42 protein-coding genes and 2 pseudogenes (1 of these 44 running past the window's edge) are annotated in these 57671 nt (G+C 70.8%); 12 read left to right on the top strand and 32 right to left on the bottom strand.

The genetic code is table 11. From position 1 onward, the window contains the following. A protein-coding gene (glnA, locus tag ACY34J_RS16805; protein ID WP_462727309.1) for a type I glutamate--ammonia ligase crosses the window boundary here: on the bottom strand, nucleotides 1-1143 show its 5' portion. It extends 219 nt beyond the left edge of the window; 1143 of the gene's 1362 nt are visible here — the first part of the coding sequence; its start codon is at nucleotides 1141-1143; the stop codon falls past the left edge of the window. Between the two features lie 133 nt (nucleotides 1144-1276). Continuing rightward, nucleotides 1277-2203, bottom strand: a complete 927-nt coding sequence (locus tag ACY34J_RS16800; protein WP_462727308.1) for an alpha/beta fold hydrolase — start codon at nucleotides 2201-2203, stop codon at nucleotides 1277-1279. Nucleotides 2204-2361: 158 nt separating this feature from the next. On the opposite strand from ACY34J_RS16800, the gene ACY34J_RS16795 reads away from it, so the two are divergent. The 3 genes from ACY34J_RS16795 (at nucleotide 2362) to ACY34J_RS16785 (ending at nucleotide 6376) form a co-directional block, all read left to right on the top strand. Continuing rightward, the gene (locus ACY34J_RS16795) at nucleotides 2362-2790 is read left to right on the top strand and encodes a hypothetical protein (protein ID WP_462727307.1); all 429 of its coding nucleotides are present in this window, start codon (nucleotides 2362-2364) and stop codon (nucleotides 2788-2790) included. A gap of 75 nt (nucleotides 2791-2865) precedes the next feature. Further along, nucleotides 2866-4452, top strand: coding sequence for a multicopper oxidase family protein (locus ACY34J_RS16790; RefSeq protein WP_462727306.1), 1587 nt, complete (start codon nucleotides 2866-2868; stop codon nucleotides 4450-4452). Between the two features lie 172 nt (nucleotides 4453-4624). Beyond that, a complete protein-coding gene (locus ACY34J_RS16785) occupies nucleotides 4625-6376 on the top strand; it encodes an NAD+ synthase (RefSeq protein WP_462727305.1) in 1752 nt (583 codons plus the stop codon). 693 nt (nucleotides 6377-7069) lie between these two features. Here ACY34J_RS16785 and ACY34J_RS16780 read toward each other — a convergent pair. From ACY34J_RS16780 to ACY34J_RS16755, 6 genes are all read right to left on the bottom strand, one after another. Next, nucleotides 7070-7933, bottom strand: coding sequence for a phosphatase PAP2 family protein (locus ACY34J_RS16780; protein ID WP_462727304.1), 864 nt, complete (start codon nucleotides 7931-7933; stop codon nucleotides 7070-7072). Between the two features lie 36 nt (nucleotides 7934-7969). Beyond that, a complete protein-coding gene (locus tag ACY34J_RS16775) occupies nucleotides 7970-9040 on the bottom strand; it encodes a LacI family DNA-binding transcriptional regulator (RefSeq protein ID WP_462727303.1) in 1071 nt (356 codons plus the stop codon). Nucleotides 9041-9065: 25 nt separating this feature from the next. After that, complete coding sequence (locus ACY34J_RS16770) at nucleotides 9066-10781, bottom strand: glycoside hydrolase family 13 protein (RefSeq protein ID WP_462727302.1); 1716 nt, start codon at nucleotides 10779-10781, stop codon at nucleotides 9066-9068. Nucleotides 10782-10876: 95 nt separating this feature from the next. Beyond that, nucleotides 10877-11788 (bottom strand): sugar ABC transporter permease, encoded by a 912-nt coding sequence (locus ACY34J_RS16765; RefSeq protein ID WP_462727301.1) that lies wholly within the window; start codon nucleotides 11786-11788, stop codon nucleotides 10877-10879. Further along, complete coding sequence (locus ACY34J_RS16760) at nucleotides 11785-12765, bottom strand: carbohydrate ABC transporter permease (protein WP_462727300.1); 981 nt, start codon at nucleotides 12763-12765, stop codon at nucleotides 11785-11787. The genes ACY34J_RS16765 and ACY34J_RS16760 overlap by 4 nt, the downstream gene beginning before the upstream one ends. 147 nt (nucleotides 12766-12912) lie before the next feature. Beyond that, nucleotides 12913-14214: an extracellular solute-binding protein gene (locus tag ACY34J_RS16755; protein WP_462727299.1), complete on the bottom strand. Its 1302-nt coding sequence runs from the start codon at nucleotides 14212-14214 to the stop codon at nucleotides 12913-12915. A gap of 359 nt (nucleotides 14215-14573) precedes the next feature. Here ACY34J_RS16755 and ACY34J_RS16750 point away from each other — a divergent pair, with 359 nt between their 5' ends. Together ACY34J_RS16750 and pulA are read left to right on the top strand one after the other, a co-directional pair. Next, on the top strand, nucleotides 14574-16007 hold the full coding sequence (locus tag ACY34J_RS16750) for an alpha-amylase (protein ID WP_462727298.1): 1434 nt from the start codon (nucleotides 14574-14576) through the stop codon (nucleotides 16005-16007). Next, entirely contained in the window at nucleotides 16004-21340 is a 5337-nt protein-coding gene (gene pulA, locus ACY34J_RS16745) for a pullulanase-type alpha-1,6-glucosidase (protein WP_462727297.1), read from the top strand. The genes ACY34J_RS16750 and pulA overlap by 4 nt, the downstream gene beginning before the upstream one ends. A gap of 149 nt (nucleotides 21341-21489) precedes the next feature. Here the strand turns inward: pulA and ACY34J_RS16740 are convergent, their stop codons facing one another. The 3 genes from ACY34J_RS16740 to ACY34J_RS16730 form a co-directional block, all read right to left on the bottom strand. Beyond that, nucleotides 21490-22218, bottom strand: coding sequence for a TetR/AcrR family transcriptional regulator (locus ACY34J_RS16740; RefSeq protein WP_462727296.1), 729 nt, complete (start codon nucleotides 22216-22218; stop codon nucleotides 21490-21492). A 265-nt stretch (nucleotides 22219-22483) separates the two neighbouring features. Further along, entirely contained in the window at nucleotides 22484-24490 is a 2007-nt protein-coding gene (locus tag ACY34J_RS16735) for a hypothetical protein (RefSeq protein WP_462727295.1), read from the bottom strand. A gap of 294 nt (nucleotides 24491-24784) precedes the next feature. Next, the gene (locus tag ACY34J_RS16730) at nucleotides 24785-27904 is read right to left on the bottom strand and encodes an alpha-N-acetylglucosaminidase (RefSeq protein ID WP_462727338.1); all 3120 of its coding nucleotides are present in this window, start codon (nucleotides 27902-27904) and stop codon (nucleotides 24785-24787) included. 209 nt (nucleotides 27905-28113) lie between these two features. Here ACY34J_RS16730 and ACY34J_RS16725 point away from each other — a divergent pair, with 209 nt between their 5' ends. Beyond that, a complete protein-coding gene (locus tag ACY34J_RS16725) occupies nucleotides 28114-28578 on the top strand; it encodes a hypothetical protein (RefSeq protein ID WP_462727294.1) in 465 nt (154 codons plus the stop codon). A 28-nt stretch (nucleotides 28579-28606) separates the two neighbouring features. Here the strand turns inward: ACY34J_RS16725 and ACY34J_RS16720 are convergent, their stop codons facing one another. The 5 genes and pseudogenes from ACY34J_RS16720 to ACY34J_RS16700 form a co-directional block, all read right to left on the bottom strand. Continuing rightward, on the bottom strand, nucleotides 28607-30064 hold the full coding sequence (locus ACY34J_RS16720; protein WP_462727293.1) for a DUF1996 domain-containing protein: 1458 nt from the start codon (nucleotides 30062-30064) through the stop codon (nucleotides 28607-28609). A 187-nt stretch (nucleotides 30065-30251) separates the two neighbouring features. Beyond that, nucleotides 30252-30857 (bottom strand): winged helix-turn-helix domain-containing protein, encoded by a 606-nt coding sequence (locus tag ACY34J_RS16715; RefSeq protein ID WP_462727292.1) that lies wholly within the window; start codon nucleotides 30855-30857, stop codon nucleotides 30252-30254. Between the two features lie 416 nt (nucleotides 30858-31273). After that, nucleotides 31274-31543 (bottom strand): annotated as a pseudogene (glnII, locus tag ACY34J_RS16710) (glutamine synthetase); the annotation flags it as partial. A 4-nt stretch (nucleotides 31544-31547) separates the two neighbouring features. Continuing rightward, nucleotides 31548-31770 (bottom strand): annotated as a pseudogene (locus tag ACY34J_RS16705) (VOC family protein); the annotation flags it as partial. Nucleotides 31771-31875: 105 nt separating this feature from the next. Further along, nucleotides 31876-32661 carry a hypothetical protein gene (locus tag ACY34J_RS16700; RefSeq protein ID WP_462727291.1) on the bottom strand — a complete coding sequence of 262 codons (786 nt, stop codon included), beginning with the start codon at nucleotides 32659-32661 and terminating at the stop codon, nucleotides 31876-31878. A 273-nt stretch (nucleotides 32662-32934) separates the two neighbouring features. Here ACY34J_RS16700 and ACY34J_RS16695 point away from each other — a divergent pair, with 273 nt between their 5' ends. After that, nucleotides 32935-33150: a hypothetical protein gene (locus tag ACY34J_RS16695; RefSeq protein ID WP_462727290.1), complete on the top strand. Its 216-nt coding sequence runs from the start codon at nucleotides 32935-32937 to the stop codon at nucleotides 33148-33150. A gap of 104 nt (nucleotides 33151-33254) precedes the next feature. Here ACY34J_RS16695 and ACY34J_RS16690 read toward each other — a convergent pair whose 3' ends face one another. Continuing rightward, nucleotides 33255-33617 (bottom strand): DUF5335 family protein, encoded by a 363-nt coding sequence (locus tag ACY34J_RS16690; protein WP_462727289.1) that lies wholly within the window; start codon nucleotides 33615-33617, stop codon nucleotides 33255-33257. A 290-nt stretch (nucleotides 33618-33907) separates the two neighbouring features. Further along, a complete protein-coding gene (gene glnA, locus ACY34J_RS16685) occupies nucleotides 33908-35317 on the bottom strand; it encodes a type I glutamate--ammonia ligase (protein ID WP_462727288.1) in 1410 nt (469 codons plus the stop codon). 292 nt (nucleotides 35318-35609) lie between these two features. Between glnA (ACY34J_RS16685) and ACY34J_RS16680 the strand changes: the two genes are divergently transcribed. After that, nucleotides 35610-36077, top strand: a complete 468-nt coding sequence (locus tag ACY34J_RS16680) for an RDD family protein (RefSeq protein ID WP_462727287.1) — start codon at nucleotides 35610-35612, stop codon at nucleotides 36075-36077. A gap of 93 nt (nucleotides 36078-36170) precedes the next feature. Here the strand turns inward: ACY34J_RS16680 and ACY34J_RS16675 are convergent, their stop codons facing one another. The 4 genes from ACY34J_RS16675 to lipB form a co-directional block, all read right to left on the bottom strand. Beyond that, complete coding sequence (locus tag ACY34J_RS16675) at nucleotides 36171-36860, bottom strand: DUF4191 domain-containing protein (RefSeq protein ID WP_462727286.1); 690 nt, start codon at nucleotides 36858-36860, stop codon at nucleotides 36171-36173. A gap of 10 nt (nucleotides 36861-36870) precedes the next feature. Beyond that, the gene (locus ACY34J_RS16670) at nucleotides 36871-37080 is read right to left on the bottom strand and encodes an SCO2195 family GlnR-regulated protein (protein ID WP_462727285.1); all 210 of its coding nucleotides are present in this window, start codon (nucleotides 37078-37080) and stop codon (nucleotides 36871-36873) included. Nucleotides 37081-37279: 199 nt separating this feature from the next. Further along, nucleotides 37280-38245, bottom strand: a complete 966-nt coding sequence (gene lipA / locus ACY34J_RS16665) for a lipoyl synthase (protein WP_462727284.1) — start codon at nucleotides 38243-38245, stop codon at nucleotides 37280-37282. A 124-nt stretch (nucleotides 38246-38369) separates the two neighbouring features. Continuing rightward, nucleotides 38370-39152 carry a lipoyl(octanoyl) transferase LipB gene (gene lipB / locus ACY34J_RS16660; protein WP_462727283.1) on the bottom strand — a complete coding sequence of 261 codons (783 nt, stop codon included), beginning with the start codon at nucleotides 39150-39152 and terminating at the stop codon, nucleotides 38370-38372. Nucleotides 39153-39454: 302 nt separating this feature from the next. Between lipB and ACY34J_RS16655 the strand changes: the two genes are divergently transcribed. Further along, a complete protein-coding gene (locus tag ACY34J_RS16655) occupies nucleotides 39455-40936 on the top strand; it encodes a regulator (protein WP_462727282.1) in 1482 nt (493 codons plus the stop codon). A 56-nt stretch (nucleotides 40937-40992) separates the two neighbouring features. Here ACY34J_RS16655 and ACY34J_RS16650 read toward each other — a convergent pair whose 3' ends face one another. Together ACY34J_RS16650 and ACY34J_RS16645 are read right to left on the bottom strand one after the other, a co-directional pair. Then, nucleotides 40993-42318: an NAD(P)/FAD-dependent oxidoreductase gene (locus tag ACY34J_RS16650; protein WP_462727281.1), complete on the bottom strand. Its 1326-nt coding sequence runs from the start codon at nucleotides 42316-42318 to the stop codon at nucleotides 40993-40995. Nucleotides 42319-42593: 275 nt separating this feature from the next. Continuing rightward, nucleotides 42594-43517 (bottom strand): TIGR01777 family oxidoreductase, encoded by a 924-nt coding sequence (locus ACY34J_RS16645; protein ID WP_462727280.1) that lies wholly within the window; start codon nucleotides 43515-43517, stop codon nucleotides 42594-42596. A gap of 178 nt (nucleotides 43518-43695) precedes the next feature. Between ACY34J_RS16645 and ACY34J_RS16640 the strand changes: the two genes are divergently transcribed. Beyond that, a complete protein-coding gene (locus ACY34J_RS16640; RefSeq protein WP_462727279.1) occupies nucleotides 43696-44241 on the top strand; it encodes an N-acetyltransferase family protein in 546 nt (181 codons plus the stop codon). 13 nt (nucleotides 44242-44254) lie between these two features. Here ACY34J_RS16640 and ACY34J_RS16635 read toward each other — a convergent pair whose 3' ends face one another. Continuing rightward, a complete protein-coding gene (locus tag ACY34J_RS16635; protein ID WP_462727337.1) occupies nucleotides 44255-44773 on the bottom strand; it encodes a DUF4240 domain-containing protein in 519 nt (172 codons plus the stop codon). 134 nt (nucleotides 44774-44907) lie between these two features. Here ACY34J_RS16635 and ACY34J_RS16630 point away from each other — a divergent pair, with 134 nt between their 5' ends. Beyond that, nucleotides 44908-45852 carry an SDR family oxidoreductase gene (locus tag ACY34J_RS16630; RefSeq protein ID WP_462727278.1) on the top strand — a complete coding sequence of 315 codons (945 nt, stop codon included), beginning with the start codon at nucleotides 44908-44910 and terminating at the stop codon, nucleotides 45850-45852. Nucleotides 45853-45868: 16 nt separating this feature from the next. Here the strand turns inward: ACY34J_RS16630 and ACY34J_RS16625 are convergent, their stop codons facing one another. The 7 genes from ACY34J_RS16625 to ACY34J_RS16595 all read right to left on the bottom strand — a co-directional run bounded on the left by ACY34J_RS16625 (nucleotide 45869) and on the right by ACY34J_RS16595 (nucleotide 56826). Next, nucleotides 45869-46876 (bottom strand): helix-turn-helix transcriptional regulator, encoded by a 1008-nt coding sequence (locus ACY34J_RS16625; protein WP_462727277.1) that lies wholly within the window; start codon nucleotides 46874-46876, stop codon nucleotides 45869-45871. A gap of 142 nt (nucleotides 46877-47018) precedes the next feature. After that, nucleotides 47019-49691 (bottom strand): pyruvate dehydrogenase (acetyl-transferring), homodimeric type, encoded by a 2673-nt coding sequence (gene aceE, locus ACY34J_RS16620; RefSeq protein ID WP_462727276.1) that lies wholly within the window; start codon nucleotides 49689-49691, stop codon nucleotides 47019-47021. 207 nt (nucleotides 49692-49898) lie between these two features. Further along, nucleotides 49899-50522, bottom strand: coding sequence for a GntR family transcriptional regulator (locus ACY34J_RS16615; protein WP_462727275.1), 624 nt, complete (start codon nucleotides 50520-50522; stop codon nucleotides 49899-49901). A gap of 232 nt (nucleotides 50523-50754) precedes the next feature. Then, nucleotides 50755-52533: a 2-oxoglutarate dehydrogenase, E2 component, dihydrolipoamide succinyltransferase gene (sucB, locus tag ACY34J_RS16610; RefSeq protein ID WP_462727274.1), complete on the bottom strand. Its 1779-nt coding sequence runs from the start codon at nucleotides 52531-52533 to the stop codon at nucleotides 50755-50757. 48 nt (nucleotides 52534-52581) lie between these two features. Then, nucleotides 52582-53970 (bottom strand): dihydrolipoyl dehydrogenase, encoded by a 1389-nt coding sequence (gene lpdA, locus ACY34J_RS16605; protein ID WP_462727273.1) that lies wholly within the window; start codon nucleotides 53968-53970, stop codon nucleotides 52582-52584. Nucleotides 53971-54323: 353 nt separating this feature from the next. Further along, entirely contained in the window at nucleotides 54324-55856 is a 1533-nt protein-coding gene (locus ACY34J_RS16600) for a leucyl aminopeptidase (RefSeq protein WP_462727272.1), read from the bottom strand. A gap of 157 nt (nucleotides 55857-56013) precedes the next feature. Further along, on the bottom strand, nucleotides 56014-56826 hold the full coding sequence (locus tag ACY34J_RS16595) for an adenosylcobinamide-GDP ribazoletransferase (protein WP_462727271.1): 813 nt from the start codon (nucleotides 56824-56826) through the stop codon (nucleotides 56014-56016). A gap of 87 nt (nucleotides 56827-56913) precedes the next feature. Between ACY34J_RS16595 and ACY34J_RS16590 the strand changes: the two genes are divergently transcribed. Next, on the top strand, nucleotides 56914-57671 hold a 758-nt coding region (locus tag ACY34J_RS16590; RefSeq protein ID WP_462727270.1), incomplete at its 3' end, for a hypothetical protein.

Genomic DNA, 57671 nt, shown 5'->3' with positions numbered 1-57671 from the left:
GACGTCGTCCTCGGCACCGGGCGGCAGCTCGTAGCCCTCCTCGATGCCCTTGAGGCCGGCGGCGAGCAGCGCCGCGTAGGCGAGGTACGGGTTGGCGCCGGAGTCCAGGGACCGGACCTCGATGCGCGTCGAGCCCGTCTTGCCCGGCTTGTACATCGGAACGCGGATCAGGGCCGAGCGGTTGTTGTGGCCCCAGCAGATGTACGACGGCGCCTCGCCGCCCGCGCCGGCCGGGCGGTTCGCGCCGCCCCAGATCCGCTTGTAGGAGTTCACCCACTGGTTGGTGACGGCGGAGATCTCACCCGCGTGCCGGAGCAGGCCCGCGATGAAGGACCGACCGACCTTGGAGAGCTGGTACTCGGCGCCGGACTCGTGGAAGGCGTTGCGGTCGCCCTCGAAGAGGGACAGGTGGGTGTGCATGCCCGAGCCGGGGTGCTCGGAGAACGGTTTCGGCATGAACGTCGCGTGGACGCCCTGCTCGAGCGCCACCTGCTTCATGATCAGCCGGAAGGTCATGATGTTGTCGGCTGTGGACAGCGCGTCCGCGTACCGCAGGTCGATCTCCTGCTGGCCCGGCGCTCCCTCGTGGTGGGAGAACTCCACCGAGATGCCCATGGACTCGAGCATGGTGATGGCCTGGCGGCGGAAGTCCATGCCGACGTTCTGCGGCGTGTGGTCGAAGTAGCCGGAGGAGTCGGCGGGCACCGGCCGGCGGCCGTCGTCCGGCTTGTCCTTGAGCAGGAAGAACTCGATCTCGGGGTGGGTGTAGAAGGTGAACCCCAGGTCCGAGGTCTTGGCGAGGATGCGCTTGAGGACATACCGCGGGTCGGCGTACGACGGGGAGCCGTCGGGCATGAGGATGTCGCAGAACATCCGGGCCGTGCCGGGGGATTCGGCGCGCCAGGGCAGTATCTGGAAGGTGCCCGGGTCCGGCTTGGCGATCATGTCCGACTCGTATACCCGGGCGAAGCCCTCGATGGCCGAGCCGTCGAAGCCGATGCCTTCGTCAAAGGCCTGCTCGAGCTCCGCCGGCGCCACAGCGACCGACTTGAGGAAGCCGAGCACATCGGTGAACCACAGGCGCACGAAGCGGATGTCGCGCTCTTCGAGCGTCCGGAGCACGAACTCCTGCTGCTTATCCATGATTCCTATCCTCGCAGGTGGGACGGCTTGCTCGGCCGCTTGGGGGGTGCCGGTGACCTGGTGGGACCGAGTATCACCTGACGGGGTTTCCAGCGCGTTTCACGCCTGCCACCCGCCCTTTCCGGGCCCATGCTCAGGCTAGGTCCTCAGGGCCATTTGAGCCCAGGCGGGTGGCGTCCCGATCATGTGCGAGCACGGCCCGGGCAATGGCCGCGGGGTCGTCGAGCATCAGCAGACGGCCGGCGGGGGCGGAGATACGGAAGTCGGCGCCGTCGAGCGTGGCGGCGAGCCGGCGCCCCCGGTCGAGCCGGTGCAGCTCGTACGGCGAGTCGCGGGCGCCGTACGCCACCAGCACCGTGACCGGGATGTGCGGCAGCGGGTGCCGGGCGCGCAGGGCGGCCACCTCCGCGGCCAGGATCGGGGCGGATGCGTTCTCCAGCAGCCCGGCGCGCAGCATCCGGCTGGTGCGGTAGCAGTGGCGTACGCATGCCTCCGGGGCCGGGTCGCAGTGGCGTACGGTCCCGGCGCGCACGGTGCGGCGGCGTACCGTCCGGCCCAGCGCGCGGGGCAGTCCGGCCGCCGCCAGGCCCGCCCCGAGCAGGCGGGCGGCGGCGATCCGCAGCCCCGGCGCGATCGGCCGGCGCGGGTCGTCTCCTCGGGCCCCGGCGATGCTGCTGCCGTCAATGAGGACCAGCCGCCGGGTGCGGTCGGGGTGCAGCCGGGCGAACGCCTCGGCGTGCAGGCCGGCCAGCGAATGGCCGACGAGCGTGCACGGGCCGCCCAGCCCGAGCGCGTCGAGGACGCCCAGGATCCGTCCGGCCTCTCCTTCCGCCGTGGGAAGAGCGACGGGAGGGGCGCTGAGGCCGAGGCCGGGCCGGTCGAAGCGGACCACCGTACGGTACGGAGTCAGCAGAGGCGCTACGGCGTCCCAGTCGAACCAGCTGCTGCCCGCACCGCCGCTGAGTACGCAGACGGGGCCTTCGCCCTCGCGCAGCACGTGCGTCGGTACGCCGCCGATACGGAGGATGCGGCCGGGCACAGGCACGGGCACGCGGGTCATGGCTCCAGCTTCCACCGGACCGCGTGCTCCCGCCGCTCCGGCCGTCCGCCGACCGGAGGGTCAACACGCCGCAGGTCCTGGCGCTGAGCGGGTAGTTATACCCCTCCTGGGTAATGTGGCCACCGTCGTTGACCAGCGGACGCGGTGCGGAGGTGGCTATGCACGGGCCGCGGAGGGTGGTCGCCTGGGCCGGCCGGCTGCTGCTGTGCGCCGCGCTGGTCATGGGCGTCGTCACGATGCACGCCCTCGGCCATCCCGCGGAGCACGGCTCTGCGTATCCTCCGGTCCGCTCCTTTCTCGCCACCCGCGCCACAGGACACGGCGCGCCCGCCGCACCGGTCGTACTCGCGGTGCCGGGCGGGTTCCGCGCCGACGATCCGGTGCTGGACGGCGGGCCGGACCCGCTGGCGGTCTGCCTCGCCGTACTGGGCGCCTGGGCCGTGGCGCTGCTGGCCCGCGGAGTCCTTTCGCTCCGGCCCGCCGACGCCCTCCCCGCCGCCCGCGCGCGGCACTCCCACGCCCGTCGGCCGGGCGCATCGCGGGAGCTGAGGATCCTGCGCACGCGGTTCTCGGTGCTGCGGATATAGGGCGGCCCATGCCGCCCCGGCGCGGCAACCGCATCCCCCTTCCCCGCAGGACACCGATATGAGGTGCATTCAGCCATGCCCAGGCCAACCCGCCGTGCTGTGCTCGGAGCGGGAATCGCCGCCACAGGCGGCACCCTGCTCGCCGCCTGTTCCCCCTCCCCCAGCAGCGCCATCGACCATTCCGGCCACGGCGGCCCGCCCGCCGCCCCCAAAGGATTCGTCACCCCCGACGGCAGGGAGGTGGCCGCCGCCGAAGCGAAGCGTGCAGCGGCGCAGAGCGGTCCCGTACGCAAGGTGAAGCTCACGGCCGTCGAGACCCGGCTCGACCTGGGCGGGGTGACGGTCAAGTCCTGGGCGTACGGCGACCAGCTGCCGGGCCAGGCGATCCGTGCCACCGCCGGCGAGACGCTTGATGTCACCGTCGCCAACCATCTGCCAGAGGCCACCACCGTCCACTGGCACGGACTGCGGCTGCGCAACGACATGGACGGCGTTCCGGGCGTGACCCAGAAGTCGATCAAGGCCGGAGCGGCCTTCGACTACCGCTTCGCGGTCCCGCACGCCGGAACGTACTGGCTGCACCCGCACGGGAGCGTGCAACTGGACCGCGGACTGTACGCACCGCTGATCATCGACGACCCGAAAGAGCCGCTTTCCTACGACAAGGAGTGGCTGGTGGTACTGGACGACTGGGTCGACGGGGTCGACGGCAGCACACCGGATGACGTGCTGGCCGAGCTCACCCAGGGCAGGGGCGGCATGGACCACAAGGGCCATGACATGAGCGGCACGTCGGCGAGCCCCCAGACCTCGCCGGTCCGGCGGTCTTCCGGGCCGTCCCGGGTGCTCAAGGGATCGGACAGCAGGCTGCTCCGGGGCGAGGCGGGTGACGTCGCCTACCCGTACTACCTGATCAACGGGCGCACAGCCGACGCCCCGCGGACCTTCCGCGCCCAGCCCGGCGACCGCATCCGTATCCGCTTCATCAACGCCAGCGGCGACACTCCCTTCCGCGTCGCCCTCGGCGGCCACAAGATGACCGTGACGCACACCGACGGCTACCCCGTCGAGCACAAGGCGGCGGACACCCTGCTGCTGGCCATGGGGGAGCGTTACGACGTCCTGGTCACCGCCAAGAGCGGCACCTTCCCGCTGACGGCGCTCGCCGAGGGCAAGAACCGGGCGGCGATGGCGGTCCTGCGTACGGGCGGCGGCGCCGCGCCCCCCGGCTCCGCACGCCCGGGGGAGCTGGACGGGAAGCTCCTCTGGGCGGGCCGGCTGACCGCCGCCCCGGTCTGCCGCCTGGGGGCCCGCACCCCGGACCGCACCATCAGGCTCCGGCTCACCGGCTCGATGGAGGACTACGACTGGGCGATCAACCGCAAGAAATACGACCCGGCGGTCCGCTATGCCGTCCGCGCGGGCGAACGGGTCCGGCTGTCCCTGGTCAACCGCACACACATGTGGCATCCCATGCATCTGCACGGCCACACCTTCGCCCTGCCGAACGGCGGGGCACGGAAGGACACCACGATCCTGCTGCCGGGACAGGAGCTGAAGGTCGACTTCGACGCGGACAATCCGGGGTTGTGGATGTTCCACTGCCACAACGTCTACCACTCCGAGGCGGGCATGATGGCCATCCTCGGCTACAGCCGTTAGGGCCGGCGCTTCCGGAGAAACCGCCCGCTCGTCCCCCTGCACGGGGCGGGCGGGCGCCTGCACGGGACGGGCAGGCGCGATTGGGCGCCGCGCGGGGTGTGCGGGGACAGGTGTGGGGCCTGCCACTGGCTCCCAGATCACATCGCGTCAGACAGACGATTACACTGACCGCGTGCCTCAACTTCGTCTCGCCTTGAATCAGATCGACTCGACCGTCGGCGATCTCGCCGGGAACGCCGAGGCGATCATGTACTGGACCCGGCACTCCGCCGAGCAGGGGGCCCACCTGGTGGCGTTCCCCGAGATGGCGCTGACCGGCTACCCCGTCGAGGATCTCGCCCTGCGCACCTCGTTCGTCGAGGCGTCCCGGTCCGCCCTGCGCGCGCTCGCGGTGCGGCTGGCGGAGGAAGGTTTCGGCGAGCTCCCCGTGGTCGTCGGCTACCTCGACCGCTGCGAGAAGGCCCAGCCCCGCTACGGCCAGCCCGCCGGCGCCCCGCAGAACGCCGCGGCCGTGCTGCACCACGGCGAGATCACGCTGACCTTCGCCAAGCACCACCTGCCCAACTACGGCGTGTTCGACGAGTTCCGCTACTTCGTACCGGGCGAGACCATGCCCGTGGTGCGGCTGCACGGCGTCGATGTAGCGCTCGCCATCTGCGAGGACCTGTGGCAGGACGGCGGCCGGGTGCCCGCCGCCCGGAGCGTGGGCGCCGGGCTGCTGCTCTCCATCAACGCGTCCCCCTACGAGCGCGAGAAGGACGACACCCGGCTGGAGCTGGTCCGCAAGCGCGCCCAGGAGGCCGGCTGCACCACTGCCTACCTGGCGATGATCGGCGGGCAGGACGAGCTGGTCTTCGACGGCGACTCGATCGTCGTCGACCGCGACGGCGAGGTGATCGCGCGGGCCCCACAGTTCGAGGAGGGCTGCGTACTGGTCGACCTCGACCTGCCCGCGGCCGGGTCCGTGCCGTCCGGGACCGTGGACGACGGACTGATCGTCGACCACGTGACGCTGTCCGCCGACCCGCTCCCGCCGTACGAGCCCGAGTTCACCGGCGGCTACGCCAAGCGGCTCGAGGACCACGAGGAGGTCTACAGCGCGCTGGTCGTCGGCCTGCGCGCGTACGTCGCCAAGAACGGCTTCCGCAGCGTGCTGATCGGGCTGTCCGGCGGCATCGACTCGTCGCTGGTCGCCGCCATCGCGTGCGACGCGGTCGGCGCGCAGAACGTGTACGGCGTCTCGATGCCGTCGCGCTACTCCTCCGAGCACTCCAAGGAGGATGCGGCCGAGCTGGCGCGCCGCACCGGGCTGAACTTCCGTACGGTCTCGATCGCCCCGATGTTCGACGCCTATATGGAGTCGCTGCACCTGACGGGCCTCGCCGAGGAGAACCTCCAGTCGCGGCTGCGCGGCACGCTGCTGATGGCCATCTCCAACCAGGAGGGCCACATCGTCCTCGCCCCGGGCAACAAGTCGGAGCTGGCGGTGGGCTACTCCACGCTGTACGGCGACTCGGTCGGCGCGTACGCCCCGATCAAGGACGTCTACAAGACGTCGGTGTTCCGCCTCGCGAAGTGGCGGAACAAGGCGGCGGAGGAGCGCGGCCAGGTCCCGCCGATCCCGGAGAACTCGATCATCAAGCCGCCGAGCGCCGAGCTGCGGCCGGGCCAGAAGGACACGGACTCGCTGCCGGACTACGACGTGCTGGACAAGGTCCTGGAGCTGTACGTCGATCAGGACCAGGGGCGGGAGTCGATCGTCGGGCTCGGCTTTGATCCGGAACTGGTGGCGCGGGTGATACGGATGGTCGACACGGCGGAGTACAAACGGCGGCAGTACCCGCCGGGGACGAAGATCTCCGCCAAGATCTTCGGCAAGGACCGGCGGCTGCCGATCACCAACCGCTGGCGCGAGCACGCCTGAGCCGCCGGCTCAGGCGTGAAGCGGGGGCCCTGCCCCCGCGCCGCGGTCCCGTTCAGCATGTGGCGCGTGTTCGCCTTGGTGCGCCTGCGGCGTGCTGCTTTCCGACTGGCTCGCCCCTTTGTCAGGGGCGAACCTCGGTCCCCAAAGCGGGGGCCCTGCCCCCGCGCCGTGGCCCACTTCAGCACGTGGCGCGTATTCGCCTTGGTGCGCCTGCGGCGTGCGGTTCTTCCCACCCGCCCGCCCCTTGTCAGGGGCGAATCTCATCCCCGGCCAACGGGCGAATCACCCCGCCCTTGGATCAGGCCGGGGGCCTCCGCGGGAGGGGCCAGCGCCCTGTTGCTTGCGCGCCTCGGCACGCGCTCTCCCACCCACCCGCCCGCCCACCCCAAGGGCGGGTGAACCCGCCCTTGGGGCTGGGGTTCCTGATGAAGGGGTGGGTGGGCGGGCAGACCCCGCGCGGAGCGCGGGAAAGCGCCCGCGGCGCAGACGCGCGGGTGAGTGGGGGAAACCGTGCCGGAGGCAGTCAGGCAGGCGCGGGGCAGTGGGGAACCGTGCCGGAGGCAGTCAGGCAGGCGCGGGGCAGTGGGGAACCGTGCCGGAGGCAGTCAGGCAGGCGCGGGGCAGTGGGGAACCGTGCCGGAGGCAGTCAGGCAGGCGCGCGGCAGTGGGGAAACCGTGCCGGAGGCAGTACCGTTACGCCGCTCGGTCGAGGGCCGGGTGGCGGGCCGCGACATGGCGCGGGAGCCGGTAGGCGACCGAGCCGTACCAGGCGGAGGACAGCGCGAAACCCGCGGACAGGCAGAGCACGCCCCCCACCGCATCCAGCCAGAAATGGTTCGCCGTCGCGACGATCACCACCAGCGTGGTGGCCGGGTAGAGCACGCCCAGCACCTTCACCCACACCGCCCGCGACAGCACCACGATCGTGATCCCGCACCATACCGACCAGCCGATGTGCATCGACGGCATCGCCGCGTACTGGTTCGACACGGTGGCGAGGTTGCCCGACGCCATCGAGCCCCACGTCTCATGCACCAGCACCGTGTCGATGAAGTGCCCGCCCGCCATCAGCCGGGGCGGCGCGAGCGGATAGAGGTAGTAGCCGAGCAGCGCGACCCCCGTGGTCGAGAACAGCACCAGACGCGTCGCCGCGTAACGCCCCGGATGCCAGTGGTAGAGCCACACCAGCACTCCGATCGTCACGATGAAGTGCAGTGTCGCGTAATAGTAGTTCATGCCGACGATCAGCCAGTTGACCGAGTTCACAGCGTGGTTGACCGTTTTCTCCACGGCGATTCCCAGCAGCGCCTCCGCGCGCCAGACCCAGTCGGCATTGCGCAGGGCGTCAGCTTTCTGCTCCGGAACAGCGTTACGGATCAGGGAGTACGTCCAGTAACTCACGCCGATGAGCAGGATCTCGAACCACACGCGTGGCTGGCGAGGGGCCCGCAGCCGCGCCAGTACGGGCCGGCTTGACGCGGGGCGGGGTGCGCGCTCCTCGATGGGTGACGGGGCGGCCGTCCGGCCTTCCAGAGTCCTCACAATCTGTTCACCCATAGCGAGACAGTCTGCCAGATGGAGGCCTCCTGCAGATCACCTGCCGGACAGGTCTTCTCCAGCCACGCTACGCCTGGAGGCCGGCTGCTGCCCCTTGGGACCAGCCGCTGTTGAACCGCGAACGACCAACTCCGGGAGGAAGACGAACTCGCTGTGCGGGGCGGGGGTGCCGCCGATCTCCTCCAGCAGCGCCCCCACCGCAGCCTGCCCCATCGCATGCACCGGCTGCCGAATCGTCGTCAGCGGGGGATCGGTGAACGCGATCAGCGGCGAGTCGTCGAAGCCGACCACCGACACATCGCCGGGCACCTCCAGGCCGTGCTGCCGTACGGCCCGGATCGCGCCGAGCGCCATCATGTCGCTCGCGCACACCACCGCCGTGCAGCCCCGGTCGATGAGCGCCGAGGCCGCCGCCTGGCCGCCCTCCAGCGTGTACAGCGAGTGCTGCACGAGCTCTTCGGCCTCCTCCGGCGCCAACCCCAGCAGCTCGCCCATGCTGTACACGAAGCCTTCTATCTTCCGCTGCACCGGGACGAACCGCTTCGGGCCCAGCGCGAGCCCAATCCGCTCGTGGCCCAGCGCCGCGAGATGGGTGACCGCCAGCCGCATCGCCGCCCGGTCGTCGGGTGACACGAACGGCGCCTGCACCTTCGGTGAGAAGCCATTGATGAGCACGAACGGCACGCCCTGGCCGCGCAATACCTCGTACCGCTGCATATCGGCGGAGGTGTCGGCGTGCAGCCCGGAGACGAAGATGATCCCGGCGACCCCGCGGTCCACCAGCATCTCCGTCAGCTCATCCTCGGTGGAGCCGCCCGGGGTCTGGGTGGCCAGCACCGGCGTGTACCCCTGACGGGTCAGCGCCTGCCCGATGACCTGGGCGAACGCCGGAAAGATCGGGTTCTCCAGCTCCGGGGTGATCAGCCCGACCAGGCCGGCGCTGCGCTGCCGCAACCGCACCGGCCGCTCGTACCCGAGCACATCGAGCGCGGCCAGCACGGACTGGCGGGTGGTCGCGGCGACGCCGGGCTTGCCATTGAGCACCCGGCTGACCGTCGCTTCGCTGACCCCCGCCTGAGCTGCGATGTCAGCTAGCCGTGCGGTCACAGGATTGGACTGTACCGGTCGCATGTCAGGCTGCCCACCACACACAGGAATCGGCCGGAATGCGGACAGTCCCCCCACTGAACTCAAGGGCCGCGGTGGAGAGCACCGGCCGCCCAGGAACCGGCAGTTCGACCTCTCGGCCCAGCGTGTTGAGCGTGCACACGAACCCCGGCCGGGAGATCGCCAGCACCCCCTCCGGCGCGTCCAGCCATGACATCGGGCCGTCGCCCAGCCCCGGCAGCTGCCGGCGCAGCGCCACCGCCGAGCGGTACAGCTCCAGGGTGGAGCGCGGGTCCCCCGACTGCGCCTCGACCGACAGCTGCTTCCACTGCGCCGGCTGCGGCAGCCAACTGCCGCCGGGACCGAAGCCGTACGGCGGCTCGTCACCGGACCACGGGATCGGCACCCGGCAGCCGTCGCGGGTGCCGTCCTGGCCTGCCGCCCGTCGGCCACCACCACCCTCATCCGAGGCTCCCCCAGCTACCTCAGGGGGGACCCCCAGCGCCGCCTCGTCGTTTCCGCGGAAGAACGCGGGGTCCTGGCGCACCTCGTCCGGCAGGTCCACCACCTCCGGCAGACCCAGCTCCTCGCCCTGGTAGATGTACGTCGACCCGGGCAGGGCCAGCATCAGCAGCGCCGCGGCCCGGGCCCGGCGCAGGCCCAGCTCCCCGTCCCCGTAGCGGGTGGTGTGCCGGACCACGTCGTGGTTGGACAGCACCCAGGTGGGGGGCGCGCCCACGGAGGCGGTCGCGGCCAGCGACTCGTCGATCACGCTGCGCATCGCGGTAGCGTCCCACGGGCAGTTGAGGAAGTGGAAGTTGAAGGCCTGGTGCAGCTCGTCGGGCCGTACGTACAGCGCCAGCCGCTCCGCGGACGGCGCCCACGCCTCGGCCACGCCGATCACCTCCTTGCCGCGGGCCTTGCCGTAGGCGTCCAGCAGCTTGCGCCAGGAGCGGTGGATCTCGTGCACCCCGTCCTGGTCGAAGAACGGCAGCACCTGCGCGCCGATCAGCTTCGCCTGCTCCTTGCGGCCGATGTCCGGCAGGCCCGCCGCCTTGACCATCCCGTGCGCGACATCGATGCGGAAGCCGTCGACGCCCAGGTCCAGCCAGAACCGCAGGATGGAGTCGAACTCCTCCCGCACCTCCTCGTTGTCCCAGTTGAGGTCGGGCTGCTCGGGCGCGAAGAGGTGCAGATACCACTCGCCGGGGGTGCCGTCCGGCTCGGCCGTACGGGTCCAGGCCGGCCCGCCGAAGACCGACTCCCAGTCGTTGGGCGGCAGCTCGCCGCCGCTGCCCCGGCCCGGCCGGAAGTGGTAGCGGTCCCGGGAGGCCGCGCCCGCCCCCTCCGCGAGCGCGGCCTGGAACCACACGTGCTGGTCCGACGTGTGGTTCGGGACGATGTCCACGATCACCCGCAGACCCAGCTCATGGGCCGTGCGCACCAGGTCGTCCGCGTCCGACAGATCGCCGAACAGCGGGTCCACGGCCCGGTAGTCGGCGACGTCGTACCCGCCGTCGGCCTGCGGCGAGGCGTAGAAGGGCGTCAGCCACAGGGCGTCCACACCCAGGTCGGCCAGGTGCGGCAGCCGCTGACGGATGCCACGCAGATCGCCGATGCCGTCGCCGTCGCTGTCCGCGAACGAGCGCACGTACACCTGGTAGATGACGGCACTGCGCCACCAGCCAGCGGTTTCGGCGGCTGACGTTTCGTGGCGGGAAGGCGCGAGTTCCTGGGTCATGATGCGTCCCTATCGGGTGGGCCCAGCCATGGGGCGTCAGATGCGAAGATCGTCGTTATGAGGTCAACGCGGCGTGCGTCGGCCGGTGTCGGAGGTCAACCCTTGGTGCCGCCCGCGGTCAGTCCGGTGACCAGGTGCTTCTGGGCGAGGAAGAACATCAGCCCGGCGGGGATGGTGATCAGCACGGAGGCGGCCGTCATCAGTCCCCACTCGGCGCGGTGCGGGCCGATGAACGTCTGCAGACCGACGGCCAGGGTGTAGTTCTCCTCGCTCGACATGAACTGAGTGGCGAAGGCGACTTCGCTCCAGGCGGTGATGAAGGAGTAGAAGGCGGTGACCGCCAGCCCCGGCCGGGCCAGCGGGATGATCAGCCGCCAGAAGGTGCCGAACGGGGTGAGGCCGTCGACCCGGCCCGCCTCGTCGATCTCGGCGGGCACGGTGTCGAAGTAGCCCTTGAGCATCCAGGCGCAGAACGGTACGGACACCGAGCAGTAGGTGAGGATGAGACCGCCGTAGGAGTCCAGCAGGCCCAGCTGCCCGAGGATGTTGTAGAGCGGCACGATCAGCACGGCCACCGGGAACATCTGGAACAGCAGGAAGGACCACATCAGCGGGGCGTGGCCGGGGAAGCGCATCCGGGAGACGGCGTACCCGGCGCTGGCCGCGATGGTGACGCCGACCAGGGTGGTGCCGCCCGCGACCACCAGCGAGTTCCCCATCCAGGTCAGGAACTCCGTCCGGCCCAGCAGATGGGCGTAGTTGGCCAGGGAGAAGCCGGACATCTCCATCGGGTGCGTCCAGCCGTTCTCGCCGCGCAGCGACACCAGCAGGATGAAGACGACCGGGAACAGCGCGATCACGCCGGCCAGCACCAGCAGCGCGTGCAGCACGAGCGAGGCGGCCGGTGAACGCTCGTCGCGCTGCCGCACCCTGGCGCGCGGCCCGGCGGCCTCGGCTGTCGTACGAGCCGGGGCGGAGGTTTCGAGGGAATCGCTGATCGCGCTCATCGCACGGTCTCCTGACGGTTCAGCATCCTGCGGTAGAAGACGGAGAAGACCAGCAGCAGGGAGAGGATGACGATGCCGTACGAGGCGGAGCCCGCGTAGTCCCGTACGCCCTGGAAGGCGAGCCGGTAGGCGTACGTCACCAGGATCTCGCTCTCGGTGCCGCCGGCCTGACCGATCACCAGATAGATGATCGGGAACATGTTGAAGGTCCAGATGATGCCCAGCAGGATGACGGTGCTGCTGACCGGGCGCAGGCCGGGCAGGGTGACATGGCGAAAGCGCTGCCAGGGCGAGGCGCCGTCCATCTCGGCGGCCTCGTGCAGCTCGCGCGGGATGGCCTGCAGCCCGCCGAGGATCGCCACCATCATGAACGGCACGCCCAGCCAGGTGTTGACGGCGATGACCGAGAGCTTCTGGATGGTGGGGTCGCCGAGCCAGTCGACCGGGCCGATGCCGACCTTGCCGAGCAGGGTGTTGAAGACGCCGTTCTGGCTGTTGTACATCAGCTTCCAGGCGAAGGCCGCGACGAAGGCCGGGACCGCCCACGGCAGGATGAGCAGCACCCGGTACAGGGAGCGCCCCTTGACCGGGCGGTTGAGCAGCATCGCCAGCCCCAGGCCGATCGTGTAGTGCAGGAACACGCAGCTCGCGGTCCAGATCACCGTCCACGTCAGCCGGGGATAGAAGGACCCCTCCTTGCCGGAGAGGATGTTCCAGTAGTTGTCGAGGCCCACGAACCGGTACGTCGCCGGGACGTGGAAATCCCCGATGGTGCGGCCGATGTTGGCCTCGTTGGCGTCGGTGAACGACAGGAAGATGCCGCGGCCGAGCGGGTAGCCGACGAGCACGGCCAGCACCACGACCACGGGCAGGACCATCGCCCAGGCGTACCAGTGGGTGTCGAAGGATCGCCTGGCCCTGGTGAACAGGCCCGCGCGCCCCTGCGCTGCGCTGGGCTCGGTGACGGCTGTGGTCATGACTCCACGGCTCTCTTCGGATGGACGGGGGATGTGTCAGGACCGGCTCGGCCGGCTGGGCGCGTGAGTCCGCCCCACACGAGTGGGGCGGACCTCCGGCCGGCCGAGCCGGGGCCTCTCCCAGCGGGCGCGCTGGGGAGAGTCGTACTAGCCGACGATCTTGTAGTCCTTGATCAGCTTCGTCTGCCACTCCTTCGCGAGGGAGTCGAGCCCGGACTTCGGGGTGTCCTGGCCGCGCAGGATCTTCACGTAGTGCTGGTCGAAGGCGACGAAGAGGTCACCGACACCCGGGATGGCCGGGCGCGCCTTTGAGGTCGCCAGCGCGTCCTGGAACGCCTTCTTCACCGGGTCAGAGGTCACCTCGGCGGTGTAGGCCGACTTCCGGGTGGGCAGCGTGCCGAGCTTGGTGGCGGTGTACTCCTGGCTCTTGGCGGAGGACATGAACTTCACGAACAGATAGGCGGCGTCCAGGCTCTTCGAGCCGCGGTAGATCGTGTAGTTGTGGCCGCCGATCGGGGCCGCAGCCTTGCCGCTGGAGCCCGCGGGAACCGGTGCGATGCCCAGGTTCGCCTTGTCCTTGAATGCCTTGCCGGTGTAGTCCTCCGCGGTCGACCACGGGCCGTTGATCACCATGGCGACCTTGCCGTCCTTGAACGCGGTCTGCATGTTGACGTAGCCGTCGGTGGTGGCGGGCTTCAGGGAGACGCCCGACTTCACCATCTCCAGCGCGGTCTCCATGCCCTTGACGGCCTCGGGGGAGTTCACCGTGATCTCCTTGCCCGGGACGTCGAGCATGTCGCCGCCCTCGCCGTAGATGAACGGCAGGGCGAAGTAGCCCTCGGGGTTGAGCTGGGTGCCCGCGATCCCGGTCTTCTTCTTGATGGTCTTCGCGGTCTGGATGAACTCGTCCCAGGTGGCCGGGGCCTTCTTGATCCCCGCCTTCTTGAAGATCTCCTTGTTGTAGAGCAGCCCCAGGGTGTCGGTGACCTGCGGTACGCCGACGGTCTGCCCCTTGTACTTGGCAGTGGACATCGGGCCGGAGAGGAAGTCGCCCGCGTTGTCCAGGGCCGGGGTGCCGTCCAGCGGCTGGAGGTAGCCGAGATTGGCGAAGCCGGCCGTCCAGCCCACGTCCGTACGCATCACATCGGGCACACCCTTGCCGGACTGCGCGGCGGTCTTGAACTTCTGCTCCGCGGCGTCGAAGGACACCGGCACTCTCTTGACCTTGATCTTGGGGTACTTGGCCTCGAAGTCCTTGACCAGCTTGTCGTACGCCGGGCCCTCCGCCTCATTGGAGGTGTCCCACCAGGTGACGGAGCCGGAGACGCTGCCAGGGTCCTTCGCGGCCTTGGACCCGTCGCCTCCGCTGTCGGCGCTGCTGCCACCGCACGCAGTCGCCGTGAGAGCCAGCACGCCGGCCACGGCGGCGACCGATATGCCTCGACGCATAGAGATCTCCTCGAATTTAAGTGGCCCGGTCGTCCTGAGCGGTCTCCCCCCAGCTGTCCCCTAGGAACTCGGGCGCCGCCTGTCCCTAGGCGGCCCGGGCTGACGAGGAAACTAACAGGCTGCAATCTCTTGCGAAAGACCTTGCAGCGAACTCGCACAAAAGAAACGACGTGATTTCCCGCTCGTTACCTGCTCGTGGCCTGAGGGTTGACCCCGGTGGTTGAGGCTCGTACGGTCTCGCTCACGGCAGACCGCTGAAGTCTTGCTGCAAGAACCTTCACTCAATGGCCTTACGGGCATGGCGCGTTGCCTCACGAGGCTGACCGTCACGCACACCTCCCCGAAGTACAGGAGGACCTATGGCCAGTGTTGTCAGCAGGACGCTGGCCGCCGCTTTCGCCCTCGCGGCGGGGGCGGCGGTCGCGTACGCCGCGCCCGGTGTGGCGCCCCCGGCGCAGGCGTCACCGCCCGGGGACAAGGACGTCACCGCCGTCCTGTTCGAGTGGCGCTTCGACTCCGTCGCCCGTGAGTGCCGGGACACCCTGGGCCCGGCGGGCTATGGCTACGTCCAGGTCTCGCCGCCGCAGGAGCATATCCAGGGCAGCCAGTGGTGGACCTCGTACCAGCCCGTCAGCTACAAGATCGCCGGACGCCTCGGCGACCGCACCGCCTTCAAGAACATGATCGACGCCTGTCATGCGGCAGGCGTGAAGGTGGTCGCCGACGCTGTGATCAACCACATGGCGTCGGACTCCGGCACGGGCACCGGCGGATCGTCGTACACCAAGTACGACTACCCGGGCACGTATGCCGTCTGGGACATGGACGACTGCCAGGTACCCATCAGCAACTACCAGGACCGTTGGCATGTCCAGCACTGCGAGCTGGTCGAACTGGCCGACCTGGACACCGGCGAGGACTACGTCCGGGGCCGGATCGCCGGTTATCTGAACGACCTGCTGTCGCTGGGCGTCGACGGCTTCCGGATCGACGCCGCCAAGCACATACCGGCCGATGACCTGGCCGCGATCAAGTCCCGGCTCAGCGACCCGAACGTCTACTGGAAGCAGGAGACCATCTACGGCGCCGGCGAGGCGGTCTCGCCGACCGAGTACCTGAAGAACGGCGACGCCCAGGAGTTCCGCTACGCCCGCGACCTCAAGCGGGTCTTCAACGACGAGCGGCTGGCCTACCTGCACAACTTCGGCGAGGGCTGGGGGTACATGCCCAGCGGCCAGGCCGGCGTCTTCGTCGACAACCACGACACCGAGCGGGGCGGCGACACCCTCAGCTACAAGGACGGCGCCAACTACACCCTGGCAGGGGTCTTCATGCTGGCCTGGCCGTACGGGTCCCCGGATGTGCACTCCGGCTACGAGTTCACCGACCGCGACGCCGGCCCGCCGAACGGCGGCACGGTGAACGCGTGCTGGCAGGAAGGCTGGAAGTGCCAGCACAAGTGGCCCGAGATCATCCGCATGGTCGGCTTCCACAACACCGTGCGCGGCACCGCGGTCACCAACTGGTGGGACAACGGCAACGACGCCATCGCCTTCGGGCGCGGCGACAAGGGCTTTGTGGCGATCAACCACGAGGGCGGGACGCTCACGCGCACCTACCAGACCTCGCTGCCGGCAGGAACGTACTGCGATGTGCAGAGCGGTGTGCCGACCAGCAGCGGGTGCAGCGGCCGGTCCTTCACCGTCGACTCCTCCGGACAGTTCACGGCGTCGATCGACTCCAATGTCGCCGTCGCCCTGCATGTGGGCGCCAAGGCTGGGAGCGGCCGATGAGCGTGGTGATCAGCAAGGGGCGGCGGCGTACGGCCGCGACGGTGGCGGCGACGCTGTTCGCGGCACTCGTACCCGCGGCCGTACCCGCCCAGGCGGCGCCCCCGCCACCGCCCCCGCCGTCCGATGCCCGCCTCGCGGCCGAGCCCGCGCGGCACGATCTGACGCGGGAGCAGTTCTACTTCGTCCTGCCGGACCGTTTCGCCAATGGCACCACCGCCAACGACCGGGGCGGGCTGACCGGCGGCCGGCTGAGCACCGGGTACGACCCCACCGACAAGGGCTTCTACCAGGGCGGCGACCTCAAGGGCCTGACCCGGAAGCTCGACTACATCAAGGGCCTCGGCACCACCGCGATCTGGATGGCGCCGATCTTCAAGAACAAGCCCGTGCAGGGTGAGGGGAAGAACGCCTCGGCCGGCTACCACGGCTACTGGATCACCGACTTCACCCAGGTCGACCCGCACTTCGGCACCAATGCCGAGCTGGCGAAGCTGATCGACAAGGCCCATGAAAAGGGCATGAAGGTCTTTTTCGACGTCATCACCAACCACACCGCCGACACCGTCGACTACGCGGAGAAGGAGTACGGCTACAAGCCCAAGGGCGCGTACCCGTACCTCGACCGCGAGGGCCGCCCCTTCGACGACCGGGCGGGCATGGCGAAGGTCGACGCCGACTCCTTCCCGTACACTCCGAGGCCCCGCGCCGGGGAGAAGAAGGTCCCGGCCTGGCTCAACGACCCGACGATGTACCACAACCGCGGCGACTCCACGTTCGCGGGGGAGAGCAGCGAGTACGGCGACTTCTCGGGCCTGGACGACCTGTGGACCGAGCGCCCAGAGGTCGTCGCGGGCATGGAGAAGATCTACCAGCGGTGGGTCCGCGACTTCCAGGTCGACGGCTTCCGCATCGACACCGTCAAGCACGTCAACCTCGACTTCTGGACCCAGTGGGCCACGGCGCTCGACGCGTACGCCGCCCGGCAGGGCCGGAACCACTTCTTCATGTTCGGCGAGATCTACTCCGGTGATCCGGCGATCACCTCGCCGTATGTGACCCGGGGCCGTCTCGACGCCACCCTCGACTTCCCCTTCCAGGACGCCGCCCGTTCCTACGCCTCCCAGAGCGGCCCGGCGAGCAAGCTCGCGGGGATGTACGCGCAGGACTACCGCTACACCACCGACAAGGCCAACGCCTACGAGCAGGTCACCTTCCTCGGCAACCACGACATGGGCCGCATCGGCACCTTCCTGAAACAGGACAACCCGAAGGCCGGCGACGCTGAGCTGCTGCGGCGGGCCCGGCTCGCAGGCGAGGTGATGTTCCTCGGCCGCGGCAATCCCGTCGTCTACTACGGGGACGAGCAGGGCTTCACCGGCGCGGGCGGCGACAAGGACGCTCGGCAGACGATGTTCGCCTCCCGCACCCCCGACTACCTCGACGACGACCAGCTGGGGACGGACCGTACGCACGCCAGCGACGCATACGACCCCCGGCACCCGCTGTACCGGGCGATCGCGAAGCTGTCGAAGCTGACGAAGGAACACCCCGCACTGCGTGACGGCGTCCAGACGCAGCGGTACGCGGCGGACGGTCCGGGGGTGTACGCCTACTCGCGTACCGACCTGAAGCGGCAGATGGAGTACGTCGTCGTGCTGAACAACGCGACCGAGGCCAAGACAGCGGAGATTCCGACCGGTTCGGCCGGTATGGACTTCCGCACCGTCTACGGCGGCGACGGCAGCGTACGCAGCGGCACCGACAAGAAGATCACGGTGACGGTCCCGGCCCTGTCCGCGACCGTCCTGAAGGCCGAAAAGCCGCTGGCCGGCCCGGCCACCAAGCCCACCATCACGCTCACGGCACCGGCCGCCGGCGCCACGGGCACCGTGGAGCTCACCGCCGACGTGGACGGCGGGCAGCTGAACCGCGTCGTCTTCGCCGCTCAGGTCGGCAACGACAAGTGGCGGGTGCTCGGCTCCGCCGACCACGCCCCGTACAAGGTCACCCAGCACATCGCCGATACGGTGCCCGCCGGCACCCCGCTGCGCTACAAGGCCGTCGCGGTGGACAGCGCGGGCCGTACGGCCGGCGCCCTCGCCTCGAGCACGGCCGGCCAGGCGCCGAAGCCCGAGAAGCCGAGGGCCGTCGACCGCGACTACGCCGTCGTCCACTACCGCCGTCCGGGCGCCGACTACGACGGCTGGCAGCTGGCCGCGAACGGCGCCTCCGCCCCCTTCACCGGCCGTGACGCCTACGGCGCCTTCGCCTGGATCAAGCTCGACCAGGGGGCTGCGACCCTGCCGTTCACCGTCGAGAAGGACGGCACCGCGGACGGCCCCCGGCGCACCGTCGACCTGGCGCGGACCGGAGAGGTCTGGATCGAGCAGGGCAAGGACGACCTCGCCGAGAAGGCACCCGACGGCGCCTACCCGCCGCAGGACCAGAAGAAGGCCGTCCTGCACTATCACCGCGCCGACGGCGACTACGACGGCTGGGGCCTGCACACCTGGACCGGCGCCGCCGAGCCCACCGACTGGTCCAAGCCGCTCCAGCCGGTGCGGAAGGACGCCTACGGGGTGACCTTCGAGGTGCCGCTCGCCGAAGGCGCCCGCTCGCTCAGCTACATCGTCCACAAGGGAGACCAGAAGGACCTCCCCAGCGACCAGTCGCTGGACTTCGCCACCTACGGCAAGGAGGTCTGGCTGCTGGCCGGACAGCCGAAGTATCTGCTGCCCACCGTCGGCGCCGGACCCGACCTGAACCTGGACAAAGCCGAGGCCCAGTGGATCGACCGCGACACCGTCGCCTGGAAGGTCAAGGCCACCGACGCCACCAGCCAGCAGCTGGTGTACGCACCCCACGGCGGAATCACCGTCAAGGACGGCGCACTGAGCGACGAGGGCCACTGGCTGCGGCTGAAGCCCACCTCGCTTACCGACGCCCAGAAGGCCAAGTACCCGCACCTGCGGGACTATCCGGCCTTCACCGTGGACCCACGCGACCGGGACCGGATCCGTACCGCCCTGAAGGGCCAGCTCATCGCCACCCAGCGGGCCGCGAACGGGGCGCTGCTGGCGGCGACGGGCGTCCAGATCCCCGGGGTGCTGGACGACCTGTACGCGGACCAGGCGTCGAAGGCGCAGCTCGGCCCGGTCTTCCACCAGGGCCGCCCGACCCTGTCCCTCTGGGCGCCGACCGCGCGGAAGGTGTCCCTGGAACTGGACGGCAGGACCATTCCGATGCGGCGGGACGACGCCGGCGGCGTGTGGAGCGTCACGGGCGAGCCGAGCTGGAGCGGCAAGCCGTACCGCTACGCCGTGACCGTGTGGGCCCCATCGGTCCAGCGGCTGGTCACCAACAAGGTCACCGACCCGTACTCCACCGCGCTGACCACCGACTCCAAGCGGAGCCTGGTCGTCGACCTGGCCGACCCGAAGCTCGCCCCCAAGGGCTGGCCGACGCTGAAGAAGCCGAAGGCCACGCCGCTGCGGGACGCCCAGATCCAGGAGCTGCACATCCGCGACTTCTCGATCGCCGACCGGACCTCCAAGCACCCGGGCCAGTATCTGGCCTTCACCGACCGGGACTCCGCCGGTATGCGGCACCTGAGGAAGCTGGCGAAGTCCGGCACCTCGTACGTCCATCTCCTCCCGGCCTTCGACATCGGCACCATCCCGGAGAAGAAGTCCGACCAGGCCCAGCCGGACTGTGACCTGCCGGCCCTGCCCGCCGACTCCGAGCGGCAGCAGGAGTGCGTGGCCGCCACGGCGGCGAAGGACGGCTACAACTGGGGCTACGACCCGCTGCACTACACCGTTCCGGAGGGTTCGTACGCGAGCGATCCGGAGGGCACCCGCCGGACCGTGGAATTCCGGAACATGGTGCAGGGCCTGAACTCCGCGGGCCTGCGCACCGTCATGGACGTGGTCTACAACCACACGGTGGCCAGCGGCCAGCACGACAAGTCCGTCCTGGACAAGATCGTGCCCGGCTACTACCAGCGGCTCCTGGCGGACGGCTCGGTGGCCACCTCCACCTGCTGTGCCAACACCGCGCCCGAGAACGCGATGATGGGCAAGCTCGTGGTCGACTCGGTCGTCACCTGGGCGAAGGAGTACAAGGTCGACGGCTTCCGCTTCGACCTCATGGGCCACCATCCCAAGGCCAACATCCTGGCCGTCCGCAAGGCGCTCGATGCCCTGACGGTGGAGAAGGACGGCGTCGACGGCAAGTCGATCATTCTGTACGGCGAGGGCTGGAACTTCGGCGAGGTGGCCGACGACGCCCGGTTCGTCCAGGCCACGCAGAGGAACATGGCGGGTACCGGCATCGCCACCTTCAGCGACCGGGCCCGGGACGCGGTCCGGGGCGGCGGTCCGTTCGACGACGACCCGCGCGCACAGGGCTTCGCGTCAGGCCTGTTCACCGATCCCAACGGCGCGCAGGTCAACGGCACACCGGAGGAGCAGAAGGCGAGGCTCCGCCACGACCAGGACCTGATCAAGGTCGGCCTGACCGGAAACCTCGCCGACTTCACCTTCACCGACTCCTCGGGGAAGACGGTCCGCGGCAGGGACGTCGACTATGGCGGCGCCCCGGCCGGGTACGCCGCCGCCCCCGGCGACGCCCTGGCGTACGTGGACGCGCACGACAACGAGTCGCTGTACGACGCGCTCGCGTACAAGCTGCCCAAGGAGACGCCGGCGGGCCGGCGGGCCCGTATGCAGGTCCTGGCGATGGCGACCGCGGCGCTCTCGCAGGGGCCGGCGCTCTCCCAGGCAGGCACGGATCTGCTTCGCTCCAAGTCCCTGGACCGCAACTCCTACGACTCCGGCGACTGGTTCAACGCCGTCCACTGGCAGTGCGACGACGGCAACGGCTTCGGCCGCGGCCTGCCCCCGGCCGCGGACAACAAGTCCAAGTGGCCGTACGCGAAGCCGCTGCTGACGGCCTCCACGCTGCGGCCGGGCTGCACGGAGATCAACGGGGCTTCGGCGGCCTACCGGGACCTGCTGAAGATCCGTGCGACGGAGCCGTCCTTCGACCTCTCCTCGACGGACGAGGTGCAGTCCCAGCTGTCCTTCCCGCTCTCGGGGAAGGACGAGACGCCGGGGGTCATCACGATGCGGCTGGGCAAGCTGGTCGTGGTCTTCAACGCCACACCGGAGCGGCAGAAGCAGACGGTGAGCGCCCTCGCGGGCAAGCGGTACGCCCTGCACAGCGCCCAGGTGCGGGGCTCGGACGAGGTGGTCAAGGCCTCCTCGTACGCGGCTGATTCGGGCACGTTCAGCGTCCCGGGCCGCACAGTGGCGGTCTTCCGCCAGAGCTGACCTACCGACCGACCCTTGGGGCCCGCCTCCTCTCGGAGGCGGGCCTCACTTATGGGCGTGCGCTCAGCAACGTGGGCCTGGGCGGATCCTTGGCGCGGCCTCCGGCGCGAGGCGCCGCAGAGGCAGGTGGGCAGGGCCGGATGCCGGCCCTAGGGTTGGGCCGCGCGCTGGAAGCCGTCGCCGTCGGGGGAGGGAGCGAGGGTCATCAGGCGGCGGATCAGGTCGCCGAACGGGCCGTCCATCGGCTCCTGGGCGATGATGCGGCGGACCACCGCCGCCGTCTCCTCGTCGTATGCCGCGCTCACCGACGCCAGTGCCATGAAGTCGTGGACGAGTTGCAACTCCAGTTCCTTGCGCGGGATGCGGCGCCCGTCCAGCCACAGCAGGGCCGTGGTCTCGGCCATGCCTATCCAGGACCGGATCACCAGCTCGATCCGCGGCCCCGGATCCGTGACCTGCAGATGGGCCAGGATCTGCTCGTACGCCGCCTGCCGCACTTCGTCGATCATCGCGTTGGCACGCTCCGAACCAACGGCCGTGCCCCCGCGCAGCAGCGCCTCGAAGCCCGGTCCGCTGTCGTCGACGAAGTCGAAGTAACGGCGCATGACCCGCAGCAGGCGGCCGCTCAGCGGCCCTTCGTGCGGTTCGACGAACCGGCCCGCGAGGCCATCGGCCGCTCTGCGGACCGCCGCTTCGTACAGGCTGTGTTTGCCCGGGAAGTAGTGGTAGACGAGCGGCCGCGATATGCCTGCGGCCGTCGCGATGTCGTCGATGGACACGTCATCGGGGGAGCGTTGGCTGAACAGCTCCAGTGCCACGGCAATGAGCTGTTCCCGCCGCTCCTCCACACCCATCCTGCGGCGCACCCCGGTCGTCATGCGAACACTGTAACGAGCGTTGGGCATATACCAGGCCGAGGACCGGAACCAGGTTGTTCCCGCCGCGCGGTTGGTGTCCTCTCGCTCCTCGTCCGTGAACGGTTCGTTCCCGTGGTCGGTCTTCTGGGCCGGCACCGGCTACTGGCGGTTTCGCCATGTGCCGGGCCTTCCTGCGCCGTTGGCGCGGCACGCGCAGCGGCTCATGCGCGACGGGTGGGCGCGGGTCGCCGCACGGCGGCGGGTGTGTCGCCGCGCCGTGGCGCGGTCAGTGGAGGGCGGACAGGCGGGTGCCGTCGGTCGTACGGGCGTCGAGTTCGGCGCGAGCGCCCGCCTCGGCCCGTACGGCGAGCAGATTGCCTCGTGACCTGCCCCGTACACCCCCTGTCGCATCGATCGACGTGACTCCATGGCTGCCCGCGGCCAGCACGTACCACCGGCCCGCGCCGGACTTCCACAGCACACCGGTCAGCACGCGCGGTGCTCGGACCCCGCATGCCGCAGTGTTTTCGGAGCGCGCGGCCACCGCACCCGGCGTGGTCGCCTTCACCGCGGGCGGCTGGAACTGCGCCAGCACACGGCTGCCTTCACCGCGCCACGTCTCCGCCCGCGTACACACCCAGGCCGCGCTGCCGTAGCCCCCCGGCAGCGGCTGTCGGGCGAACTCCCAGGAGTTCACGGACCGTACGCCCAGCGACCGCACCTCGGGCAGATGACAGGCGGTCCGCGCCCAGACCGCGCGGGCCTCGTGCCCCGCCACATCCCGCGGGCCCCGTGCCGGGTCGCCGTACGTCAGCCGGGCCGGGGCCAGCTCGCCCAGGTCCGTCAGCAGAACCGGGGTCTTGCCGCCGCCCGCCGTCGCCACCGCGTCCGGCTCGGCGCGCAGTTCCAGCGCGGGCCAGCTGCGGCAGCCGCCGCCTGCCGCCGGACCGCCGCGCTTGACGGCCCCCGCCGGGCTGGGGACCGGATCGGTCACCCCGTCCTCGGAGCTGTGCAGCGGCCGCCGGGCGGTGGACGGCCGCAGCAGGTCCCGCACGTACACGCCGGACACCCAGGGGGCGGTCAGATAGCGCACGTTGCCGGCGGTGCGGCCGAGGACGAGAGCCGTCGCGGATACGGCGTCCGCGCCGTCGGTGCGTGCGAAGTCGAGCGCGGCACCGCCGCTCGCGCCGTCCCTCGCCTCGGCGTAGCGCACCACCCGCAGCCCGTCGTACAGCAGCACCACCACGGTCGCGTCCACCTCGCCCGCGTACAGGAGCTGGGCCGGACCCGGCGCCGGGCCCGAGGCGGTGCCGGGGGTGGCGGTGACCTGCACGTCCTGTCCCGGCCGCGCCCAGACGGCGAGGGCGCGCCGCAGCAGCGCCCGGTCGTAGACGCGGTTGCCGCGAGCGGGCCAGGCGGAGAAGTCCGTACGGTCCGAACTCCGCCATGCCGCGGGGGCCGTTTTTGTCAACGCGGCGGGTTCCAGGGCGCGTTCGGCGGCGGGGTTGCGGGCGTACGGCGGCGCGGCCGCGCCGTCCGGCCCCCAGCCCTCGCCGGGCAGGCCCAGCAGGGTGCCGCAGACGAGGACCGCGGCGGTCGCCACCACAGCCGCCCGCAGATGCTGGCGGCGGCGCATCAGGTCGGTGGGGCGAGCCTGGAGGGAGCACGCGTCGAACTCCGCTGATTCCAGCAACGGTCGGTCTCTGCTGCCGGTCGGCTCCACCACACCGTCCGCCTCGGCCAGCGCGGCGTGGGCGTCCGGCACCCCGGCGGTCTCGAGGACCCGCCGCACCTCTCGGTCGGGCAGCCGCTCCAGGCCGCGCAGCACGTACGCGGCGCGGGCGGGCCCGGACAGGGCCGACAGGGCTTGGTCCAGGGCGAGTTCGTCGGCGCCGCCCGCGCGGGGGAACAGGCGCAGGCCCCACACCTGGGGGAACAGCACGGGCAGTTGGGAGCGCCGGGGCAGCGCCCGGAGGCGGCGCGGGCGGCCGGCGTCGAGTGCGGCGCGCAGTACGCGCAGCCGCAGAAAGGCGTACCCGGTCTCGGCCGCACGCTGTGCCGGGATCGCGGGCACGGCGCCGGTCGTACGGCTGTGGGGGAGCGCCCGTTGAGTGACGGCGTGCGCGCTCAGTACGCGGCGGTTGCGGCCCAGACCGGGCGGGAGAACGAGATAGGCGATGCGCACCAGCCGCCGGTAGTGCTCGATGAGGAGGGCTTCGGCCTGCTCGACGTCGATGGGTGCTATGGGAGCGCCCGAGGGCTGTGGAGTGGCTGTCGCTTCCCGGGAAGTCACATTCAGCTGAACGAGCGAATGGTCGGATGGTCACCTGGTCGCCCTGCGGCGCGCACCCCGCGGCCCGGGCGCTTTGCGCCGGGGCCGTTCTTCTTTCGAGCCACCCCTGAAAGGGGCGGTGGCTCCCCACCGCAGGCGCGGCGCTCAGGGCACCCCGCGGGCGCCCGGGGGCCATCGGGTCGCTTGGGGAAAGCCCGCGGCACCGTCCCATCCCGCCTCTTTCAGAGGCGGGATGGGAAAGAGCCCCTGAACAGGGGCAGGTGGGAGGGAAGGCACGCGCCAGAGGGGCGGTGCTCAGGTCAGCCGCCAGGCGCTGAATTCGGCCGTGCCGCGGGCCTGGCCTCCTCCGTTGGCCGCCGTCATGAACAGACCCGTGTCCTGGCGGGCCGCGGCACCCGGGGCCGTTACCGCCGCGACCGTGCGCCACGTCGTCCCGTCGTCCGTCGAGCACTCGCCCGTGTACCCCCCCGCGGCCGCGCGCGACAGCCGCAGCAGAACCGGCGCGCGCACACCCGTAATGCGCTGGTAGGTGTCCACCGTGCCGTCGCCGCTCGCGTCGTAGGACAGCACCACTCCGTTGGCGGGCGTGACGCACAGGTTCACAAAGCCCGGTGAGCCGGCCGTCGCCAACGAGTTGCGGACGATGATCCCGGCGCGCGCCCACGGGCCCGTCGCCGCCTGGCTGTCGACCCGCACCGTGACCGAGCCACCTTCGGCCAGAGCACCGCCCGTGTAGATCGCGCCGAACTCCGCGGTGCCCTTCCACAGATCGGCCCCCGCGCCGTCAATGGCGAAGCGGTCGCCCAGCTGTCCAAAGACGGCCGCGTTGTTCGTCACGGTCCGCAATCCGTCCTCGAGCGGCCCGGCCAGGAACAGCGTGCCGGGCTGCACCGCCTCGACCCGCGGCTCGCCTCGCGGCCCGTACGCCACGCAAAGCTCGTACGGCAGCGGTTTCAACGGCCCGTCCAGCGGCGCCTCCGGTGCCGACACCCGCCAGCGGGCCGCACCCTCTCCGCCCGCCTCGACCCGCGGCAGCGAGGTGGCACCTTCGGGCCGGGCGTCCAGGCCGCTCACGGTCAGGGTGAAGTCGACCCGGCCCGTGGCGTTCAGCCCGTTGGTGTTGCGGAAGGCCGCGGTGACCGCAGCCGAACCGCCCGGCGGCAGCGCGGGCGGCGCGGCCGTGACGGTCACGTGGCCCTGATACGGGGCCCTGGCCAGGGTCTCGCGCACCCGCAGCGCCGTACGGTGGGTGTCGCCCACCGCCCGCACCGGATAGTCCGACTGGTCCCGCGTCCACGGCTCCTCGACGGCGTACCAGTCGAAGGTCTTGGGCTCCCGGCCCGTCGCGAGGGCGTCCTCCAGCTCGTCCAGAAAGCTCTGCCACTGCGGCAGATGGACATCGCCGATGAGCCCGTGCCAGTCGCGGTTGGCGTAGTTGGCGAGCCGCCCGCCGTCGGCGGTGACGCGGTCCGCCCAGGTGGTGATGAGCGTTCGCGCCGTCCGCTCCAGCTGCGCCGACTCCGCCTCGCCGGCGCCCATCCGCCGGGCGTCCGCCAGCCAGGGGCCGAGCAGGAACATCGAGTGGGTGCCGGTGATCTCCTCGCTCAGCCGCATCAGCCGCAGCCACAGCCGGGACAGTGCGCGGAAGGTGGCCAGGTCCCCCCGCTGGTAGGCGGTGCGCAGCTGGGGCAGCAGCTGCCAGGAGCGGTTGGCCAGGGCTTGCCGGGCCAGGTCGGTCAGGTCGTACCGGTACGCGTCGCAGTCGCGCAGCCCGGGCCGTACGCCCAGCAGCGCCGCGAACGCCGCGTCGAAACCGGCCGGATCGAAGGCGGGCGTGTGGGTGGCGTAGTACGTGCCGGACTGCGCGGTGAGGCTGGGGCGGGCGGCGAAGACGCTGTCGTGCGGCCGGCCGTCGCGGCTGCTGATCTGGTACGCCGTGTCGCGCAGCGCCGCGAACGCCTCGCACGCCCGCTGGTCACGCCCGCCGTACCGCAGATCCGCGTAACCGTCGAACCACGCCGTGCGGTCCACCGCGTCCTGGCGCCACGCCAGCTCGCTGAACAGCTCGAACGAGGCCGGGTCACGCTCGGCCGCCTCCGCCATGTACGCCGTGCCGACGAGCCTGCTGCCCGGCTTGTCGCGCCAGGCGGTGAACCGCCGCGCCCACAGATGCGTCTTGGCGCCGATCGTGGTGCGCCCGCCGAAGTTGGGGATCGTGCCGAAGGCGTACGGCACCCCGCCCCAGTCCTGCTCCCGGTCGGTGACCCGCTCCAGGTCGGACAGCCCGTCGACGATCAGCATCCGCTCCTTGTCCACGGCATCCAGCAGGTCGCGCCGCGGATTGTCCTGCCAGCCGAGGATCACCCAGGTCGCGGCGGGGCTGGCGTCCCGCAGGGCCGCCTGGACGGCGCGGGCGGCCTCGGGCACCGGGACGTCGCCGGGGTTGCCGCCCTCGTGGAGCAGGTCCATCTTGAAGTGCTCGACCGGGCCGAACAGCCGGCGCTGATGCCGGTAGAAGGCGGCGGCCACCTTGCGGAAGGCGTCCGTGCGCGGATCGAGCCAGTCGGGGCGCCGCAGCCCCGCCCAGTCGCCCTGCGGGACCGTACGGGCCTCCGGGTTGCGGTCCGCGAAGCCGACGGGGACCGTGCCGAAGTAGCCGGGGAGGACCGGGGACATACCCAGCTCGCGCATCCGGTCCGCGGCGCGTCGGCCCAGCTCCGCCCGCCTCTTGATGAGTTCGCGGCTGACGGGACCGCCGTAGCCGCTCATGTTCTGCAGCAGCCACCAGGGCTGGTGGGAGGGGGCCGGGATCCAGGCGCGGGCCTCGGCGTCGGTATAGCCGAAGTCCTGGAGCAGGCGGTGGTAGACGGCCTCCTGGCCGACGGTCATCAGCACCTGGTTGCAGCCGTGCAGCGCCATGACATCGATCAGGTGCTCCCAGCGCGCCCAGTCGGCGTACGGCGCGGTGTAGCCGTCGTGCGTGTCGTTGAGCGCGAAGCGGTGGGGCACGGTCGCGGACCGCTCGAGGGGGCGGTCGGGCGCGGGCAGCCGGTCCGGCAGGCGCAGCTGGACGCCGGCCCAGGAGATGTGCGCGTGGCATACGTACTTCAGGTACCAGTGGACGCCGGTCAGCAGTACGGCGGGGCTGGTGCCGGTGACCTCGATCCGGCCCGTGGAGCCGGAGACCCGGAACCGGTCGGCCCCTGACGTCGGCAGGGCCCGGAGAACGAACTGGTCGGCGTGGTGCGGCAGCAGCCGCCCCAGCGCCGAGTGCGCCGGGGCGGCGGTGAACGAGTCCATGGCCGCTCTTGGGGTCGTGGTTGCCGCATCCTGCGCGGCGGCGGGGGAGTGGCCGGGGAGGGCCGCGTCGGCGCCGACTGCTCCGGCGACTCCCAGCAGCGTCCGTCTGGCCATGGGACGGCGGTACGAGGGCTCGGCCACGTGCACTCCCCACGGTGCGATGGATGCGACGACAGGTGCGAGCGCTGTGCACGTTAATGACGGGGGGTGGGCGGAGCAACGGGGCGCGCGACCGGCGACCCTTCGTACCGACGGCATTGAGACATCCGGGGCGCTTACGCGTACCGGGTGGTGCCGTGAGCGTCCACCAAGGAGGTCCAACGATGCGTAAACCAGGTCACAAAGCTGCGGTGTCACTCGCCCTGCTGGGTGCGGGCGCGCTGGCGCTGGTCACCGGCTGCGCCGACGACGGCAAGCGGGAAGCCCCGCCTACCGCCACGGGAACCGTGGAGCAGCTCGCCGCGAAGACGTCCTGCAAGCCGGATATGCAGGTCGACGCCGCCGAGCTGCGCCAGGGCGTCTGCAAGACGGACAAGGGCCGCTACGTTCTGACGACGTTCGCCACGAACCAGGGCCAGCTGAACTGGCTGGACGAATCGCAGAGCTACGGCGGCACATACCTGGTGGGCAAGAAGTGGGTGGTCGTGGGCGAGCCCAAAGTCCTCAAAGCGCTGCGCGGCCGGCTCGGCGGGGAGGTGGAGACCGCCTCGCACTCCCATTCCGGTGGGGCCGGAGATCACTCCGGCAGCAGCGGTCAGCACGGGCACAGCGGCCATCACATGAACTGACCGCGCAGCGCGTTCGAGGGGCCGGGGATCAGTTGCAGTCCCGGCCCTCGTTGATGCAGCTCACCATCTCGTTCATCAGGTTCTCCGAGAACACGTTGATGAAGTCGCCGTGATCGGTGATGGGCTTGTGGAGCTGCTCGGGGAAGGAGTCCACGGCGAAGTTGGGCGCGTCCGGCGCGTCGTAGACCAGCCGCTGAACCAGCTGCGGAATCGCCTGGAAACCGTTCGGGCAGTTGCCGTTGTCGTCGGCGAAGGCCACATGGGTGCGGTGGTTCGCGCTGTCGATGTTCTGCCCGTCCCAGCAGCTCTGGAACTTGAAGGTCCGCACCACCTGGCTGCCCTGAGGACAGATCGGGTACTTGTCCTTCAGCTGCCGGTCCTCGAACCCGGTGCAGCTCCACGAGGCGTTGGCGTTGGCGTCGCCGTTGGTGAACGCCTTGGCGTCGCCGGTGATGATCCGCAGGAATCGGGGCATCGCCACGACGTCGCTCACGGGGCTTCCCACGAACTTGTTCTCCACCTGGGCGGGCGTCAGGATCTTGCCCTTGTTGCCGTCCTTGCCACCACCATCTGCGTTGACGTCCTGGTCGTCACCCGCGTTCAGCTGACGCAGGACGGGCCAGTAGTACGTCGACTGGTCCTCCTGGTTCTGGCAGGACGTGTCGGCCGCCGCCAGCGTGTCGTTGTTGGCGAAGGCGTCATTGTCCTGGTTGCCGACGTAGTCGTGCATGTGGTGCGCGCCGTTGCCCACACCGGGGGCGACGATGACGTTGTCCGGGTTGCGCTTGCCGTTCTCGTTGACCCCGCAGTCCGAGGTGAAGGTCCCCGTCGAAGCGTTCTGCTGCTGGGGGTCGTTCACGTTGGGCTGGACGGACTGGATGTCGACGAAGTCGTCGGGGGACGGTCCGCCGGCCTGCTGCTGCCCGTCCTGAGCCTGGCCGCCGTCCGGTGGCTGCTCGCCATCCTGGGGCTGGGCGTCCTGGGGCTGGCCGTCCTGGGGCTGCGCACTGGCCTGGGGCTGGGCGGCACCGCCGTCCTTCAGCTGGCACTCGGCCATGCGCTGCAGGCCCCTGGGCCGCTGGCCGGCACTGTCGATGGCGTCGCCGATCCGGTCCAGCATGGCCCCGCGCTGGGTGACCAGCGGGTCCAGGATGTTTTTCTGGACGAACGACGGATCCTGCTTGGCCGCGTCCTGGGAGCGGATGAGCCGCTGGTAGGCCTCGCCCACCTGAGCGTCGAGCAGGCCCAGCATCCGGCCGACCTGAGGCCGCACCCGCCGCGGAACCTGGGTCAGCTCGATCGACACATCCGGGCAGGCGATCGTCTGGGCGACCTGTACCTGGTCCGATCCGTCGTCCCATGACGACGTGCCGGCCGAGGCATTGTAGTTGAGGGCTATCAGCCCTCCACCTCCCAGCAGCAGGGCGGCCGCCGCGGCGATTGCCCTGCCTGCCAGCGGAGAGCGTTTGTGCGATGTCTTTTTCATGGATCCCCTCTGCGTCGTTCCGGAAGTTGGGGGACTCCCGGTCGGAGGAAGCTCTGTTCCATACGGATGAGGGGCGCGTTGCGTTCACATGCCTTTGAGATTGCTGAGTTTTGACCCGTGAGAGGCAGGGCAATACCCCGCTCACCCGCCCCTTCAAACGGGATGGGTGAGCGGGGTTGCGGTATCGCTACCCCGCGCTGGGGGCGTACTTGTAGCCGACGCGGCGCACCGTCACGATCGTGTCGCGGTGCGCCGGGCCCAACTTGCGGCGCAGCCGCGCGATATGGACATCGACGGTCCGTCCGTCGCCCACATGCCCGTACCCCCACACCGTGGTGACGAGACGGTCGCGGGTGTGCACCTGGTGCGGATGGGCGACCAGGTGGGCCAGCAGCTCGAACTCCAGGTAGGTGAGGTCGAGGGGTTGCCCGTCCACGAGCACGGTCCGCTGCGCCGGATCGATCGATACCGGACCGTTGGCTGTGCTCTGCGTGGCTTCGCGCGCGGCGCGGGCGACGCCGGGAGAAGCCCCGGCTGACGGCTCGTCGGCCGGTACGAGCACCAAGTAGCCGATCATCGGCGGCTGTCCGGGCAGGGTGGGCAGTGCGTGTTGCGGGGCGGGCAGCCAGGTGGCACCCGGAGGCAGGAGGTCCGAGAGCTGCACCACCTCGTCGCGGTCGATGGCGCGCAATCGGTGGCGGCCCAGCGGTGCGGGCGAGCCGATGGGGGCCGGCGGGGCGGACGGATTCGGCTTGATGGGGGCGGCAGCGGACAGGGAACGGCTGGTGGTCATGGAGTTCAGCTCATTTCGCGCGACAGGTCGTCGATGGACGTCGAGCGCGCGGACCGGGGCGCCCGCCGGTGTGAAGAAGACCGGCGGCTGACGGGGCTGTGTGCCGGACGTCAGCGGTGGGAGAGGGCCCGCGCGATGGTCGCGCGGCAACACACCCGGTCGAAGTCGTCGTGCTGCCGGGAAGGCCAGAACGGCTCGAGGTCTGTGCGACCTGTCGCGTGGTCGTTCTGGAAGCCAGGCATATCACCAGTCAACTAGCTGCGGCCGTAAGAGGCAAGTCGGATGGGGTGGGTAGCTGAGATCACTGTCGCCCGGAGCCAGGGCCGGCCGCCGGGCGGCCTCAGGACGATGTACGGAGCGGGCGCCCACCGGCCTTATCGGCCGCCGGGCGCCCGCTCCGTACGGACGATAGTGGGTCAGACCTGGTCGGCCTTCTCCAGAGCGGTGCAGCAGGTGTCGACGATGAGGCGGGTCACCACATACGGGTCGACGTTGGCGTTGGGCCGCCGGTCCTCGATGTAGCCCTTCTTCTCGACCTCGACCTGCCACGGGATGCGGACCGAGGCACCACGGTTGGAGACGCCGTAGCTGTACTCGTTCCACGGTGCGGTCTCGTGCAGACCGGTGAGGCGGTCCTCGATGCCGGTGCCGTAGTTCTGGACGTGCAGCAGCGGCTTGTCGCCGAGACTGATGGAATTGCTGGGGGTGCCGAGGATCCGGCCACCGCGGCGGGCGATGGTCAGTCGCGCGCTGGAAAGGCGAGGACCGTGCCACCTGCGTCGAGTTGCAGCGTCGACCAGTCGTCGTCCAGCGTCCACCGCGGATCAGGCCGGTTGACCGTGCCGCCGACCAGCTCCCGGTAGAAGCGGGCGAGTGCGAGCGGGTCGGGACAGTCCAGCACTACGCACTGCAGGTTTTCCGATCATGGAGAGTCCTCTCGCAGTGGTGGGGGCACTGTGACGACCCGCTCCCGGTCTGCCCGATCGGTCCGGGAGCAGGTCAGGAGCATCTCATGTCGTTAGCCGACCTTCTCGATACGCGCGTTGCGGATCAGGAACTTTCCGGCCTCACGGACCTGTTCGAAGGCCGCGTTGTTCAGCAGGACGCAGCTGCCGGAGGTCGATTCCACGGAGACAGTCGTCGACTTGTTGTTGTCCAGGTTGGTCACCTTCAGCTTCGTCCCCTTGGGGAACTGGTTGCTGGAGGCCGCCGGGGCGCCGCCTTCGCCGGAGAGCGTCACCGTGGAGCCGGGGCAGACCACCTCGCCCTGGGCGGCGGCGTCCCCGCCCGCGGCTGCGTCGCCGCCACCGGCCTGGTCGCTGCCCGCGGCTGCGTCGCCGCCGGCCTGCGCGTCGCCGCCACCGGCCTGGTCGCTGCCCGCGGCTGCGTCGCCGCCGGCCTGCGCGTCGCCGCCACCGGCCTGGTCGCTGCCCGCGGCTGCGTCGCCGCCGGCCTGCGCGTCGCCACCGCCGGCCTGGTCGCCGCCCGCGGCTGCGTCGCCGCCGGCATCACAGCCGGCCGCCTTCAGCCGGTCCTGGATGTTCTGGACGACGGCCTGCCGGTTGGCTATTCGTGCGGCTGATTGGGCGTCAGGGTTCGCCTGTTGATCGGCGATGAACTTCTGGTTGTTGGCGAGCGCTTGGTTCAGCCCGTCACAGACCACGGACGACTGCCCGCCGGCGGCCTGATTGGTTCCGGCCATGCTGATACCCGCTGTCGCCACGGCGATCCCGCCGACCATGGCGGTGGCGCTCACGAGCAGGATCATCTTCTTCTTCTGGCTGGCTGTTCGCTTGCGGGACAATGCCGACTCCTGTCTCGATGTTACTCACGGGTCGGAAGTGACCCATGTGCCCATGAAGAACGGGCCGGAGCCGGATCCTTCTCAGAGTCGACAAAAGAAACTGTCGATAAAGTCGTGTGCCGTCGGGCCGTTCCGCGGCTGCCGCGCTGGTGGCGGAACGTCGACCCTTGCCAGATGTGTGGTGATTCACGCTCCGATACGGCGGGTATGCCCCTGGGTGAGCCAGGGCGGCGGCGTCGCCGACCGCCGGAATTCTGCGGCAGGGGGAGGACGATGAGCGACATCAGTGGGCTGGAACCGGTGGCGACGTTCTGCGGTCAGTGCAGTTGCGGTTGTCCGCAGCTGTTTGTCGACCCGGGCGCCCCGGTCGAGCGCCGGGTGGTACTCACCGACGACTTCGGGCAGCGTGTGCAGATGAGCGCCGACCAGTTCGCCTCGCTGATCGAGGACGCGAAGGCCGGACGACTGGACGGCGTCAGCACGGCGTGACGGCCCATTCCGGGGCCCGCACCGCACCGTTCGGGCAGGTCATGCCCAACTCGCTCCTCAGAGCCTGGATGGACCACTCGCCCGCTCAGTGCCCTTGAGGTGTTTCAGGACCCCTTCCCGGATTCCGCCGGGAAGAAGGTGATCAGGGTTGCGGTGCCGTCCTGGCCGACGACCCGGACTGCCGCCTCCGGGATGTCCAGCGTGGCGATGTCGATCTCCTTGGGATGCGGCACCATGTGCCGCAGCACTACCGGATAGCGCGACGACTTCCCGCCGACGGCGACGATCACCACATCGTCCTTCGGGTCGTAGACGAGGGAGGAGAAGGGCAGCCGCTCGGCCTCGTACTGGTGCCCGACCTCCGGGTCCAGCACTTCGATGGCGACAAGTTCACCTTCGTGGTTGGCGGTGACCTCGTCGAGCGCCGTCTGCCACTCACTGCGGTCGAGCGTTGCGGTTTCGGCCATCGTCGATCCTCCCTCGGGGCCGCTTCTGGTGGATCGCGTTTCCCTACGACGGTCGCCGTCGCCGTCGCCTGTTGCCACGACCCGGCAGGTCGAGCCAGCGCGGCCGTGCTTGGCCTCCCGGGCCGAAACCAGCTCATTGCCCGCAACGTAGGGCGAAGGCCGCGCCGCCTGGGCCGCCGGTGATCCACTGAAGAAGGCCGCCGGCCGTGCCTTCCTGTGAGGGAAGGACACGGCCGACGGCCCTCAGATGCTCCAGGGGGCGCGGAAACCCGCGCTGACCTGCGGTGATCTTAGATGTCGAAGTACAGCTCGAACTCGTGCGGGTGCGGACGCAGCTGGATCGGGGCGATCTCGTTCGTCCGCTTGTAGTCGATCCAGGTCTCGATCAGGTCGGCGGTGAAGACGCCACCGGCCTGTAGGTACTCGTTGTCCTCCTCGAGGGCGTCGAGCACGGCCGGGAGCGAGGTCGGGACCTGCGGCACGCCCGCGTGCTCCTCAGGAGCGAGTTCGTAGAGGTCCTTGTCGATCGGCTCGGCCGGCTCGATCTTGTTCTTGACGCCGTCGAGACCGGCCAGCAGCAGCGCCGAGAAGGCGAGGTACGGGTTGCTGGACGGGTCCGGCGCGCGGAACTCGACGCGCTTGGCCTTCGGGTTGGAGCCCGTGATCGGGATACGCATCGCCGCGGAGCGGTTCCGCTGCGAGTACACCAGGTTCACCGGCGCCTCGAAGCCCGGCACCAGGCGGTGGTACGAGTTCACCGTCGGGTTGGTGAAGGCGAGCAGCGACGGCGCGTGCTTGAGGATGCCGCCGATGTAGTAGCGGGCGGTGTCCGACAGCCCGGCGTATCCCTGCTCGTCGTAGAAGAGCGGGTCGCCGCCCTGCCACAGGGACTGGTGGACGTGCATGCCGGAGCCGTTGTCACCGAAGATCGGCTTCGGCATGAAGGTCGCGGTCTTGCCGTTGCGCCAGGCGACGTTCTTCACGATGTACTTGAAGAGCATCAGGTCGTCGGCGGCGGCGAGCAGCGTGTTGAACTTGTAGTTGATCTCCGCCTGGCCGGCGGTGCCCACCTCGTGGTGCTGGCGCTCCACCTGCAGACCGGCCTTGATCAGCTCCAGGGAGATCTCGGCGCGCAGGTCGGCGAAGTGGTCGACCGGCGGGGCCGGGAAGTAGCCGCCCTTGTAGCGGACCTTGTAACCACGGTTGTCCTCGATCGCGCCGGTGTTCCAGGCGCCGGCCTCGGAGTCGATGTGGTAGAAGGCCTCGTTCGACTTGGTCTCGAAGCGGACGCTGTCGAACACGTAGAACTCGGCCTCGGGGCCGAAGTACGCGGTGTCCGCGATCCCGGAGGAGGCGAGGTAGGCCTCGGCCTTCCGGGCGATGTTCCGCGGGTCACGGCTGTACTGCTCGCCCGTGATCGGGTCGTGGATGAAGAAGTTGATGTTCAGCGTCTTGTCCCGCCGGAACGGGTCCACGCGGGCGGTCGACAGGTCCGGTACGAGCGCCATGTCGGACTCGTGGATGGCCTGGAACCCCCGGATCGACGAACCGTCGAACATCAGCTGCTCAGCCGGGTCGAACGCCTCCACCGGCACCGTGAAGTGCTGCATGATGCCGGGCAGGTCGCAGAACCGGACGTCGATGAACTTGACGTCCTCATCCGCGATGTACTTCTTCGCATCGTCGGCGTTCTGGAACATCCAACTCCTCCTAGCCCGCCCCCAGGGGACGGGATTGCATCGGTCGCGAGGCCAGTGCGGTGGCACGCTGGCCCCGACCTTAGGTTTCGGGGATTTCCCGAGCGTGACCCGTTTGTTTCGCGGATGTTAATCGGCCCGCGACCGCCTCCCGCTCCGCTGGTGAGCTGGGAGCCCGTCTATTACGGCCCATGTAACTCTTTCCCGGCCCGCCGCGCGAGCCTGGGGCCGGACCGGGAGCGTAGGACCGTATGCGGTCGCAGGGTCTGAATGCGGTCGCAGGTACCGTGGAGCGGTGGACAACAGGCAAGCAATCGGATCGTGGCTCTCCGGACCGCGCGCGGCAGCCGAGGACATGGGTGTCGACTTCGGCTACCGGGGCAAGCGGCTCGGGCTGCCGGAGGACGGGCCGGGCTCGATCGCACCGCTCGGCCGGCGCTTCGGGGCCCTGTTCACCGACTGGGCGATGTGCGTCGTGATCGCGTACGGCATCTTCGCCCGCGGCAACTCCCAGGCAGCGAGCAATGTGGCGCTGCTGGTCTTCCTGGTGCTGAGCGTGCTGACCGTCGGCACGGTCGGCTGCACCCCGGGCAAGCGGCTCCTCGGGCTCCGGGTGATCTCCGTTGGCGGTCACCGGCTGTCGCTGCCGTACGCCGTACTGCGCTCGCTGCTGCTCGTCCTGGTGATCCCGGCGCTGATCTGGGACCGCGACGGCCGCGGGCTGCACGACCGCCTCGCCCGCGCCGTCCAGGTGCGCATCTGATCGCGGGCGCCATCCGGGTACGGGTGACAGAAAGCGGCCCGGGACCACTGGTCCCGGGCCGCTTCACACGTCTCCGCGCCGCACGTACGGCGGTCAGCGCATCTTCCCGCCTCTGGGCATCCGCATGCCCTTCGGCATCGGCCCCTTCGGGATCGGCATGTTGCTCATCAGGTCGCCCAGCGCCCGCAGCCGGTCGTTGACCGCGGTGACCTGTGCGCCCGGCAGCACCCGCGGAAGCTTCATCAGCGTGGTACGCAGCTTCTTCAGCGGTACCTGGCCCTCGCCGTTGCCCACGATCACATCGTGTACGGGCACGTCCGCGACGACGCGCGCCATCCGCTTCTTCTCCGCGGCCAGCAGGCTCTTCACCCGGTTCGGGTTGCCCTCGCCGACCAGCACGATGCCGGCCTTGCCGACGGCCCGGTGCACGATGTCCTGGTTGCGGTTCATCGCCACCGCCGGGGTGACCGACCAGCCGCGCCGCATGTTCTCCAGGACCGCGGACGCGGCGCCGGGCTGGCCCTCCATCTGCCCGAAGGCCGCTCGCTCGGCGCGCCGTCCGAAGATGATCGCCATCCCGAGGAAGGCCAGCAGGAAGCCCAGGATGCCCAGGTAGACCGGATGCCCGATCACAAAGCCGATCGCGAGGAGGACACCGAAGGTGACGATTCCCACAGCGGCGACGACAAGGCCGACCTTGGGGTCGACCCGCTTGGTCATCTGGTAGGTCAGGGCGATCTGCTTCAGCCGCCCGGGGTTCTCGGATGTTTCCTTCCTCGCCATGCTCCAGAGTCTACGTGGCGTGCGGAGCCCCAGAGGCCGCGGCCTCCAGTACGTGCTGGGCCTCGATCCGGTCCTTGGCCCGGCGCCGGTCCTCCAGCACAGCGGTCCAGGCATTGCGGCGCGCGGTGCGCTGGCCGCCGCGCATCAACACCTCTTCGACGGCCCGCAGCGTATCGGTGACGGACGGAATCGCGGTGGCACGGACGCGCGCTGCCTGCATGATGTCTTTCCCCTCGGGTCGGATGGCGGAACGGAGGGTGGCGAAGCGTGAAACCATGGTCACTGACTGGTGTTACCAGCGCATGGCCAGTGGGTCAAACGCCGATAAAAGCTTGACGCGGCCCGTAATATGCCCCACCCGGAGGTGGTCGTACGGGCCGCGTCGCGGCTTTGCGCAGGTCGGGGGCCAGGCGCCGGCCTCAGACGGCCTGCGAGGCGACAGCCGCCCCGCGCCGCTCGATGGCCTGCTGGTACAGGCGGCCGGCGCGGTACGAGGAGCGGACCAGCGGGCCGGACATGACCCCGGAGAAGCCGATCTCCTCGGCCTCCTCCTTCAGCTCGACGAACTCCTGCGGCTTCACCCAGCGGTCCACCGGATGGTGGCGCACGGACGGGCGAAGGTACTGGGTGATGGTGATCAGCTCGCAGCCCGCGTCGTGCAGGTCCTGCAGCGCCTGGCTGACCTCCTCGCGCTCCTCGCCCATGCCCAGGATCAGGTTGGACTTGGTGACCAGACCGGCCTCACGGGCCCGGGTGATGACCTCGAGGGAGCGCTCGTAGCGGAAGGCCGGGCGGATGCGCTTGAAGATCCGCGGCACGGTCTCGACGTTGTGGGCGAGCACCTCCGGGCGGGCGGAGAAGACCTCGGCGAGCTGCCCGGGGACTGCGTTGAAGTCGGGGATCAGCAGCTCTACCTTCGTACGGCCCGCCTCGCGGTCGGCCGTCATGGCGTGGATCTGCCGCACGGTCTCCGCGTACAGCCAGGCGCCGCCGTCCTCCAGGTCGTCGCGGGCGACACCGGTGACCGTCGCGTAGTTCAGATCCATGATCACCACGGACTCGCCGACGCGGCGCGGCTCGTCGCGGTCCAGCGCCTGCGGCTTGCCGGTGTCGATCTGGCAGAAGTCGCAGCGCCGGGTGCACTGGTCACCGCCGATGAGGAAGGTGGCCTCGCGGTCCTCCCAGCATTCGTAGATGTTGGGGCAGCCTGCCTCCTGGCACACCGTGTGCAGGCCCTCCCGCTTGACCAGGCTCTGCAGCTGGTTGTACTCGGGGCCCATCTTCGCCCGGGTCTTGATCCACTCGGGCTTGCGCTCGATGGGGGTCTGGCTGTTCCGGACCTCCAAACGCAGCAGCTTGCGCCCGTCGGGTGCGACAGCGGACACGTCCGGCTCCCTACGACTTCGATTCCTCGGCGAACACCAGGGTACGCCCGTATTTCCTGCGCCCTCATTCCGCCGGCAATCCAGGCGACCTGGGGCGCATTCCCTTCTCCGTGCGCCCTACGCCTCAGACAGCGCGCGGCAGCGGCACGGCCGACTCCAGGACCTCCCGCAGATGCTTCTCCACCACCGGCCGGACCTCTGTGACGGGCACGTCCCGGCCCAGCTCCGCGGAGAGCGAGGTGACACCCGCGTCCCGGATCCCGCACGGCACGATCCGGTCGAACCAGGTGTTGTCCGGATTGCAGTTCAGCGCGAAGCCGTGCATCGTCACGCCCTTGGCGACGCGGATCCCGATGGCGGCCAGCTTGCGGTCCTCGCGGCGCTGGCCCGCGTTGGACGGCGCGTAGTCCGGGCCGGCCATCCGGGGGTCGAACTCCTCGTACTGCAGCCGCGGGTCGATGTCCAGCGACAGTCCTCCGAGCGCCGGGCGCTGCTCGATCGGATCGCCGAGCACCCATACGCCGCTGCGGCCCTCGATGCGGGTGGTCTGCAGACCGAACTCCGCGCAGGTGAGGATGAGCGCCTCTTCCAGACGGCGAACGTGTGCGACGACGTCCACCGGCCGCGGCAGCTTCAGGATCGGGTAGCCGACGAGCTGGCCCGGGCCATGCCAGGTGATCTTGCCGCCCCGGTCCACGTCCACGACGGGGGTGCCGTCCAGGGGGCGCTCGCTGTCCTGCGTACGCCGGCCGGCGGTGTAGACGGGCGGGTGCTCCAGCAGCAGACAGGTGTCGGGGATCTCGTCCGCGAACCGGGCCGCGTGCACCCGGCGCTGCTCCTGCCACGCCTCCTGGTAGTCGACGTAGTCCGGCCCGAAGCCCAGGTGGACGAAGCGCAGCTCACTCACGGCAGCTCCTCTTTGAACCTTCACATTGCACCGATGGGTCGCATCGATCGCGCCATGCCACTGTACGGCCGTCGGCCGAACAGCCGGCAGGCGGATACCGACCGGCGCCGGATGGCCCGGCGGCCAGAGGGCTGTCCGAACCGTGCTCACACGATCGGATGAAAGGGACGCGAAGGAGGCACCCAGTGCCGTGGCGGCCGCTACATTCCCCGACCACAAGGGGCGATCGGGGCTGCCGCAGGTTCCTCACCCTTGTCACGCCCTCTGCTCGCAGGGCCCGAAGGCAGGAGACCGCACAACCGATGACCGACCGCCCCCAGCCGCGTACCCCCAACCGTCAGCTCGCCGCCCTGATCGCGGAAGCCGGGTTCTCCAATGCCGGGCTCGCCCGCCGCGTTGATCAACTTGGTCTCGAACACGGCCTTGACCTGCGATACGACAAGACCTCGGTGACCCGCTGGCTGCGCGGGCAGCAGCCGCGCGGCACCACGCCCGCACTGATCGCCGAGGTGTTCACCCGGCGGCTCGGCCGCCGGCTCTCCGCGCAGGACCTCGGGCTGGACGCCTGCGCGCCTGTCTATGCCGGGCTGGAGTTCGCGGCCACACCCGCGGAGGCCGTGGAGATCGTCAGCGGCCTGTGGCGCAAGGACACCGGCAGCCAGGCCGAACTGCGCAAGATCGCCTTCACACCGGCCGGTCTGGTCGTGCCCAGCCGGGACTGGCTGATCGGGCGCCCCGACGAGCGGGTCGCCCGCGGTGTCGAGCCCCCGCCCGCCGCACCCGCCACGCCCAACGGGGTGGGCAGCGCCCGGGTGCCCCTGCAGGGGCGGACAGCCGTACCGCGGCAGCGGCAGACCGACCGCGGGCCCGGGACCGGCCAGAGGGTCACCCCGGGCGATATCGGGGCCCTGCGCTCGGTGGGGGAGCTGTTCCGCACCCTCGACCACGCCTACGGCGGCGGCCACGCCCGGCAGGCCCTGGTGCGATACCTGGAGCACGAGGCGGAGCCGATGCTGCGCGGCACGTACGGCGAGACGACCGGGCGGCGGCTGTTCGCGGCGGTGGCCGACCTGACGCGGCTGGCGGGCTGGACGTCGTACGACATCGCCGCCCATGGCCTCGCGCAGCGCTACTTCGTCCAGGCCCTGCGGCTCTCCCAGGCGTCGGGGGACCGGGCGTACGGCAGCTATGTGCTGGTGACCATGAGCCGGCAGGCGGTGTACCTGGGACATGGGCGCGAGGCCGTGCAGCTGGCACGGGTCGCCCAGCAGGGGGTCGGCAGCGCGGCCCCGCCGGTCGTACAGGCGCTGCTGAACGCGGCGGAGGCGCGCGCCCATGGCGTGCTGGGCGACGCGCGCGCATGCACGGCGTCGCTCGCGCGGGCGGAGCGGGCGCTGGAGGCGGCTCGACCGGGCGACGAGGTGCCGTACTGGGCGCGCTTCTTCGACGAGGCGCAGCTCGCCGACGAGTTCGGCCACTGCCACCGCGACCTGCAGCAGTACCGCGCGGCCGCGCAGCACGCGGAGCGCTCGCTCCAGCTGCGCACGGCGGGGTACGCGCGGAGCCGGCTGTTCTGCCGGGTGGTGCTGGCGTCGGCGCGGCTTGGCCTCGGCGAGCTGGAGCAGGCGTGCGCGCTGGGCGCGGAGGCGGCGCAGCAGGCGGTGGAGATGCGGTCGGTGCGGGCGGTGGAATACGTCCGCGAATTCGAGCGCCGGCTGGAGCCGTTCAAGGACGCGGCGCCGGTCCGCGGCTTCCGCGAACGGGTCGCCGCGCTGGGCATGTGACCTTTGCCCGCCTGCCCGCCCCTGACCAGGGGCGGGCAGGCGGGAAGAAGACGGGGTCAGGCCGCCGTGCGGAGGGAGGCCGGGTCGTCGCGGGCGAGCCCGAAGTCGCGCAAGACCGCATGGGCCGCGCGGCGGCCCGAGACGAGGGCGCCCTGCACCGTGCTGGTGTCGCGGTGGTCCCCGCACACATACAGCCCGCACAACACCCGTACAGGCCGCCGCAGATCGTGCGGCGGGGCCATCGCCGGTACGGCCTCGGGATCGTGGTGCGCGGAGAGCAGTTCCCATCCGTCCGCGCACGTGCCGTACAGCTCGCTGAGCTGTGCCCGGGCCGCCTTGTCCAGGATGCTGACCGGTTCCGACGCGGCGCGGCCGAGCACGGTGGAGGTGATGAGGACCCGGCCGGGGGGCGTCCGGGACGGGTCGACTTGGCTGGTGACGGCCGTGTGCGAGACCGGGCCGCGGCGGTCGGCATCCAGCAGCAGCACGGGCTCGCTGAGCGGCGCCTCGTCCGTCGTGTGATGCAGGACCGTCACCGGGTGGAAGTCCGGCAGCCGAAGGCCCGGCAGCAGCTCGGCCGCGGCCCGCGAGCCGGTGGCCACCAGCACGGCGCGGCAGGCGAGTTCACCATGGTCGGCGGTGCCCACACACGTCGTTGACGCGGACACGGCGCGTACTCCGGTCCGTATGGTGCCGGGCGGCAGGGATGCCGCCAGCAGTTCGGGCACCGTGGAGGCGCCGCCCGCGGGCAGGCTGAGACGGCAGCGGACGAACTCGCGCAACGCCAGGTCGGCGCAGCGGCTGGAGGTGGTCAGCGCGGGATCGCTCAGCAGCGTCGACAACAACGGCCGCAGGACGGCATCGACGGTGCGTGCGGGCAGCCCGCGGCCGCCGACGGCTTCCGCGGCGGTCCGCTCGGGCCGGGCGAGCAGCCGGGCGGTCGGGGTGGTGGCGAGCCGGTTGAGGAAGGCGATGAGCCGGGCGTGGTCGAGTGCGCTGCCCCGGGGCGCGCGGGCAGCGGTCGCAAGGGCGCGCGCCGCGGTGAGCGCGCCCCTGGTGCTCCTCGGGTCGACGAGCCGCTGTTTCCGCCCGCCGCCGTGCACCACGACCCCGGCGGAGAAGGGGCGCAGCGCCAGGCCGCTGAGACCCGGGGTGCGGCGCAGCTCGAGGGAGGAGGCGTGGAGCGGCTGCGCGGCGCGGTCGAGGCGGAAGCCGTCGACCCGATCGGTGGCCATCCGGCCGCCGACGTCATCGGCGGCCTCCAGGACGGTGACCCTTACGCCGGCGTCGGTCAGGTGACGGGCCGCGGAGAGTCCGGCCAGTCCGGCGCCTACGACGATGACGTCCGTCTGCTCTGAGCTGTGGCGTGCGGTGCTGAGCACGTGCCCCTCCCCGAGGTCGGCTGTGTCTCCCGCGATGGAACGACCGTCCGGTCGTTGGAAACCTCATGCCCCCAACGGGCGTGCGGAATACCCGAGTCCCAGTCGAGCCCAGGAATGGATGCAATTCACGGGCAGCCGCGCACCGACCGGGCACGGTCGCACAGCGGTCGAATACCGGTCAAGTGAGGGTCGCGTAGCGGTCGTATGTCGGTTCCATGTCGGTCGCCCGACGGTCGAAGCCGATCAGGGTCGCCCGCCGATGGGGCCGTGCCGCCTCAGCGCAGCGCGGCCCGTACAGCGCTCTCGATCGTCGGATGGGCGAAGGAGAAGCCGGTCTCCAGCAGCCGCCGCGGCAGCACGCGCTGGCTGCCGATGACGTCCTGCGCGAACTCACCGAGAGCGAGCCGCAGTACGGGCGCGGGCGTGTGCATCAGGGCAGGCCTCTTCAGCACCCGCGCCATCACCTCGGTCACCTCGCGGTTGGTGACCGGCTCGGGCGCGGTGAGGTTGACCGGACCTGACAGCTCCGCCGTCTCAAGGATGTGGCGCAGGGCGGAGACTTCGTCGTGCAGGGAGATAAAGCTCCAGTACTGGCGGCCGCTGCCGAGCCGTCCGCCCAACCCCAGCCGGAAGAGCGGAAAGAGCCGCCCCCACGCGCCGCCCTCCTGGGCGACGATCAGGCCGGTGCGGCCGAAGGCCGTGCGGATTCCCGCCTCTTCGGCCGGCGCCGCGGCCGCCTCCCACTCCTGGCACAGCTCGGCGAGGAAGCCCTCGCCGGGGGGCGCACTCTCGTCCACCGGGCGCTCCCCGGTGTCCCCGTAGAAGCCGATCGCCGACCCGCACAGCAGTACCCGCGGTGGGGTGTCGAGGGAGGCGACGGCCTCGGCGATCGCGGCGGTGCCCAGCACCCGGCTGTCCCGGATCTCCTTCTTGTAGGCGTCCGTCCAGCGCTTGTCGCCGATTCCGGCGCCCGCCAGGTGCACCACCGCGTCGCAGCCCGTCAGCCCGGCGGTGTCGACGTAACCCCGCTCGGGGTCCCACGCGACCTCGTCCGCCGCGCGCGGCTGTCTGCGCACCAGGCGGACCACCTCGTGCCGTTCCCCGGACCCTGCGGCCTCGCCGGAGGCGCCCCCGGCGCGCAGGGATCGTACGAGCGCTGAGCCGATGAGTCCGGTCGAGCCGGTGACCGCGATCCGCATGGGCCCATCCTGCACCGCTCACCCGCTGCCCGCGAAGAGGCGGGCCTCAGTCCTGACCCCGTTGGCCTCATGCCGTGCGAAAACCGGTTGCCCTTCGGCGGCACCGACTCTGGTGATGTAACTGGCGCCACGGCCAAGGCCATGTCCCCGCCTCTACGGCCGTGGCACAGTGGGGCTCATGTTCGAGTCCGTCGAGTCGTCGCCCGTACACCCCGTCATCCGCCGTGCCGTTCGCACCGACGACGCCGCGCTCGCGGACCTGGACCGCCGTACCTGGTCGCCCATGCACGCCGTGCTGCCGGGGCCGCCCGAGCTCGGCGACCCTTTCTTCGACGCCACCCACCTGCCCGTCGACTTCCTGGTCGCCGAGTATGAGGTGGGGGCACCTGCCGGCGGTAGCCGGGGGAGGGTGGCCGGCTATATACGCCTGGTCCGGCCGACGCCGCTGCCCGCCAACGCCCACGTCCGGCAGATCCAGGGGCTCGCCGTCGACAGCTGGGCGCGCGGCCGGGGGATTGCCCGGGCGCTGGTGGACGCCGCCTGCGCGGAGGCCCGCCGACAGGGCGCGGTACGGATCACCCTGCGGGTCCTGGGACACAACACCCCGGCCCGGCGGCTGTACGAGTCGGCCGGCTTCGTGGTGGAGGGCATACTGCCGGGCGAGTTCCTGCTCGAGGGGACGTACGTGGACGACGTCCTGATGGGCCGGAGCCTGCTCCCGTGATCCTCAGTGATCCTCATTCCCTGAAGCGGAAGTACAGCTTGGGGAACCGTTCCGCCAGCGCCGCCTCGTCCTCGAAGTCGATCGGCGTGCCCATCGGCTCGGACGGCGGCTCCGGCAGCCCCAGATCCGGCATCTGTGTCCCCGTCAGCTGCTCGTACGCCTCGTCCGCCGCATACCCCAGGTCCTCCGCGTCCCCGTCGACCTCCTCGTCGAACTCCTCCAGCAGATCGGCCAGGTCGTCCGGCTCGTGCAGCGCGCCCTCGAAGATCTCCCGGCCCTGCCCGATCAGCCAGCAGCGGAAGAAGTCGAAGGCGTCGTCGCTCGCGCCGTCCAGCAGCACCCAGGCCGCGCCCCACACATCCCAGCGGTAGGCGCGGTTGTAGCGGGCCTCGAAGTGCCGCGCGAAGTCCACGACGTAGTCCGGGTCGAGTCGCAGCAGCCGTTCCACGAGCAGGTCGGCCTGCTCCTCCGGGTCGCCCTGCGCGGCCTCCCGGGTGCCATCGATGATCTCCCAGAACTCCGTCTCGTCCATCACGGGACCAGCATCGACCCTGCCCGTACCCCCTGCACGCGGAGCGCGCGGAAAACACGACAGAAGATGTCCGTTTTGGGTGACAGGCTCTCCGGCCTACCGACGACAGCGCAGCACAGCGAAAGGACGCACCCATGCCGATAGAGGGACCCCTGGCGGGCAAGGTCGCATTGGTCGCGGGGGCCACGAGAGGCGCCGGACGGGCCATGGCCGTGGAGCTGGGCCGCGCCGGGGCCACCGTGTACGCGACCGGGCGCAGCACGCGCGCGCGGCGCAGCGAGGTGAACCGGCCCGAGACGATCGAGGAGACGGCCGAGCTGGTCACGGCGGCCGGGAAGGCGGCCGGCGGGAAGGCGGCCGGCGGGGAGGGCATCGCGGTGCCCACCGACCACCTCGAGCCGGACCAGGTACGGGCCCTCGTCGAGCGCATCGACCGCGACCACGGCCGGCTCGACATCCTCGTCAACGACGTCTGGGGCGGTGAGCGCCTGATCGAGTTCGGCAAGAAGGTATGGGAACTTGACCTGGACAAGGGGCTGCGCATGCTGCGGCTCGGCATCGACACCCACGCCATCACCAGCCACTGCGCGCTTCCGTTGCTGATCCGACGGCCCGGCGCCCTGGTCGTCGAGGTCACCGACGGCACGGCCGAGTTCAACAAGCGGTACCGGGAGAGCTTCTTCTACGACCTGACCAAGAACGCGCCGATCCGCATGGCCTACGACCTCTCCGAGGAGCTGAAGGAATACGGCGGTACGGCCGTGGCGATCACCCCGGGCTTTCTGCGCTCGGAGGAGATGCTCGCGCACTTCGGGGTGAGCGAGGAGAACTGGCGCGACGCCGTGCGGAAGGTCCCGCACTTCGCCATCGCCGAGTCACCCACCTATGTCGCGCGGGCTGTCGCGGCGCTCGCCGCCGACCCGGACAAGGCGCGCTGGAGCGGAAAGTCCGTCTCCAGCGGCGAGCTTGCCAAGGTCTACGGGTTCACCGACACCGACGGCTCCCGGCCCGACGCCGTGGGCTACTTCCTCGACGTCGTCCACGGGGGCAAGCAGGCGACGGCCGACGACTACCGGTAGCGGCGCTGTACCGGCGCTACCGGTACAGCGCCGCCGCACGGGCCGCCGCCGCAGCGAGGCGTTCGCGCAAGTCCGCCGGCCGCAGCACTTCCGCCTCCGGACCGAGCGCGAGCAGCTGGGTGTACGCGACCTCCAGGGACTCGACGGGCAGGGTGACCGTGCACCAGCCGTCCTGCCCGTCGGGCTCCCCGGCCGCCGCCAGCGCCTCCTCGGCGGCCGCCCGGTCGGTGGCGTACCGCAGGCGCCGCACGCCGTCCGGGCTCAGGCGCAGCACGACCTCGTCGCGCAGGATCGAGCGGGCGAATTCCGCTGCCCGCTCCTCCCAGAACGCCGGCAGATCGAAGTCCTCGTCCCGGATGAAGGTGTCCTCGGACAGTGAGACCGAGGTGAAGCGGTCCGCCCGGTAGACGCGGAATGCAGCGTGCCGGCCGCCCGACGTCCCGGTTGGACGCGGCCCGTCCGTCACCCGAGCCACCAGGTACCAGACCCCGGCCTTGAGTACGAGACCGTACGGCTCTGCCGCCCGCGCCACCTCGGCCTCCCCGCGGCGGTAACGGGCGCTGATCCGGCGGTCGTCCCACACCGCCTCGGCGATCACGGGCAGCAACTCCGGTGCCTCCGGAGGCTGCCACCAGCCCGGGGCGTCCAGGTGGAAGCGCTGCGCCGCGCCGGCCGCCGCGTCCCTCAGCTCCGGCAGCAGGGCGGCCGACACTTTCAGCCGGGCGGCGGAGGCGGCGTCCGCCAGGCCCATCTCGCGCAGCGCCGACGGCACTCCGGACAGGAACAGGGCTTCCGCTTCGGTACGGCCCAGGCCGGTGAGGCGAGTGCGGTAGCCGCCGATGAGGCGGTAGCCGCCGACGCGCCCGCGGGCCGCGTACACCGGGACTCCGGCCTCGGAGAGCGCGAGCGCGTCCCGTGCCACCGTTCGCTCCGACACCTCGAGCTCCCGTGCCAGTTCAGCCGCTGTCATCGCGGGGCGGGACTGGAGCAGCAGCACCATCTTGATCAACCGGGCAGCACGCATGCGGCCATCATGCCCCGCCCCTGCGGAGCGCCGCGCCGCGCCAAGTTCCCGCGCCTCCGGCGCGATTTCGCCCGCCCACCCGGCCGACTGGACGGGTGGGCGGGCGAAAGAACCGGCGCAAAGCGCCGTAGCGGCCGGCCCGTCAGAGGCCGTAACGGGTACGCGCCTCCTGGACCGCTTCCGGCTTCACCTCGCCACGGCGGGCAAGTTGCGCCAGGGCCGCCACGACGATCGACTGCGCGTCCACTCCGAAGTGCCGGCGCGCCGCCTCCCGCGTATCGGAGAGCCCGAAGCCGTCCGTGCCGAGCGAGCTCCAGTCCTGCTCCACCCACTGGCTGATCTGGTCCGGAACCGCCCGCATCCAGTCGCTGACCGCGAGCACCGGGCCGGGGGCGCCGGCCAGGGCCCGGGTGACGTACGGGATACGGTCCTCGCCCTTGAGCTGCGCCGCGTCACAGGACAGGGCGTCGCGGCGCAGCTCGCTCCATGAGGTGGCGGACCACACGTCGGCGGTCACGCCCCAGTCGTCGGCGAGGAGTTGCTGGGCCTCCAGGGCCCAGTGGATGGCCGTACCCGAGGCCAGCAGCTGAAGGCGGGGGGAGTCGGCCGCCGGGGCCGTGCCCTCCTTGAAGCGGTAGAGGCCCTTGAGGATGCCCTCCTCGACCCCCTCCGGCATGGCCGGCTGCGGCTTCGGCTCGTTGTAGACCGTGAGGTAGTAGAAGACGTCCTCCGCCTCGGGGCCGTACATTCGCCGCAGGCCGTCCTTGACGATGACGGCGATCTCGTACGCGAACGCCGGGTCGTAGTTCAGCGACGCCGGGTTGGTCGAGGCGATCAGGTGCGAGTGGCCGTCGGCGTGCTGCAGGCCCTCGCCCGTCAGGGTCGTACGGCCGGCCGTCGCGCCGACGATGAAGCCGCGGCCGAGCTGGTCGGCGAGCTGCCACATCTGGTCGGCGGTCCGCTGCCAGCCGAACATCGAGTAGAAGATGTAGAAGGGGATCATCGGTTCGCCGTGGGTCGCGTACGACGTCGCGGCGGCGATGAAGTCGGCCATGGCGCCGGCCTCGGTGATCCCCTCGTTGAGGATCTGGCCGTCCTTGGCCTCCTTGTAGTACATCAGCTGGTCGCGGTCGACCGGCTCGTACGTCTGGCCCAGCGGCGAGTAGATGCCCGCGGACGGGAAGAGCGCCTCCATACCGAAGGTCCGGGCCTCGTCCGGGACGATCGGAACCCAGCGCTTGCCGGTCTGCTTGTCCCGCATCAGGTCTTTGACCAGGCGCACGAAGGCCATGGTGGTGGCGACGTCCTGGTTCCCGGAGCCCTTGAGCGCCGCCTTGAAGGCGCGCTCCTCCGGCTCGGGCAGCGCGGCGACGGGGTGCACGCGCCGGGCCGGGGCGGGACCGCCGAGGGCGGCTCGGCGCTCTTGCAGATAGCGGACCTCGGGGGAGTCGGGGCCCGGGTGGCCGTAGGGGACGAGCCCGTCGTCCAGCTTCGAGTCCGGGATGGGGAGGTCGAGCAGGTCGCGCATGGCGCGGAACTCCTTGCCCGACAGCTTCTTCATCTGGTGGTTGGCGTTGCGGGACTCGAAGCCCGGGCCGAGGGTGTGGCCCTTGACGGTCTGGGCCAGGATCACGGTCGGGGCGCCCTTGTGTTCCACGGCCGCGCGGTAGGCGGCGTAGACCTTGCGCGGCTCATGGCCGGCGCGTGAGGTGTGGAAGCACTCGGCGATCTTGGCGTCGGACAGCACCTGGGCCATCTGGACCAGGGCCGGGTCGGCACCGAAGAAGTGCTCGCGGATGTAGGCGACATCGCGGGTGGCGTAGGTCTGGAACTGCGCGTCCGGGACCTCGCGGAGGCGGCGGACCAGCGCGCCGGTGGTGTCGAGCCGGAACAGCTCGTCCCAGGCCGAGCCCCAAAGGGACTTGACGACGTTCCAGCCGGCGCCGCGGAACTGGGCCTCCAGCTCTTGCACGATCTTGAAGTTGGCGCGGACCGGGCCGTCGAGGCGCTGCAGATTGCAGTTGATGACGAAGGTCAGGTTGTCGAGCTGCTCGCGCGCCGCCAGGGCGAGGGCGGCGGTCGACTCGGGCTCGTCCATCTCGCCGTCGCCGAGGAACGCCCAGACATGGGAGCCCGAGGTGTCCTTGATCCCGCGGTGGTGGAGGTAGCGGTTGAAGCGCGCCTGGTAGATCGCGGAGAGCGGGCCAAGGCCCATCGACACGGTCGGGAACTCCCACAGCCAGGGCAGCCGGCGCGGGTGCGGGTAGGAGGGGAGGCCCTTGCCGCCCGCCTCCTGCCGGAAGTTGTCGAGGTGCTCCTCGGACAGCCGGCCGTCGAGGAAGGCGCGGGCGTAGATGCCGGGGGAGGCGTGGCCCTGGATGTAGAGCTGGTCGCCGGAGTTGTCGGCCTCCTTGCCGCGGAAGAAGTGCTGGAAGCCGGTCTCGTAGAGCCAGGCGGCGGAGGCGTAGGTGGCGATGTGGCCGCCGACGCCGTAGCGGCTGCCGCGGGTGACCATCGCGGCGGCGTTCCAGCGGTTCCAGGCGGTGATCCGCCGTTCCATCTCCTCGTCACCGGGGAAGGCGGGCTCGGCGGCGGTGGGGATGGTGTTGACGTAGTCCGTCTCCAGCAGCTTCGGCAGCGCGAGGCCGGTGTGCTCGGCGTGCTCGAGGGTGCGGCGGATCAGATACGAGGCGCGGTGCGGCCCGGCGGCCTGGGTGACGGCATCGAGTGAGGCGGCCCACTCCGCGCTTTCCTCGGGGTCGCGGTCCGGGAGCTGGTCGAGCTCGCTCGGCCGGTTGCGTACGGCGTCGGTCATGCGTCGACTGTAAGGACCGATCGATGATCGATCAAAGCTCGGCGGCCCAAAAACTGCTCCGCAAGGCGAAATTGGCATTCCGTGCCATGAAATGGGGCACCCGGTGCACCGCCCAGGGCGTACCACATCCCGCCGTGGCGTAACCGAAGGTACGAAGGGGGCGGGCAGTGCCCAACCGGGCCCAGGGATACTGTGGGGCGGCGCGTGTCAGGGGCGCGGTGCGCAGCCCAGCACATGCTCCTTGACCAGCTCGCCGATCCGCGGATCCCGGCGGCGGAAGGCCTCGACCAGGGTCTCGTGCTCCTCGGCGTACGACTCCTGCCGGGTGCCCAGCCAACGGATGGACAGCGCCGTCCACACTTCGATGCCCAGCGACTCCCAGGTGTGCAGCAGCACGCTGTTCCCGGCCGCCCGCACCAACTCGCGGTGGAAGCCGACCGTATGCCTGACCTGCGCTTCCGCATTGCCCGCGCGGTCGGCCTCGTACAGCGCCGCCACCTCCGGCTCCAGCACCGAGACGTCCGCGGCCAGCCGTTGCGCGGCCAGCTCGGCGGCGATCTGCTCCAGCCCGGCCCGCACCGGGTAGATCTCCTCCAGGTCGGCGGCGGTCAGGGCCCGTACCCGTACGCCCTTGTTCGGCGCGGACTCGATCAGCCGCAGCGCCTCCAGCTCGCGCAGCGCCTCTCGTACGGGCGTCTGGCTGACCTCCAGCTCGACCGCGATCCGCCGCTCCACGATCCGCTCGCCGGGCTTCCAGCGCCCGCTGACGATGCCCTCCACGATGTGCTCGCGGATCTGCTCGCGCAGCGACGGGACGACGGTCGGGGTCATGGAAAGCGCTCCTTCGGGCCGGGACGTTGACTCGACAATACGGCGGGCCGCACTGTCTGGAGCCGGGCAGGGCAGGTGAGAGCAGGTGTGGCTGCCGTCGATACGGCAGCGCCCCCGCCCGGATCTCTCCGGACAGGGGCGCTGCCGCTCCTGCTGGCTGTGCCAGGTGCTCAAAGGCCGAGCCCTGTCTCGTTGCGATCCTCGGTCACTTGGACATGACCGCCACGCCGCGTTACAGGCCGAGCTCGGTCTCGAACTCGCCCGCCTCCAGGATTGCCTTCACGGTCGACAGGTAACGGGCCGCGTCGGCGCCGTCCACCAGGCGGTGGTCGTACGAAAGCGCCAGGTAGACCATGTCGCGGACGGCGATGGCCTCGCCCAGCTCGGGGTGGTCGAGGACGACCGGACGCTTGACGGTCGCACCGATGCCCAGGATGGCGACCTGGCCCGGAGGCACGATCACGGTGTCGAACAGGACACCGCGCGAACCGGTGTTGCTGACGGTGAAGGTCGCGCCGGAGAGCTCGTCCGGTGTGATCTTGCTCTCGCGGACCTTGGCGGCCAGCTCCGCGGTCTTCTTGGCGATACCGGCGATGTTGAGGTCACCGGCGCCCTTGATGACCGGGGTCATCAGACCCTTCTCGGAGTCCACGGCGATGCCGATGTTCTCCGAGTCGAAGTACGTGATGGTGCCCTCGGCCTCGTTGATCCGGGCGTTGATGACCGGGTGGGCCTTCAACGCCTGGGCGGCGGCCTTCACAAAGAACGGCATCGGCGAGAGCTTGACGCCCTCACGCTGGGCGAAGGAGTCCTTGGCCAGGGCCCGCAGCCGCATGATCTTGGTGACGTCCACCTCGACCACGGAGGTCAGCTGGGCCTGCTCGTGCAGCGCCTTCATCATGTTGTCGCCGATGACCTTGCGCATCCGCGACATCTTCACCGTCTGGCCGCGCAGCGGCGACGGCGCGACCGCAGGCGCCTTCGGGGCGGCGGCAGCCGGGGCAGCGGCGGCCGGAGCGGCCTTGAGCGCCTCGGCGGCGGCGATCACGTCCTGCTTACGGATACGGCCGCCGACGCCGGTGCCCTTGACCGTGGCCAGGTCCACGCCGCTGTCCGCGGCGAGCTTGCGCACCAGCGGAGTGACGTACGCGCCCTCGGCCGCGGGGGCCGGAGCGGGGGCGGCCGGAGCAGGTGCGGCCGGAGCAGGTGCGGCCGGAGCCGGAGCCGGAGCGGGCGCCGGAGCGGGGGCGGGAGCGGGGGCCTCGGCCTTCGGGGCCTGCGGAGCGGGCGCCGGTGCCGGGGTGGGGGCCGGTGCCGGGGCGGGGGCCTCGGCCCTCGGGGCCTCGGCGGGCGCCGGCGCGGCCGGGGCGGGCGCGGCAGCCGGAGCGGCACCGGCGGCACCGATCACGGCCAGCTTGGAGCCGACCTCGGCGGTCTCGTCCTCGCCGACCAGGATCTCCAGCAGAGTGCCCGAGGCCGGGGACGGGATCTCGGTGTCGACCTTGTCGGTGGAGACCTCGAGCAGCGGCTCGTCGGCCTGCACCTGCTCGCCGACCTGCTTCAGCCAGCGGGTGACGGTGCCCTCGGTCACGGACTCGCCCAGCGCGGGCAGGACCACGTCGGTGCCTTGGGCTGCGCCCGCCGCGGGGGCCGGAGCGGGGGCGGGGGCGGGGGCCTCGGCGGGCGCCGGGGCCGGAGCCTCAGCGGCCTGAGCCGGAGCCGGAGCCGGGGCCGCCTCGGCAGCCGGGGCCGCGGGGGCCTCGGCGGGGGCGCCGCCGTCGTCGATGATGGCCAGTTCGGCGCCGACCTCGACCGTCTCGTCCTCCGCGACGCGGATGGAGGTGAGGATGCCGGACGCGGGCGCCGGGATCTCGGTGTCGACCTTGTCGGTCGAGACCTCGAGCAGCGGCTCGTCGGCCTCGACCTTCTCACCCTCGGCCTTCAGCCAGCGGGTGACGGTGCCCTCGGTCACGCTCTCCCCGAGCGCCGGCAGGGTTACGGAAACCGCCATGGTTTCGGTTGCTCCTAACGATCTGTGCTTGTGGGTCGCGCCCGAGGATTAGTCGTGGGAGTGGAGGGGCTTCCCGGCCAGCGCCAGGTGGGCCTCGCCGAGCGCCTCGTTCTGCGTCGGGTGCGCGTGGATGAGCTGTGCGACCTCCGCCGGCAGCGCCTCCCAGTTGTAGATCAGCTGCGCCTCGCCGACCTGCTCGCCCATACGGTCACCGACCATGTGGACGCCGACCACGGCGCCGTCCCGGACCTGTACGAGCTTGATCTCGCCCGCGGTCTTGAGGATCTTGCTCTTGCCGTTGCCGGCCAGGCTGTACTTCAGCGCGACGACCTTGTCCGCGCCGTAGAGCTCCTTGGCCTTCGCCTCGGTGATGCCGACGGAGGCGACCTCCGGGTGGCAGTAGGTGACGCGCGGCACGCCGTCGTAGTCGATCGGCACGACCTTCAGGCCGGCCAGCCGCTCCGCCACGAGGATGCCCTCGGCGAAGCCGACGTGCGCCAGCTGCAGCGTCGGGACCAGGTCACCCACGGCCGAGATGGTCGGGACGTTGGTCTGCATGTACTCGTCGACGAGGACGAAGCCGCGGTCCATGGCGACCCCGGCCTCCTCGTAGCCCAGACCCTGCGAGACCGGGCCGCGGCCGACGGCGACGAGCAGCAGCTCGGCCTCGAAGGTCTTGCCGTTCTCCAGCGTGACCTTCACACCGTCCGCGGTGTACTCGACCCCCTGGAAGCGGGCGCCGAGGGAGAACTTGATGCCGCGCTTGCGGAACGAGCGCTCCAGCAGCTTGGAGCTGTTCTCGTCCTCGACCGGCACGAGGTGGGGAAGGGCCTCGACGATGGTGACGTCCACGCCGAAGGACTTCCAGGCGGAGGCGAACTCGACGCCGATGACACCGCCGCCGAGGACGATCGCGGACTTCGGCACCCGGTTCAGCACCAGCGCGTGGTCGGAGCTGATGACGCGGTCGCCGTCGATCTCCAGACCCGGGAGCGACTTCGGCACCGAGCCGGTCGCCAGCAGGATGTGGCGGCCCTCGTAACGCTGGCCGTTCACATCCACCGAGGTCGGCGACGACAGCCGGCCCTCGCCCGCGACATAGGTCACCTTGCGGGAGGCGACCAGACCCTGCAGGCCCTTGTACAGACCGGCGATGACGCCGTCCTTGTACTTGTGCACACCCTCGATGTCGATGCCCTCGAAGGTGGACTTCACGCCGAACTCGCCGCCCTCACGGGCCTGGTCGGCGATCTCACCGGCGTGCAGCAGAGCCTTGGTGGGGATGCAACCGCGGTGCAGGCAGGTGCCGCCCAGCTTGTCCTTCTCGATCAGGGCGACGTCCAGACCCAGCTGCGCCGCGCGCAGGGCAGCGGCGTATCCGCCGCTACCGCCTCCGAGGATCACTAGGTCGAAAACGGTGCTGGCGTCGTTCGCCACGTCACGTCCTCCATGCATGGGTTCGCCGGAGCCGGTCTTCGGCGACCGGGCGGCGGCTATTGTTTGCCTCCCCCAGCTACCGCTGGGAGGTGCCCCCAGTTGCTCAGCCCTGGGGGCGGTTGCCTGGGTAAGGCTGGGCCCTGTCCTGCCGAGACAACATCTTCGCACCTGTCGACGCAATACGAGACGCCGGGCCGGGGTGTGAGACGGCTCTCATGCCGCCCCACGACGCTGGCCAAGCGTACGTATGCACGGATTTCGTCGACGGCGAACGGGAGGCGCTGCGGGCGTGCACGGCCCCGGGCAGGGGTGCTCGGGGCCGTGCGGCACACGGGAAGCGCCGCTCCCGACGGTCAGCCGAGGTCCCCGGCAGCGGTGCGCTCGGCCAGCCGCACGAGGGTGCGGACCGCGGATCCGGTGCCTCCCTTGTGGGTGTAGCCGTACGGGGAGCCCTCGTGGAAGGCCGGGCCGGCGATGTCCAGGTGCGCCCAGGTGATGCCGTCGCCGACGAACTCCTTCAGGAAGAGACCGGCGACCAGGCCCCCGCCCATCCGCTCACCCATGTTCGCGATGTCGGCCACGGGCGAGTCCATGCTCTTGCGGAGCTCGGCGGGCAGCGGCATCGGCCAGGACTGCTCGCCGGCCTCCTCGGCGATCTCGTGGAGCGCGGTGCGGTAGGCGTCGTCGTTCGCCATGATCCCGAAGGTGCGGTTGCCGAGTGCCAGCACCATAGCGCCGGTCAGCGTCGCCACGTCGACGATCGCGTCCGGCTGTTCCTCCGAGGCGCGGGTGATCGCGTCGGCCAGCACCAGCCGGCCCTCGGCGTCGGTGTTGAGCACCTCCACCGTCTTGCCGCTGTACATCGTCAGCACGTCGCCCGGGCGGGTCGCGGTGCCGGACGGCATGTTCTCGGCGAGCGCCAGCCAGCCGGTGACATTCACCTCCAGGCCCAGCTTCGCCGCGGCGATCACGGCCGCGAACACGGCGGCCGCACCGCTCATGTCGCACTTCATGGTCTCGTTGTGGCCGGCCGGCTTCAGGGAGATGCCGCCCGAGTCGTAGGTGATGCCCTTGCCGATGAGGGCGAGGGTCTTGTCGGCCTTGGGGTGGGTGTAGCCGAGGCGCACCAGCCGCGGCGGGTTGGCCGAGCCCTGGCCGACGCCCAGCAGGCCGCCGTACCCGCCCTTGGCGAGCGCCTTCTCGTCCAGCACCTCGACCTTGAGGCCGTACTCCCTGGCGGCCTCCTGGGTGGCGGCCGCGAAGGACTTCGGGGTGAGGTCGTTGGACGGCATGTTGATGAGGTCGCGGGCGCGGTTGACCTCCGCGGCCACGGCGGTGGCGCGCTCCGCGGCCGCCTTGAACGCCTTGTCCCGCGGCTTGGCGCCGAGCAGCGCCACCTCGGCCAGCGGCTTGTTCTTCTCGGCGTTCCTGCCGTTGTTGTTGCCGTTCGAGCCGCGGTACGTGTTGAAGGAGTACGCGCCGAGCAGCGCGCCCTCGGCCACCGCGGCGGCGGCGTCCGGGTCCTCGACGGGCAGCGCGAACGCGCCCTTCTTGGAACCGGCCAGCGCGCGGGCCGCGGATCCGGCGCCGCGGCGCAGTGCTTCGGCGCCGAAGCCGTCACCCTTGGCAGGAGCGTCGCCGAGCCCGACCGCCAGCACGACCGGGGCCTTGATGCCGTCCGGCGACGGCAGCTTGGTCACCTCGCCCTCGCCGCCGGTGGCGCCGAGGGTCTCCAGGACCGCGGCCAGCTTCCCGCCGAACGCCTGGTCCACGGCCTCGGCGCCGGGCGCGACGACGGGGCCCTTCTCGCCCTTCGCGACGCCGATGACGACGGCGTCAGCGCGGAGCGATGCCGGTGAGGAGGTGCTGAGAGTCAGAGCAGTCACGGTGTTGGGGTTCCTCTTCCCTTTGCGTTCCTCGGCCAGTCGGTGGGCCGGCCGCCGCTTGGGCCCGCACGGGCCCAGCCCACCAGCCGTACGTCGCACGGCCCCGGGCGCTGCTTGCATCGTATTCCGCCCCGCTTCCGCCCGGCGCTGCGCGGCGTCAGCCCAGCGCGACAAGCAGGACTGCGGCCGTCGCGGCGGTCTCGGCGAGGGCCCCGAACACATCGCCGGTGACCCCGCCGAAGCGCCGGCGGCAGCGCCGCAGCAGAAGCTCGGCCGCGGCGGCTGCCGCGAGCACGGCAACTGCGTGGTGCACGGCGGCGTACGGGCCGAAGGCCGCGCCCGCGCCCGCCGCGCACCCCGCGACGGTGGCAACGGCCGCCAGGGCAGCGGCCGGTATGGGCACCGCTCCCGCGACTGCCGCGCCCAGGCCCTCGGGGCGGGCGGCGGGGACGCCGGCCCGGCAGGCGAGGGTGAGCGCCAGACGCGCGGCGACGGCGCACACCACGGCGGCGAGAGCGCCGCGGGCCCAGTTCTGCGCGTACAGCCCGCTCAGGGCGGCCACTTGGGCCAGCAGCACCAGGACCAGGGTGATGACACCGAACGGACCGATGTCCGACTGCTTCATGATCCGCAGCGCGTCCTCGGCCGGTCTGCCGCTGCCCAGGCCGTCGGCGGTGTCGGCCAGGCCGTCGAGGTGCAGCCCGCGGGTCAGCAGTGCCGGTACGGCCGCGGAGCACACCGCGGCGAGCAGCGGGCCGCCGCCCAGCAGCAGCACCACAGCGCCGGGGACGGCCGCGCACAGACCGACCACCAGCCCGACGAGCGGGGCCGCCAGCATGCCGCCGCGCGCGGCGTCCCGGTCCCACCGGGTGACGCGTACCCGAAGGACGGTCAGGGTGCCGAAGGCGAAGCGCAGCCCGTCACCTGGAGAGGCGGGGGCGGGTGTGGAGCCAGAGGCCGTGTCGTGCATCCGCGCAGGCTACCCCGCCCGGCTCAGGGACTAAATTGCGCATAGAGGAACAGAAGGAGCCGGGTTGGCGGCCGGGAAGCGGGTGTCGTGGGTCACTGGTGGGAGCGCAACATCGTCGAGCCCGGCAAGTTGCCGCTTTTCCTCGCGCTTTCCTCCTTCGTCGCCGCCTTCCTCATCACGCGCACCATCACCCGGATGATCAGAGCGGGCAAGGGGCCCTTCAAGAACGTCACCCCCGGCGGCCTGCACGTCCACCATGTCGTGCCCGGCATCCTCCTGATGGTCGTCGGCGGCTTCGGCGTGATCGCCGGCTACCGGCACGTCCTCGGCGTCAGCGTCTCGGCCGTGCTGTTCGGGGTGGGGACGGGGCTGGTGCTCGACGAGTTCGCGCTCGTCCTCCACCTCCACGATGTCTACTGGACCGAACAGGGGCGCCAGAGCGTCGAGGTCGTCGTGCTCACCGCCGCCCTGGTCGTACTGATGCTGCTCGGCTTCGTACCGTTCGGGGTGAACGATCTGACCAAGGAGGAGCTGCAGGACCGGGCGACCGTCGCGGGGAACATCGTCCTGAACTTCCTCATCGCCCTGATCGCCCTGGTCAAGGGCAAGCCGAGGCTCGCCGTGATCGGCGTATTCGTGCCGTTCGCGGCCCTCGTCGGGGCCGTGCGCCTCGCCCGGCCCGGGTCGCCCTGGGCGCGGCGCGTCTACCGCAAGCGGCCCCGGGCCAGGGCGCGCGCTCAGGTGCGGGCCGACCGGCACGACAAGCGGTGGGACCGGCTGCGCCGCCGGCTCGGGGATCTGGTGGCCGGCGCCCCCAACGCTGAGAAACCTGACGGTGGATCAGG

Source organism: Streptomyces sp. HSS9-12, assembly GCF_054963655.1.
This window is presented reverse-complemented; position numbering and strand designations above follow the sequence as displayed.

Excerpts from the sequence above, each read along its gene's own strand:
- ACY34J_RS16800 (WP_462727308.1), bottom strand. The coding sequence starts at position 2,203 with ATGACCCGCGTGCCCGTGCCTGTGCCCGGCCGCATCCTCCGTATCGGC.
- ACY34J_RS16795 (WP_462727307.1), top strand. The coding sequence starts at position 2,362 with ATGCACGGGCCGCGGAGGGTGGTCGCCTGGGCCGGCCGGCTGCTGCTG.
- ACY34J_RS16790 (WP_462727306.1), top strand. The coding sequence starts at position 2,866 with ATGCCCAGGCCAACCCGCCGTGCTGTGCTCGGAGCGGGAATCGCCGCC.
- ACY34J_RS16780 (WP_462727304.1), bottom strand. The coding sequence starts at position 7,933 with ATGGGTGAACAGATTGTGAGGACTCTGGAAGGCCGGACGGCCGCCCCG.
- ACY34J_RS16770 (WP_462727302.1), bottom strand. The coding sequence starts at position 10,781 with ATGACCCAGGAACTCGCGCCTTCCCGCCACGAAACGTCAGCCGCCGAA.
- ACY34J_RS16765 (WP_462727301.1), bottom strand. The coding sequence starts at position 11,788 with ATGAGCGCGATCAGCGATTCCCTCGAAACCTCCGCCCCGGCTCGTACG.
- ACY34J_RS16760 (WP_462727300.1), bottom strand. The coding sequence starts at position 12,765 with ATGACCACAGCCGTCACCGAGCCCAGCGCAGCGCAGGGGCGCGCGGGC.
- ACY34J_RS16755 (WP_462727299.1), bottom strand. The coding sequence starts at position 14,214 with ATGCGTCGAGGCATATCGGTCGCCGCCGTGGCCGGCGTGCTGGCTCTC.
- ACY34J_RS16750 (WP_462727298.1), top strand. The coding sequence starts at position 14,574 with ATGGCCAGTGTTGTCAGCAGGACGCTGGCCGCCGCTTTCGCCCTCGCG.
- pulA (WP_462727297.1), top strand. The coding sequence starts at position 16,004 with ATGAGCGTGGTGATCAGCAAGGGGCGGCGGCGTACGGCCGCGACGGTG.
- ACY34J_RS16740 (WP_462727296.1), bottom strand. The coding sequence starts at position 22,218 with ATGACGACCGGGGTGCGCCGCAGGATGGGTGTGGAGGAGCGGCGGGAA.
- ACY34J_RS16730 (WP_462727338.1), bottom strand. The coding sequence starts at position 27,904 with ATGGCCAGACGGACGCTGCTGGGAGTCGCCGGAGCAGTCGGCGCCGAC.
- ACY34J_RS16725 (WP_462727294.1), top strand. The coding sequence starts at position 28,114 with ATGCGTAAACCAGGTCACAAAGCTGCGGTGTCACTCGCCCTGCTGGGT.
- ACY34J_RS16720 (WP_462727293.1), bottom strand. The coding sequence starts at position 30,064 with ATGAAAAAGACATCGCACAAACGCTCTCCGCTGGCAGGCAGGGCAATC.
- ACY34J_RS16715 (WP_462727292.1), bottom strand. The coding sequence starts at position 30,857 with ATGACCACCAGCCGTTCCCTGTCCGCTGCCGCCCCCATCAAGCCGAAT.
- ACY34J_RS16695 (WP_462727290.1), top strand. The coding sequence starts at position 32,935 with ATGAGCGACATCAGTGGGCTGGAACCGGTGGCGACGTTCTGCGGTCAG.
- ACY34J_RS16690 (WP_462727289.1), bottom strand. The coding sequence starts at position 33,617 with ATGGCCGAAACCGCAACGCTCGACCGCAGTGAGTGGCAGACGGCGCTC.
- glnA (WP_462727288.1), bottom strand. The coding sequence starts at position 35,317 with ATGTTCCAGAACGCCGACGATGCGAAGAAGTACATCGCGGATGAGGAC.
- ACY34J_RS16675 (WP_462727286.1), bottom strand. The coding sequence starts at position 36,860 with ATGGCGAGGAAGGAAACATCCGAGAACCCCGGGCGGCTGAAGCAGATC.
- ACY34J_RS16670 (WP_462727285.1), bottom strand. The coding sequence starts at position 37,080 with ATGCAGGCAGCGCGCGTCCGTGCCACCGCGATTCCGTCCGTCACCGAT.
- ACY34J_RS16655 (WP_462727282.1), top strand. The coding sequence starts at position 39,455 with ATGACCGACCGCCCCCAGCCGCGTACCCCCAACCGTCAGCTCGCCGCC.
- ACY34J_RS16645 (WP_462727280.1), bottom strand. The coding sequence starts at position 43,517 with ATGCGGATCGCGGTCACCGGCTCGACCGGACTCATCGGCTCAGCGCTC.
- ACY34J_RS16640 (WP_462727279.1), top strand. The coding sequence starts at position 43,696 with ATGTTCGAGTCCGTCGAGTCGTCGCCCGTACACCCCGTCATCCGCCGT.
- ACY34J_RS16635 (WP_462727337.1), bottom strand. The coding sequence starts at position 44,773 with ATGGACGAGACGGAGTTCTGGGAGATCATCGATGGCACCCGGGAGGCC.
- ACY34J_RS16630 (WP_462727278.1), top strand. The coding sequence starts at position 44,908 with ATGCCGATAGAGGGACCCCTGGCGGGCAAGGTCGCATTGGTCGCGGGG.
- ACY34J_RS16625 (WP_462727277.1), bottom strand. The coding sequence starts at position 46,876 with ATGCGTGCTGCCCGGTTGATCAAGATGGTGCTGCTGCTCCAGTCCCGC.
- aceE (WP_462727276.1), bottom strand. The coding sequence starts at position 49,691 with ATGACCGACGCCGTACGCAACCGGCCGAGCGAGCTCGACCAGCTCCCG.
- ACY34J_RS16615 (WP_462727275.1), bottom strand. The coding sequence starts at position 50,522 with ATGACCCCGACCGTCGTCCCGTCGCTGCGCGAGCAGATCCGCGAGCAC.
- sucB (WP_462727274.1), bottom strand. The coding sequence starts at position 52,533 with ATGGCGGTTTCCGTAACCCTGCCGGCGCTCGGGGAGAGCGTGACCGAG.
- ACY34J_RS16595 (WP_462727271.1), bottom strand. The coding sequence starts at position 56,826 with ATGCACGACACGGCCTCTGGCTCCACACCCGCCCCCGCCTCTCCAGGT.